Source organism: Pseudomonas sp. SWRI111 (genome assembly GCF_014268555.1).
Classification (GTDB): domain Bacteria; phylum Pseudomonadota; class Gammaproteobacteria; order Pseudomonadales; family Pseudomonadaceae; genus Aquipseudomonas; species Aquipseudomonas hamedanensis.
Window position 1 is genome coordinate 115343 of the sequence record NZ_JABWQQ010000006.1, and the last position, 55031, is coordinate 170373.

The window sequence follows — 55031 nt, forward strand, 5'->3', positions numbered from 1 at the left end:
AGCAAGGTCGAGCTGGTCAGCCGCGTTGCTGCCACCCCGACCAGTCTGTCGTTCGACAACATCAACCTGAAACTCGACGACAGCAGTTTCAGCGGACGCATCGCCATCGAAGACTTCGCCAAACAGTCGCTACGCGCGATCCTCAAGGCTGACACGTTCAACGTCGACCGCTACTTGCCACCGAAATCGGCTCAGGCCAATAGCGCTACGCAAACACGTCAGGCTGAAGTCGCCAATACCGAGGCGGGTGCCGTGGCAGGTACTACGCCACTGCCGGATAAACCGAGCAAAACCGCCTGGAGCACCGAACGCCTGCTGCCGGTTGAGCGCCTGGCCAAACTCGACGTCGATGCCGACCTGACCTTCGGCCAACTGACCCTCGACAAACTGCCGATCCAGAACGCTGCGCTGAAAGCCACCAGTCAGGGCGGTCTGCTGACCCTGACCAACCTCAGTGGCGACCTGTACAACGGCGGTTTCGTCGCCAACGGTACGCTGGACGTGCGCCCAAGCGCCCCCGTATTGAATTTGCAGACCCGCCTCAATCGCGTTCCGGCGGAAAAAATCATCGAAAGCCAGGGCAAGAATCCGCCGGTCAAAGGCCTGGTGACTCTCACCAGCACTGTCACCGGCAGCGGCAACAGCCAGCAGGCGCTGATCGACACACTGAACGGCAACGCCAGTTTCGTCATCAACAACGGTGTGTTGCTCAACGCCAACCTTGAGCAGCAATTGTGCAAAGGCATCGCCACGCTCAATCGCAAAACCCTCAGCGGCGAGCCTCGAGGCAAAGACACGCCGTTCGAGGAACTCAAGGGCAACCTGACCGTGCGCAACGGGGTTGCCAGCAACCCGGACCTGAAAGTGCGTATCCCCGGCATGACCGTCAACGGTGACGGCGATATCGACCTGCGCGTGCTGGGCATGGATTATCGCGTCGGCATCATCGTCGAAGGCGACACCAGCGCCATGCCCGACCCGGCCTGTCAGGTCGGCGACAAATTCGTCGGCATCGAGTGGCCGCTGCGCTGCCGTGGCCCGCTGGAGCTGGGCGCGAAGGCGTGCCGCATCGACAATGACCGACTCGGTCAGGTGGCGAGCAAACTGGCCGGCAACAAACTCAGCGAAAAGATCGACGAAAAACTGGGCGACAAAGTCAGCCCGGAACTGAAAAACGCATTGAAGGGGCTGTTCAAGCGATGACAGCGGAGCAGTTTTCCACGGCGGTGCTGGAGTGGTTCGACCGCCACGGCCGCCACGATTTGCCTTGGCAGCAGAACATCAGCCCGTATCGGGTGTGGGTCTCGGAGATCATGCTGCAGCAGACCCAGGTCAGCACGGTGCTCAATTACTTCGACCGGTTCATGGCCGCGCTGCCGACGGTCGAAGCACTGGCCGCCGCGCCGGAGGATGAAGTGCTGCACCTGTGGACCGGGCTGGGTTACTACACTCGCGCACGCAATCTGCAAAAGACCGCAAAGATTGTCGTCAGCCAGTACGGCGGCGAATTTCCACGGGATGTGGAAAAACTCACCGAGCTGCCGGGGATTGGGCTGTCCACTGCTGGCGCCATCGCGAGCATCAGCATGGGCCTGCGCGCGCCGATCCTCGACGGCAACGTCAAACGCGTGCTGGCGCGCTTCACCGCGCAAGAGGGTTATCCCGGCGAACCGAAAGTGGCCAAACAGCTGTGGGCCAACGCCGAGCGCTTTACCCCGCACGACCGGGTCAACGCCTACACCCAGGCGATGATGGATCTCGGCGCCACACTCTGCACGCGCAGCAAGCCGAGCTGCCTGTTGTGTCCGCTGGAACGCGGCTGCGAGGCACACATGCTCGGCCTGGAAACCCGCTACCCGATCCCCAAGCCGCGCAAGGCCATCCCGCAAAAACGCACATTGATGCCGATGCTTGCCAACGACGAAGGCGCAATCCTGCTTTACCGCCGCCCGTCGACGGGTCTGTGGGGCGGTTTGTGGAGCCTGCCGGAACTTGACGACCTCGACGATCTGCAGCATCTGGCCGATCAACACTCGCTGACAATGGGCCAACAGCAGGCGCTGCCAAGCCTCGTCCACACGTTCAGCCATTTCCAGCTGTCCATCGAACCCTGGCTGGTCCAGGTGCAGGAAGCCAGCCACCACGTGGCCGAGGCCGACTGGCTCTGGTATAACCTCGCCACCCCGCCGCGCCTGGGCCTCGCCGCCCCGGTCAAGACCTTGCTCGAACGCGCGGCCGCCGTCTTGAATGCAGGAGAATCGCCATGACCCGCACCGTAATGTGCCGCAAGTACAAAGAACAACTCGAAGGCCTTGAGCGCGCCCCGTTCCCGGGCGCCAAAGGTCAGGACATCTACGACAACGTGTCCGCCAAGGCCTGGGCCGACTGGCAGAAACACCAGACCCTGCTGATCAACGAAAAGCGCTTGAACATGATGAACGCCGAAGATCGCAAATACCTTCAGGGCGAAATGGACAAGTACTTCTCCGGCGAGGAATACGCCAAGGCCGAAGGCTACGTGCCGCCAGCCGAATAACTCGCATACTTCGTAAGCGACGGAATTAATTTAAGAAATTTTCAAAAAGTCGTTGACGTAAATCCGAAAAACCCTTTTAATGCGCCCCGTTGCCCAGATAGCTCAGTCGGTAGAGCAGGGGATTGAAAATCCCCGTGTCGGCGGTTCGATTCCGTCTCTGGGCACCAAATACCGAAAACCCTGAATCGCAAGATTCAGGGTTTTTTTATGTCCGGGATTTGATGGACACTGCTTACCCCTTACGGAAAAGGGCCATCACTCGATGAATCAAAAACGAACCCGCGTCCCCCTGCCCCATCCTTCGCCGTATCGGCAAAGCCGGGTAAGTTATTGGCTGACCGTCCTCGCCGGCGTGCTGATCGCGATAGCCATCTGCCTCTCAATCTACATGCTGATCGAAAGCTGGATCACCGGCTCCATCACCACCAACAATCGCGGGCCGCGCAGCACCTACACCTTGGCACTGCAACCTCGGCGATACTGGTTCGAGTTCGTTTGGCAGAGCTTCTGGACGGCGTTCATGCTGGCCATTGGTATGTTTGGGTTGTGGATTTATCGCAAAGGGCGGGTGCGTGAGCAGAGGCCGAAGCGCAAGCGCGCAGGTCGATAGTGCATGCCGCCTTCACAGGGTGTTGATGTAATCGACGGGCAACAAGACTGTATCCACAGCGGCATCCACTGGCAGGGATACAACAGTGATGACCGGGCAGACGATCATCATGTAACAGATGATCGCTGCCGGCATGCCATCGCTGCCTCCTCCCCGAACACCGAGCAGGTGTAGGCCGCCATCGACCCCTCGGTAATACTCGGCGTCGGACAGACCATCATTCAAGCGCCCGATAAACGTTCCGCAGCCAACCAACAGCAGTGCCAGGCCTATGACACAGCCAATTCGCAGAATCCCTTTCAAAACAGCGTTTCCTTACGTCACAAAATACTGGGCGCGGGATTGTACTCGCGCCTTTCACTCGTGACTGCTTTTGCTGCTGACTCGGCATCTCGGTTAAACCAGATTGCCTGTTGCGCGGCGGTATTCGAACGCTGTCATGTTGGGATTATGCCGCTGCGCGTTGCATGAACTGGAGCGGATGTGAAATGAACGGTCTCTTGGACTTATGTAAATCGTGACGCAGCGCGTCACGAATTCGATCACATTGAATTCGGAACGCACTGCGTTCCGTATATTGCTCGGCGCCAGTTCCAGGCTCATTCTCGATCCACCTTCGCAAAGGCCGAGCCTTTATGAACAAATGCCTTTCGACCAACCCGGTAACCATTGGCGAACCGTTCATAGAGAACGCAGCCGACGGCTACGCACTCGGCGGCTTCACCTGGCGCCACAGTTCGCCCGATCCACAGTGCCCAGTGGTCATCATCAACGCCGCCACGTCCGTGCGCTGTCGCCATTACTCAAGGTTCGCAGCCTATCTGTTCAACCACGGCTTCGACGTGATGACCTACGACTACCGGGGCATCGGCGAATCGCGCGGCGAGTCGATCAAAGGGCTGCGCGCCTCGTGGAGCGATTGGGGCGCGCTGGATTTCGAAGCGATACTCAAACGTGCGCAGCGGGAATTTCCCGGCCAGCCCATCGATGTGGTCGGCCACAGTTTCGGCGGCTGCGCGGCGGGCCTGGCCGAATCCGGGAAGGTGATCCGACGATTGGTCACCGTCGGCGCACAGTTTGCGTATTGGCGCGATTACGCTCCCGAACAGCGCTGGCGCATGCTGGGCAAATGGCACGTGGTCATGCCTTTGCTGACGCTGCTCTGCGGCTATTTTCCCGGCAAGCGCCTCGGCTGGCTGGAAGATACGCCAACCGGCGTTGTACGCGACTGGAGCACGCCTGCCGCGCGTTTCGAACAGCGCCCGAGCGGTCGCGCCCTGTTGCAGAAAACGGGTGCCCTGCCCTTCGCCAACGTCCGCGCCCAAACCCTGGCCGTCAGTATCAGCGATGACCCCTACGGCACGATCCCGGCGATCGAACGCCTGCTCGGCTACTTCAGCAACGCGGCCAGAACCCACCTGCGCATCGCGCCGCAGGACATCGACGAGCAACAAGTCGGACATTTCGCCTTTTTTCGCAGCGCATACCAAGCCACACTATGGCCCATCGCTCTGACCTGGCTGCAAACCGGCGCATTGGCCGCCGATGCTCCCGGGCGGCAATTGTCCTGCAGCTGAGCCCCTCTCAACGCACCACGGAACAGATCATGGCCTCCGCCAACAAGCAGCAAAAACGTGCCACCCGGGCCAAAGCCAAGGCCAAGCAGAACCGCACCAAGCGCGCCGAAGCGCCGGTCGAGCTCGACCCGAACGACGACCGCATCGATTTCGAATCGGTGGACCTGACCGAACTGTTCAAGAAAATGATCGACGCCGAGAAGATCAGCCAACAAGCGATGTGCGCGGCTTTCCTTGAAGACCCGCTGCTGGAGCTGGTGTATGAGCAGGAAGGCGAAGAAGGCGCGATGGATTTCATCCTCGCGGCGTTGATCGAGTATCGCCAGTGGTCGCAGGAAACCGACGAGGCCGGCGCGCTGGCATGGATCGAATCCCCGGCCTTCCAGGCCGACTATGTGGCGGCGTCCGACGTGATCGCCGCACAAACCCAACAGAAGAACTGAGCTCCCATGGCATCCCTGAACAAGCAACAGAAACGCGCCAAACGCGCCAAGGCCAAAGCCAAGCAAATCCGTATGGTCGGGCGCAAGCCGCTGGATCAGGACGAAGACCTCGGCCACCTCGCCGAGCCGATCCCCGATTACACCCTGGCGATGTTCAGCAAAATGCGCGACGCCGAAGCCGTCAGCCGCAACGAGATGTTGCTGACCCTGCTGCGCGAACTGGCGTTCATCATCGTCGATCACCCTGAATTGCTCGACATGGAAAACGCCGACAACGAAGGCATGGCCGCCACCCACCTGGCCGCCGACATGCTGATCGACTACCGCATGTGGGCCGATGGCATGACCATCGAAGAAGCCCAGGCCTGGCTGAGCGAGCCGCAGTTCATTACCGATTTCGGCGTGGCGCTGGATGCTTATGGGAAGTCGGTGGAAGATAGCGAACCCAAAACCGAGTAAGTCTTGCGCCGGACTTTCATGGACATCAAGTAAAAGGAGGTCAGGTGAAAAAGACGGACTCATGCGAGGAGGGACAGCTGACGAAAACGAAAGACTCGGCTGCACGCCTTCAGAACGATGCTGACAATCTTCCCAAGCCAACAACCTGGGACGAATGGTTCGACGAAGAGAAATGCAGCTCAGACTTTATGGGCTCGCGAGAACAAAGCTGAATCCGTTGAAACCCATAGTCATCCCCGCATCAAACAAAAACGGCCGCTAGTCATCCCTGACAGCGGCCGTTTCCACATCACGCCTTACGACTCAGTTCAACACCACCGCGCCACGCTTTTCCAGCTTGCGACGACGCGACACTAGCAGACCGGCGGCCACCACCATCAGGCTCAGCAGGCCCGTGGCGAGGATTTCCACGCGGTGCGCTTCCTGGAACAGCATGATGGTCAGCGCCGCGACGATGAAGATGATCACCGCGTAGGTCAGGCCTGGGAACAGCCACATGCTGAAGACGATTTTCTCGCCCCGCGCCATGCGCTGTTTGCGCATACGCAGTTGCGAGAACGCGATCACCAGATACACCAGCAGGGCGATGGCGCCGGAACTGGCGAGCAGGAATTCGAACACCGCAGCCGGAGCGACATAGTTGGCGAAGGTGCAGAGGAACGCGGCGCCAGTCGATAGCATCACCGCCCAGTAAGGCGTGCCGCTTTTGTTGGTGCGGGTCGACATGGCCGGGGCATCGCCGCGCTTGCCGAGCGAGAACAGCATGCGCGAAGACGTGTAGAGCGCCGAGTTCAGGCAACTGGTCACCGCGACCAGCACCACGATGTCGACGATCAACTTCGCGTTCGGAATGCCCATACGCTCAAGCACGGTCTGGTAGGAACCGAGGTTGGCCAGTGTCGGATCGTTCCATGGCACCAGCGCCACGACGATGAAGATCGAAACCAGGTAGAACAGGCCGATCCGCCAGATCACCGAGTTGGTCGCCTTGGAAATCTGCTTGCCCGGGTTCTTCGATTCCGCCGCCGCGATGGTGACGATTTCGGTGCCCATGAACGAGAACATGGTGGTCAGTATCGCGCCCAGCACAGCACCCATGCCGTTCGGCAGGAAGCCACCGCTGTCGAACAGATGCGACACGCCGCTGACCTGACTGGTCGGCAGGAAGCCGAAAATCGCCGCAAGGCCAAGGCCGATAAAGCCAATAATCGCCAGCACTTTGATCAGGGCGAACCAGAACTCGAACTCGCCGTAATTTTTCACGCTGAACAGGTTGGTCACGGTCAGCAACATCGTGATGACTAGAGCAAAGGCCCAGATATCGACGCCCGGGAACCACGCATGCAGGATGGTCGCGGCGGCGTTGGCTTCCAGCGGAATGACTAGGACCCAGAACCACCAGTACAACCAGCCGATAGTGAAACCGGCCCAGTGGCCGATGGCGCGGTCGGCGTATGTAGAAAAGGAGCCGGTGTCCGGCGAGGCCACGGCCATTTCGCCGAGCATGCGCATCACCAGCACCACTAGCGTACCGGCAGCAGCGTAGGCCAGCAGCACGGCGGGGCCGGCGGCGGCAATGGCATGGCCGGAGCCAACGAACAGACCGGCGCCGATCACACCGGCGATCGACAACATGGTCACATGACGCGGTTTGAGCCCCTGTTCGAGGCCGTTGGAGCTTGGAATACTGCTCATCGAAACTACCTTTGCAAGGAAAGCGAGTGCATCCGGCCCGTCTGCAAATTCCTTCTCGTAAAAAGAATCCAACGGGCTGTTCCTTATTCTGCACGCAATAATTGCGCCAAAATGTTTCAAGTCCCTGCATGCCGGGGGCGTGGCGGGCAGTTCAGCTTTCGATGCAAGTCCTTGTGTTTAATGGCTATTCGCCAAAGCGTTACCCTGCGACTCACTTTCAAGGCGAATTCGCGCACCAGAAACACACCTGAAAAGTGCGTGATGCACAGAAAAAGCGCAATTGAGGAACGTTCGGCCGGATAGCGCTTCCAACACCCCGCCAAAGCTGGCAACATCGCGCCTTTTTTTACGCGACACCCACGGGCTTGCATGATCAAACACCCGTTCGGTTGTTGACGGGGCGACAGTCTGCTGCGCCGATGCGACAACCTGCCACATGCCACCCGTTTACCGCTCGTAGCGCTGTTGGCTGCCATTGAAACGCTATGCTAGCTTGGCCGCCTCGCCAGGAAGGCCCGCCAACAGCAGGAGCGCAACATATATGAGGAACGCACATGGCTGAGGCCACGCCCGCGCTTGAAATCCGCAACTTGCACAAACGCTACGGACAGCTTGAGGTGCTTAAAGGCATCTCGCTGACCGCCCGCGACGGCGATGTGATCTCGATCCTCGGTTCCTCCGGTTCCGGCAAGTCCACGTTCCTGCGTTGCATCAACCTGTTGGAAAACCCGCATCAGGGCCAGATTCTGGTGGCCGGCGAAGAACTCAAACTCAAAGCCGCCAAAAATGGCGAACTGGTTGCAGCCGATGGCAAGCAGATCAATCGCCTGCGTTCCGAGATTGGTTTTGTATTTCAAAACTTTAATCTGTGGCCGCACATGAGCGTGCTCGACAACATCATCGAAGCCCCGCGCCGCGTGCTCGGCCAGAGCAAGGCCGAGGCCATTGAAGTCGCCGAAGCCCTGCTGGCCAAGGTCGGCATCGCGGACAAGCGCCACGCCTATCCGGCGCAACTGTCCGGCGGTCAGCAGCAACGCGCAGCGATCGCTCGCACACTGGCGATGCAGCCGAAGGTGATTCTGTTCGACGAGCCCACCTCCGCCCTTGACCCGGAAATGGTTCAGGAAGTACTTAGTGTCATCCGCGCATTGGCCGAAGAAGGCCGCACCATGCTGCTCGTGACCCACGAAATGGGCTTCGCCCGTCAGGTCTCCAGCGAAGTGGTGTTCCTTCACCAGGGCCTGGTAGAAGAGCAAGGATCGCCACAGCAGGTGTTCGAAAACCCGCTTTCGGCGCGCTGCAAACAATTCATGTCCAGCAACCGCTAACGGAGCAACATGCATGCAGAACTATAAAAAAGTCTTCCTGGCCGCAGCCGTCACCCTCGCGTTCAGCGCCGGTGCCATGGCTGAAACCCTGAAGATGGGCATCGAAGCGGCTTACCCGCCGTTCAACAACAAAGACGCCAGCGGTCAGGTTGTCGGCTTCGACAAAGACATCGGCGACGCCCTGTGCGCGAAGATGAAAGCCGAATGCACCGTGGTCACGTCCGACTGGGACGGCATCATCCCGGCCCTGAACGCGAAGAAGTTCGACTTCCTGATCTCCTCGCTGTCGATCACCGAAGAGCGCAAGGGCGCGGTTGATTTCACCGACCCGTACTACTCGAACAAGCTGCAATTCATCGCGCCGAAAAATGTCGACTTCAAAATCGACAAAGACTCGCTTAAAGGCAAGGTCATCGGTACACAGCGCTCCACGCTCGCCGCTACCTGGCTTGAAGACACCTATGGCTCGGACATCGATCTCAAGCTCTATGACGGTCAGGAAAACGCTTACCTCGACCTGACCTCCGGCCGTGTCGACGCCATCCTCGCCGACAAGTACGCCAACTATGACTGGCTGAAAACCGACGCCGGCAAGAACTACGAGTTCAAGGGCGACCCGGTCGTGGAAAGCGACAAGATCGGCATCGCCGTGCGCAAGGGTGACCCACTGCGCGAGAAGCTGAACGCCGCGCTGAAGGAAATCGTCGCTGACGGTACCTACAAAAAGATCAACGACAAGTACTTCCCGTTCAGCATCTATTGATTCTGACCTGCGGGACCGGCGCCGAGATCGTTCGGCGTCGGTTCCCGACCTTGCCTGCCGCGATTTGAACAGAAATCCATGATTATCAACCTCTACGGATTCGGCCCGGCCCTTGCTGCCGGCGCGCTGATGACTGTCCAGCTGGCGCTCACGGCCCTGTGCCTGGGGCTGGTGCTCGGCCTGCTTGGCGCCTTGGCCAAGACCTCCCCGTACAAGCCGCTGCAATGGCTTGGCGGCACCTATTCGACCCTGGTGCGAGGCGTCCCGGAATTGCTCTGGGTGCTGCTGATCTACTTCGGTACGGTCAACCTGATGCGCGCCCTCGGCGAGTACTTCGGCAACCCCGACCTGCAACTCAACGCCTTCGCCGCCGGAGTGATCGCACTGGGCCTGTGCTTCGGCGCCTACGCCACGGAAGTGTTCCGCGGCGCGCTCCTCGCCATTCCCAAAGGCCACCGTGAGGCCGGCCAGGCCCTGGGCCTGTCGAAATGGCGGATCTTCACCCGCTTGATCATGCCGCAGATGTGGCGCATCGCCCTGCCGGGCCTGGGCAACCTGTTCATGATCCTGATGAAGGACACCGCGCTGGTGTCGGTGATCGGCCTGGAAGAGATCATGCGTCACGCGCAGATCGGCGTGACCGTGTCGAAACAACCGTTCACCTTCTATATGGTGGCGGCGGTGATGTACCTCGGCCTGACGGTGCTGGCGATGACCGGCATGCACTTCCTGGAAAAACGCGCCGCCCGCGGCTTTGCGAGGAGCGCTCAATGAACTGGGACGTCATCATCAAATGGCTGCCGAAACTGGCACAAGGCGCGACCCTGACCCTGGAACTGGTCGCCATCGCGGTAATAGCCGGCCTGCTGCTGGCAATTCCGCTGGGCATCGCCCGCTCCTCGAAGCTGTGGTACGTGCGTTCGCTGCCCTACACCTACATCTTCTTTTTCCGCGGCACGCCGCTGCTGGTTCAACTGTTCCTGGTCTATTACGGCCTGGCGCAATTCGACGCCGTACGAGAAAGCTCGCTTTGGCCATACCTGCGCGATCCGTTCTGGTGCGCCACGGTGACCATGACGCTGCACACGGCGGCGTATATCGCCGAGATTCTACGTGGCGCCATTCAGGCGATTCCACCGGGCGAGATCGAAGCGGCGCGGGCTCTGGGCATGTCCAGACCCAAAGCGATGTTCTACATCATCCTGCCACGCGCGGCGCGCATCGGCCTGCCGGCCTACAGCAACGAAGTGATCCTGATGCTCAAGGCCAGCGCACTGGCCAGCACCGTCACCCTGCTCGAACTGACCGGGATGGCGCGCACGATCATTGCCCGCACTTACCTGCCCGTGGAGATTTTCTTCGCGGCGGGCGTGTTCTATCTGGTCATGGCCTATGTGCTGGTGCGCGGCTTCAAGCTGCTGGAGCGCTGGCTGCGCGTCGATGCCTGCCAAGGCCGCTGAAACTTCCCACGTGCTGACGGGCGAGGACTTACTCGCCCGCTTCACCGCGCTAGATGCTTTTCTTACGACGCATCAGGCGTTATGGAAACCCCGACCGTTCACTCATCCTTCGCTTGCTTGGGAAGCGTCCTGCCCCGAGTTGTCTTCGTGGCTACGCGGGCGATCGCTGGAAGACGCCGAGCAAGCTCATAATCATCCTGCCGATCTTATCGACGCTCCGGAGCCGTTCGCTTCTTTGGCGAGGTTGTCGGCCGAGCTGAGTGCTGTCGGTGAGTTGCCGGGGCATCCACTGGACGCCGCCGGCCATCGCTTGAATGTCGATGTACCGGGACGCAAGTGGCAGCAGATCGAGGCGTTTGCCAGTCGCTTGTCTTTTTCTGCGCAGCCGACGCATTGGCTGGATTGGTGTTCGGGCAAGGGACATCTGGGGCGGCGCTTGTTGAGTGGCGCGCAACAGCTGACCTGTGTTGAATTCGATTCCGCGCTGGTGGCCAGCGGTCAGGCATTGAGCCAGCGTCATCATCTACATGCCTTGCATGTGGAGCAGGATGTCCTGGCGCCGTATGCTTCTGCGGTCTTGAGCGCGGCCCACACCCCCGTCGCGCTCCATGCCTGCGGCGATCTGCACGTGCGGTTGATGCAACTGGCCAGCGCGGCCGGCTGCCAACAAATGGCGATTGCCCCGTGCTGCTACAACCGTATCAGCCGCAACGAATATCAGGCGTTATCTGCGGCGGGCCGGCGATCAGTCCTACAGCTCTCGCTGGAAGATCTGGCCTTGCCAATGAGCGAAACCGTAACCGCCGGTGCACGGGTCCGACGCCAGCGCGACACCTCCATGGCCCGACGACTGGCCTTCGATTTGCTGCAAAGAACATCGCGCGGCATCGACGAGTACTTGCCTACCCCCTCGCTGCCAAGTGCGTGGCTAGATAAGCCGTTCGCCGACTACTGCCGGGATCTGGCAGCACTGAAAAACTTATCCACCGTCGGCTCGCCAGATTGGGCAGCACTGGAAACCGCCGGTTGGCAGCGCCTGGCCGAAGTACGCAATCTGGAATTACTGCGCGGACTTTTCCGACGTCCGCTGGAGCTTTGGCTGAACCTGGATCGAGCACTTTTCCTTGTCGAGCAGGGCTACAACGTCCGCCTCGGCACCTTCTGCGAAATACCGCTCACACCGCGCAACTTGCTGCTGCTCGCCGAACGGGAATAGACGGCCGGCAGCCTGTGGATAACTCTGTTGATGAAATTTCGCTGGATCCAATATCCACGCCTGTTTCACGGCAATATCGACATTGGTCACTTTTTGTTCACATGAATAAAAAACCTGCAAAACAGGGATTTGCGCCCAAAATGAGAACGGCTCCGCAAAAAGAGGACTAAGCGCGCCAGCGAGCCTCCGAGTTGTGCATAAGCCGCCAATCGAAACGACATAACCGCCGAATCCGCAGCCTGCACAGCGAATATTTGCGAGCGTCCGCCAGCCTTGCTATACAAAGCCTGAACGCGCCGCCCGCGCACGCCAGAACAAGAAAAACCGACCGACAGGAAGCGACCGTGTTCATCTCTTATGCACAGAACTTTGAAGACGTCCGCCTTTGGCGCGCGCTCAAGCAATTCGAAAACGGCTTCTACATCGACGTCGGCGCCAATGACCCGTGCCACGACTCGGTCACCAAAGCGTTCTACGACCACGGCTGGCAAGGCGTTAACGTCGAACCGATGCAGAATTTCTACGACGCGCTCTGCCAGCAACGCCCGCGCGACACCACCGTGCAGTGCATCGCCAGCGACCAGCCCGGCGAAGTGACGTTGTACGGCATCCCGGACACAGGCCTGTCCACCGCCGATCCCGCCGTGGCCCAGCAACGCAAAGACCTTGGCATGAACGTGCAGCCGCTCACGGTCCAGGCCCGCACGCTCACCTCAATCTGCGAACAACACGCCGCCGACCGCCCCATCCATTTCCTAAAAATCGATGTCGAAGGTCACGAAGAAACCGTCCTGCGCGGCATGGATTTGAACCGCTTCCGCCCATGGATCATCGTGATCGAAACCCCATGGCTGCGCGACCACACGTGGGAGCCGTTGCTCACAGATGCCGGCTACCAGTCGATCCTGTTCGACGGTCTCAATACCTGGTTCCTAGCCGAAGAACACCTCAACCTCAAACCCGCCTTCGACATTCCACCCTGCAACCTCGACAACTTCCACCTCTGCCGCGGCCACGCCCTCGCCCATCCGCTAACCCCCGACGAACCCGACACCGCCCGACAACTCGCCGCAGCCCTGCACCGCGCCGAACAGGCCGAAACGCAACTGCACGCACTGCAAAACAGCCGCACCGTGCGCCTTCTGCAAAAGCTGCGTAACACCCTGGGCAGAGCGTGATTGCAGCGGCCACAAAAATAGTCTGAATTCAGGGGTTTACAGGATCCACCCAATCGCTATAATCGTCGCCCACACGCCGGTATAGCTCAGTTGGTAGAGCAACTGACTTGTAATCAGTAGGTCCCGGGTTCGACTCCTGGTGCCGGCACCATACAAAACAAGGGCTCGCAGCAATGCGGGCCCTTTGTTTGTGCGCTAGACGTAACAAGCGGCGTAACAAGCGCTGATAGGGCTTCGTTGATCAAAGACTCAGAAACAAACAGCAGCGTCGACATCGATGGCTGCGGGCTCATGGAGTGTGCGTATGTTTGGACAATTGATTGATCAAGCTCAATCAGCGTTGGCGCCCGGTTGGGTGGGGTCATTCATTGGATTGATTGGCGTTGTCATCGCAATCATTACGTATGTTCTTAGCCGAAAAAAGAAAGCACTGTCCTATACATTCATGGGTGAGCGCTTGCTGGGTTCATCGACTGGCAGCCTTCCCAACGACATTACTGTTCAGTACCAAAACAGTAATATCCCTCGCCTAACTCGATCCACTATCTATCTTTGGAATTCGGGCCAGCTACCAATCACACGTGACCATCTGGCCCCTGCTGATCGACCTCGCCTCGTAATCGGCAATGACGGTAGAATCTTGGCGATCACCGTGCAGAGAAGCTCTAGACCGGCTATTGAATTTTCGATCGCTGAAGACCCTCAGCGTCCCAATACCGCTATCCTTGACTTCGCTTTTTTGGACGTGGCTGATGGCGCAACCATCGAAATACTGCATACGTCTTCCGTTAGCTCTATCGCCGCGTCCGGCACAATTCTCGGCATTCCGCGAGGAATTCGTAATTTGGGCCGTACATCACCAAAAACTTTCAAGCTTCCTTTTAATGCGCCAATGCCAATGAACTTTATTGGAGGCGTGAGTATTTTGATGGGCGTTGTAATTGCTGTTGCAGGCGTCGTGGCACCTGAAAAGGCTGAGATGCTAGTGACACTCGGATTGACCAGTCAGGCCACAGTATTCCTGATGGCAGCGATTTATATCTTTTCTGGTAGCGGGGTAATCTACTTTTTTAGAAAAAAATACCCCAAGGGCCTAGCGATTCCAGAAAGTGAGCAATAACAACGTGTCTATCAGTAGGTTCCGGGGTCGACTCTTGGTGCCGCACCATATAAAACGAAACCCCTCAGAAATGCAGGCGGTTTGTTGTTTCTGGCTTATATTTTGACCGCGTTTCAGCTTCATTAAAAATATCAGCCCTTTTCCCTCAGATGTCGATGCCAGACGCATTCTCCCAAAAGGTAATGCTTTTGCCCAAAGGATAAAATCTCCGTTTTTATGCCAAATTATGAACTGGCAATAATTCTGGTGTGCCCATAAAAAGTTGTAATTGCACGAGGGTGCATTTTTTCAGCGCCCAGAGCTGGCAGAGTCAAGGGAAACCCAGCTTCTTGGTCCAAGAGTGCTTGATGCCTGGACGCTCGGTCCTTCCGCCGCAGAGACCGGCGCGTAGGTTGCGCGCGGCCTCACCTCCTTAACTCATCGACCATCGCTGATTCCTCGTTCTGGTGTTTAAGAAAAGCTAGAGAAAGTCGTGACCTACGAAAATATCCGCTTATCTCGTCCTCCATGGCCGGTGCTTCAGCGGCTGGCGAGAATTTCCCTCCGGTAATACGAGCAGCGTTGCGAGCCTTCATTTGGCGTACAGATTCCAACAAATCCCACTGAAATTGCTCCATCTCAGTATTCACCAGTGCTTTGCTCCTTCAATTTTTCAAGGACGGTCGCAGGCAGATAACAGAACTCCGCCTTCGTACTAGCAACCAGCAACCAGCAACCAGCAACCAGCAACCAGCAACCAGCAACCAAATTGAGCCTTCGGCAAGCCTGCTGTAAAAACATCGAGCCCGCCCCGAACATACTTTCTAACGTTAAGGGCTACGGCGCTGTTTTTCCAACGCTCGGCGCTGAACCTACGCAGCCTCAACCGAAAGCGAAATCCGCCGCCCGAGCTGCTGCAGCGCTCGCTCAACATTCTCGATCTTGGAGTGGTGCAGGAAATCGACCAGCCGATCGACCTGCGGCCGTTGCACGCCGAGACGACGCGCCAATTCGGCCTTGCTTAAACCTGATTCCAAAAGCGTATTCCACAACGCAACCTTCGCGGCAGTCAGAGCAGGAAGACGCAACACGATATCGTTCTCCTGGTCTCCTGAATGACCAGTAGGAATCATCCGGCGGTCATCCGCATAGATGGAGAATGCTGTCTCAATCGCGTCAATGGCGGTATCCAATGCCTCCCCGAGGGTATCGCCGACGGCGTGCATCTCTGGAATCGCCGCGCAAGTCAGCCAGACGCTGCCCGGCTCTTCGTGAACTTCCAAGGCATATTCGAACATCACGCTTCCTCTCATGGGGTACAGCTGAGCCTCAGTCCTTGAGGCCCAACTGTTTGATTATCGTTTTTCTCAATCCTTCGCCCATTTCCTTGGCTCCGTGGTCGGGAAACACAGTTGATTTGCCATTCAAGGAGACCTTGAAGTGGCTGCCGTTGCCGGCTTGGAACTCAACGCCTTGGGCTTTCAACCATCGCCGAAACTCGCTGTACTTCATGTGCATCACTCGCTGTTTCGGTAGAGCGAAATTGCAACATATTTGGTGCACATGCAACACAAGTGTTGCATGCGCAACTGAAACGCTCAAGGCCAGCACTCGGCCACGATTGTGCGCTCGATCTTCTCAAGCTACCGTCAAACCCGTCGCTGCCAATTCAGCGACCGGGCCTGATAACCCGGGTAAGATCCAGGCGCACCAGCGCCCCAACCCACGATTGCCGGCGCTTTTTTGTGTCTGCATTCACGTGTAATGGCGGCTTTGCGTGGGAGACCTTCGGGTCTGCCGGGTTCCTGTATCTCCGGTTTCTCAGCCTGCGCATAGCTGCCACCCTTTCGCCTGAGAACGAAAATGGCGGCTCTCATTTGATACAGGGAGTTCACAAATGAATGCCATTGATCCATCCGCAATCCGCCTGTCAGCGATGCCCGTCACTTCCCACCTCTTGTCGAATATCAGGTGAAGCGAAATGACCAATTATCCGGATCTGAAAACCCCAAGCCTCACGCACTTCTCCTTCCAATCCAATATAGCGATGTTCCGCACCAACCGCGGTGTGCCAGTGATCGCCGCCCTCTCGCACGCCTCACACTTGCTTCACATCTCCAAGCTACTGACCGCTGACTCCACAGTCTCTAGCGACCCTGACCTTCACGCATACGCCTCTCAATATCTGCAAGAGTTAAGCAAGGCGCTGATCGATGATGTGGTGAAAGTGATGGACGCGCCGCCAGACAAGCCGTTGATGTAAATCACGGCGTATGAAGCCCTCGTTGATGCGAGGGCTTTTTGCGTTTCAGACCTGACTCACCTCAAACACAAACGAAATCTTCTGCTGAATCGCACTCCACACATAGCGCAGATGCTTGCCCTGTTTCGGAATCGACACGGCAGGCGGCCGAAACGCAGCAACGCATTCCTGGCCGGGCAATCGCACGCTGTTATAGAGCAGCCCCCAGGATTCGGTATCGCGCAGTTGCCGCGCGAACACCTGTGATGGTCCGTATGCTTCGGGATCGGGTTGATGCAAATGTTCGAAGCCGTGGCGAACATCATGCAACGGCTTGACCACCTGATTGATGTAAGTGCGCATGGTCAATTCAAGGTCGGCTTCCTGAGTCGCAGCAAGAAAACGCTCCTGATGGAAACAGGTTTCGGCGATGGCGGCTGCCTGGCTGCTGGCGGCGTAGTAGACGCCGAAGGTGCCGTCGCTGAAGCGGCTGCGTTTGCCGACGTGGGTGAACGCGGCCATCACAGGGCTGGTGCCGGGGCCTGACAGGCGGTCTTCGGGACGTACGCGGGCGAGTACGCCGGCCTGTTCGATCAGGCGATCATTGGTCAGCGCCTCGATGGCGTAGGCGACTTCGAGGTCTTCGGGGTCGAGTACGTCTTCGAACAGCGCAATCGGCGGAAAGCTGCTGTTGACGATGCGATAGGCGCGCGGCCATGGCACATCGACCAGCGCTGGCGCTTTCAACCGCGGACTCCGTCGAGGTAGCGGCGCACATCGGCGATGTCGACCACCCTCCCCGCCAGCATGTAATCCAGTGCGGTTTGGCCATTGAATGGTGCTGCCGTGTTCGGGCTGCTGACCCAGGCGTAAGCGCGCTCGCGACTGTTGCTGAAGATGATGCTCAACGCCTTGTGAATGCCCATCAGATACGAGATGCGCTCAAGGGTGTCATGGGGCAGACGTATGTTTGGCAGGTGTTTATATTTGTAGAACGTGGTGTTGCCGACGCCACCGAGCAGGGTGCGCTGTTGCTCGGCGTTGCAGCCCCAGTGTTCCATGAGGCTGAAGAAGAACTTCAGCGCAACGCGACCGGCTTCGGGGGCATCGAGTTGTTCGCGTGGTTGTAAAGCGGGGGATGAAGATGGCATTTGCCGCCTCCTTAGATTTATCGATGCTCGCAGCGTAGTACAGATATGTATCTAAATCCAAGATTAGTACATAAGTGGATTTAAGCCCTGCTTAAACCAAGCCGTCCGTGTTGTCGAAACCGTAGCTATTTTTTGACCCTCATCACCCGCACCCCAGCAAAAACCCCAATCTTCTGTCAGCCTCCAGCCATCGGCGGGGAAATCAATTCGCTACTAAATCCGCGACAACTATGCTCAGGTGCAGGAATATAGCCGGCATAGGCGCCGGACCGGTCGCCCCGTAAACAACAATACCCAGCCCACTTCAGAGGGCATTACCCATGGATAGCAGAACCTTACGTAACCTGATGCGCATCGTGCAGACCGGCTCGTTGTCGGCCGCAGCCGAGCATTCGTGCCTGACGGTGCAGGCGTTGGCCGCGCAATTGAACAAGGTCGAAGAGCAGTTCGGTTTCCGCTTGTTTCGGCGTTCCAACAAGGGCCTGACGCTGACGCCGCAAGGCACGGAGCTGACGCCTTACATCGATAAAGTGCTGATTGCCACGCGGCAGATGGAAGAGAAAGTCGAAGCGCTGAAGGTGCCGGGCCAGCGCACGTTGAAGGTGGCGTTGAACAACACGCTGTCGCCTGACTTCAACCGGCGCATGATCGGACGTCTGATCGAGGTGTTTCCCGATTACCAGATGGAATTCAGCTACGCCGAGTCGATGGAAAACCTCAGCAAGCTGAAGAACGAGGATTTTGACCTCGCCGTGCTGATCGGCCCGCAGCGGCCGGGGCTGCCGAGCATCGTTCTGCCGGAGGTACAGGTGCAGGTGGTGGGCGCGCATTGCGGCCAGGAAAACGATCCGCTGACGCTGCTGGGCAATAAGTTTCAGGTGCGTCCTGCGGAAGATTGTCCATATTCCCACAGCTTTTTGCGTTTTCTCGACGCCGGGCTGGGCAATCACGAGAACGGCCAGCGCATGGTCTATTCGTGCAGCGAAACCCTGACGCTGTCGCTGATCACCCAGATGGATGCGGTCGGCATGGTTTCGCGCGAAGCGGCGCAGAAAAACGGCCTGACAATTTTCCCCGGATTCGAGGATTTCCTCGAAGTGCGCCTGGCGGTAAACAATCCGGAGTTGTCGCACCAGGCGTTGAACGATGTCGTCGATTTGCCACTACATGAACGAGCCGAGCGCAATGTACGCAGCCGTCCCCACCGCCACACTGAGAAAGAGGTTTTTGCTGAAATACGCACATAACAACGTCGGAATCGCGGCATAGAATTCCGGGCGATCGAGCTGGATCTGCCGGTCCTTGATCAACAAGGGCGTGAGGCTGATCGCAGCGACGATCGCCACCGGCAAATATTCCAGCGCCCGCGCCACGAACGGCGGCCAGTGCTCGGTGTTGATTTGCAGCGGCAAGGCGCGTGGCAGAAAGGTCACGGCCATCATCAGCACGACCACCAGAATCAGGAACGTTTGGTCAGGCATACACCCACTCCGCAGCCCACAAACGTGGCGATGAATACGTTGAATGGCGAACTGCCGATCAGGCTCAGCACCCCCATGCACACCACGGCAGCAGCGGCCGCGATGAGTTTGTTGCGCGTATTGCACAGCGAGACCAGTACGTAGAGCATCATCGCCGTCAGCGCGTAGTCGAGCTGATATTTGATCAGGTGCGCCGCGTACTGCGCGCACACCGCACCGAGCAAGCCGCCGAGTACCCACGAGGTGTGGCAGAACAGGTTGAAGCCGATCAGGTAGCGCACGTTCACCGGCGCACCGCTGCCGAGCTTTACGCTGTGAAACGCAAAGGACTCATCGGTCAGGCCACTGGCGTAGCACCAGCGCTCCATACGACTCAAACCCAGTGCACGCAGGGCCTTGGCCATGTACACCGACATCAGCATATGGCGCGCGTTGATCAGAAACGTGGTCAGCACGATGGTAGTCAGCGACGCGCCGCTGGAGATCAGCGCCAGCGCGGCGAACTGTGAAGCACCGGCATAAACGAACAGGCACATCGCCACGGGCAGCCACATCGGCAACCCGGCGTTGACGGCCATCAGCCCGAACACGAATGACACGGTGAAATACCCGGCGACCACCGGACTGGCTTCGGCAAACGTGCGCGACGGCTGATCAGCAGCCATCAGCGGCGCACTGCCGGACGTTTCATTCATAGGTCCCTCTCAAATGTCCGTTCGCCATGGGGCTCGCAAAAACCCTGGGCGGTCCAGAATCGCTTGCCCGCGAGGTTAGCATCGTCGACGAACAGAAACATCCGCAGCACGCCGACCCGTTTCATGTCCGACGACGCCGCTTCAACCAGGCGCTGCCCCACGCCCTGGCTGCGATAGCGCGGGCTGACGGCCAGATGATTGATCGTGCCGCGGCTGCCGAGCATGCCACCAAGCACCGCGCCGACGATCTCGCCGGTGACGTCGAAGGCGAGGTAAGCCGTGGTGGTTTTCTGGATCAGTACGCCGCGCAGGCATTTGGCGTCTTGCCATTCGCAGAACGACACTTCGTCGAACTGCCGGAAGAAACGCTCCATGCGCTGTGCATCCTTGGCCGTGGCGCGGCGCAGCACCACCGGCGTCGAGCATTCGACGCCGTCGATTGGGGTGATCTGATTAGCGAACAATGTCGAAAGCGGTCCCGGGCCGCGAGAAAGAAATCGCCAGAATCTGCCGATACGCCATGGCATGGGTATGGGTGTTGCGCGCCGGGGTCACATAGTGGCGCATGTCGCGGTCGAGGAAGTAGGTGGTATCGAGAATTTCCTCGTACGTAGTCGCCGCCAGTTGATGCTCGTGGATGTCGTACAAACGACTCTCCGCACCCTCGACATTGTTGCGTCCCCAAAAGTGCACGCCGCTGAACGGATAGCCGTCGCAGTGAATGCCTTCAGGGGTAATTTCTAGCTGCTTGCCGGGTTTGATTTCGATGCGGATCTGATGAATCTGGCACTGCCAGATTTCGTCGTGCAGTTCTTCCGGCAACACGCTTTTGTACACCTCGAAATCGGTGTCGATCAGGCTGCGCATCACCGGTGAAGTCAGCACTTCCTCGGAGAAGTCCTGAAAGTGCCGTACCACGCCGCCAACATAGGCGTTGTGCTCTTTCGACTGCACGTAGGCGCGATGTTCGAGTTGCTTGAGTTCACGCGTCTTCGGGTTGTACTCGAAGTCGCTGTAACGACGGTAACGCATACCCGCGTCGGCCTGACCGTAATAACTGTCTGGCTCCATGTTCTCCCAACTTTTGGTCAGTCTGACAAAGTCGGCGAAATGACCGTAGAGATTGAAGTCACCACCCTGGACGTTGACAAACTTGTCGCGCCGTAGCGATTCGCCCACTTCTCTGTTTAAAACGATCATTACCCAAATCTCCGCTGCGTTGAGCGGCCTAATCTATTAGGTGGAGAATTTGCGTCCATGAGAAAGAATTTCAGGCATTTGAAAAGCCATTTGAAACGAGGCTTGAAGCGACGCGAAAACAACTTTTACATGACAAAAACACGGGTTTTCCGGTTTTTCGCTGGAAAAACATCAAAAGAAAACCCCGAAGGCCTCGGGGTTTTCTTTTGTTTCTTACGCGCGATCGTTCATCAGAAGATGTTGATCGGGTAGTCCACGAACACGCGCAGCTCGTTGCCGCTGACGTTGTATTCGCTGGATTTCTGCGACACGCGCAGGATCGAGCTGCGCAGCTTCACGCTCAGGTCTTTGGCCGGGCCGCTTTGCACGACGTACTTGAACTGGTTGAAGATCTCGCGCTCGGTGCCGCCTTCGCTGGTGGACGTGGTGATGTTGTCGCCACGCACATACGCGAAGTTGTAGCTCAGACCCGGTACGCCGAATGCGCCGAAGTCCAGGCCGTAGCCCAGCTGCCAGCTGCGTTCGTCTTCGGCGTTGAAGTCCGACCAGTAGGAGTTGGCCAGGTAGATGGAGTTACCACCGTCACCGACACGGCCCTGATCTTTCTGATAGCCGCCGTAGGCGTAACCCAGATTGCTGTCGCCGGTGGAACGCTGGTGCGCCACGGTGAACGAGTGCGGGCCGGTAGCGAAGGTGGCGGCCAGGCTCCAGATCTTGTTGTCGTCGCCGGTTACAGCGTTTTCGCGGACATAGGAGTTATCGAGCTTGGTGCGATAACCGTTGAAGTCCAGGGTCAGCGATTGTTCCTTGTTGAAAGGAATCACGTAGTTGGCGTTCACGTATTGTTTCTTCAACACGTCTTCAACGTCGGACGCGTACAGCGCGCCTTTGAAGTTTTCGGTGAACTGGTAACTGCCGCCCAACACGTTGATTGCCTTCAGACCGCCGCTGTCACGGCCTTCATCGCTCTTGCGCGATTCAGCGGTGAAACGACCGGCGTTCAGCTCCAGGCCTTTGATCTCGCGGGAGGTGATCAAAGTACCGGTGTAGCTTTCCGGCAGCAGACGCACGTTGTCGTAGCTCAGCACCGGCAGCGCCGGCATCTGGTCGCCGTAGGTCAGCACGGTGTTGGAGAAACGGAATTTGACCGCTGCGCCGCCCTTGGCGATGTCATGCGCCGCGCGACCGTCATTTTCCTGCTTGAAGAAGTCGATGCCTTGCGCGCCGGTACGACCCTTGCCGCCGTCCAGACGCAGCGCATACAGACCAAAGGCGTCTACACCGACACCCACGGTGCCCTGGGTGAAGCCGGACGAGAACGTCCCGATCGCCGCCTGGCCCCACTCGGCTTTGTCCGGACGACCGTCCTTGTAATCACGATTGATGTAGGCGTTGCGCAACAGCACTTTAAGGCTGCTGTCTTCGACAAAACCCTTGGATTCGGCCTGGTCGTTAGCCATGGCCTGTGTAGCACTCAACATCCCCAGTGCGATCAGACTGATCCGCTTGTTCAACATGTTGTTTTCCTTATTACGGGTTGAAACGCGCTGTGTCGAACGGCTGAAACGGCGCTTTTGCACTCTTCTATTCACCCCGAAACAAAAAGACCCGCCTTGATCGAATCATGGCGGGCCTGCTCCTTGTTTTGAATCATGGCGGTTGGCCACAGGCGTTGGGCCGAATCGTAGCCGCGCCCTGAACAGTGTGTCAATTTCAAGAATCGTCTTTAAATAGGCGAAAAACGTCTAAGAAACGTAAATTTTGCGCTGACTCCTTGCACAGAAATGCCGCCATTCAGTGAATCCAACGCTTGTTCATATTCAACGCGATGCGCGTATCGAATACGACACATATTGAAACAATCAAACAAGACGACTTCTCAGGAATAATTAACGCTAGCAAATGCTAAGCATTACCATTCGCGCGCTCGAATTCTTCCACCCTTTCGGATGCGCTTCAGATGCCTGCCCCGTTCCGTTTTACGCCCGTCACCCTTGGGCTCTCGGCTTTTTTGTCCAGCAGTCTTGCCTTCGCGGCGACCGAACTGCCCGCCACCTCGATCAGCGCCGAAGCAGCAGCGGACGACCCGCGCGTGAAAGTCAGCAACACCGCGACCCGTACCTCGACACCCGTACGCTACGTGCCGCAGGCAATCGATTCGATCAAGACCGCCAACGTCGCCAACTACGGCACCAGTGACATCGGCGACGCCCTGAGTGGCATGCCCAACGTCAGCAGCAGCGCCGACACCCGCTTCGACAGCCTGCGCATCCGTGGTTTCGATGCCAGCAACGATTTCTATCTGGACGGCATCCGCGACGACAGCCAGTACAAGCGCGACCTGCACAACATCGAACGCGTCGAAGTACTCAAAGGCCCCGCCGCCGTGCTTTATGGCCGTGGCAGTCAGGGCGGGATCGTCAACCGGGTGAGCAAAACGCCGGAAGCCGGGCGCCGCTCCACTGTTGAAGCCCAGGGTGGCAGCGAAGATTTGCGCAGTCTTTACGCCGACCTCAGCACCGACCCGAGCGACACCATCAGCCTGCGCCTGAATCTGGGTAACATGGATGAAAACAGCTTCCGCGATGGCGTCAGCGGCAACCGCCAATTGTTCGCACCGTCGATGAGTTGGCAACTGACGCCCGACCTGAACTGGCTGGTGCAGTACGAATACAGCCGTTACAACCGCACGCCGGATCGCGGTATTCCCGGGGTCAACGGGCGCCCCGCCGACGTTGGCCGCGACACGACCTATGGCAACGATCACGATTTCATCGACGACAAATCGCAATCGCTGCGCTCGAAACTCACCTATGAGATCAACGATAACTGGCAACTGCGCCAGACCCTCGGCGTGTTCAAGCTCGACAGTGATTTCGACAACACCTACCTCACCGGCTACACGCCGGCGACCAACAAGGTCACGCGCCAGCATTGGCAGCAGGACCTGACCACCCGCAACGTCTACAACAACCTTGAACTGGAAGGCGGTTTCGATACGTTCGGACTTGAGCATCGCTTGCTCACCGGGGTTGAAATCGGCAGCCAACGCCGCGATCCGACGTTGTACAACGCCGCCACCGGAAGGACGCCCGGCGCGCAGCCCGTGCCGTCACTCGACCTGTACAACCCCAACCGTGACCTGCGCCACACCGGTCGCATGCAAGTCTCCAGTAGCAGCCACACCGAGGTCGAAAGCCGCGCAGTGTACGTTCAGGATCAGCTACGCCTGAACGATCAATGGCAACTGCTCGGCGGTTTGCGCTACGACACCTTCGACATCGAATCGACCAACAAGCTGCGCAACATTTCCGAAGACCGTGACAGCCACAGCACCAGCCCGCGCGTGGGCCTGGTCTGGACGCCCCTGCAGAATCATTCCTTCTATGCCTCGTGGTCGAAGACGTTTTCGCCGGTGGGCGGTGGTTTGATCGGCATCACCCCGGGCGCGGCCGGCAATACCAACGACTTGAGCCCCGAGCTGACCAAGCAGAAAGAAATCGGCGTGAAAAGCGACTGGCTCGACGATCGCCTCAGCACCACGCTGGCGGTCTATGACCTGGAACTCTACAACCGCCGCACCACCGATCCGAATGATCCAACGCTGACGGTAATGTCCGGTCTGCAACGTTCACGCGGGATCGAACTGACCGCCACCGGTAACATCACCGGCAACTGGTACGTACGTGGCGGCGTCGGTGTGCAGGATGCGACCATCGAAAAAGACAACAACGGCCTGGAAGGCAAGCGCATCAACAACGTGGCCAAGCGCAATGGCAGCCTGTTTCTCACCTGGAAACCGCAAATGGGCTGGTACGGCGAAACCGGCCTGACGCTGGTCGGCCAGCGCTATGCCGACAACGCCAACACCGTGATGTTGCCGGGCTATGGCCGTTGGGATGCGCTGCTGGGTTACCGGTTGAAAGACTGGGATTTACGCGCGGCGCTGAACAATATTACCGATCGCGAGTACTACGCTTCGGCGACCAGCGCGTTCCAGATTCAGCCGGGAGCGCCGCGTAGCGTGGTGATGACGGGCACCTACAGCTTTTAGGCCAGCGCAAAAAACTGTGGGAGGGGGCTTGCTCCCGAAGGCGCCGAGTCAGTCGACATTATTGTCACTGATCCGACGCATTCGGGAGCAAGCCCCCCCCACCGGTTCAATGTTCACAATGGTTTTTGTGTCCTGCATAAAAAAGCGCCGCCATCCCGGCAGCGCTTTGACCTGTCCTTGTTGTTCTTATCCTTCCATTACATCCCATAACGCTTGCAGTTCGGCCTCGCTGAACAGGCCAGCGGGGTAGCGCTCGATCATCATCCGGCGCGGATCAGGTTCCCTGATCTGACGCGTTCCATTGGACTTCAACCAATGCGCGACCAGCTGCAGCGATTCGCCGTTTACCGCCATGGGATGCACAGTCCGCTCGCTGACTACGTTCATTTCGGCGTTCATTTCAGCGCTCTCTCCCCGTTCATGAGCGGCTACGGTATCCAAGATTCATGACAGAACTGTTGAAGTTCTTCTCCCTCCCTAGTGCACTGGAACCGATACAAGAGCTATGCCAAGACTCGGCATCTGTCGACAGGCGGATACAAAAAAGCCCGCCGTCCTTTCGGGCTGCGGGCTTGTGTTCATGCGTAGCGAGCTAATCATTAGCCTGGCCGATTTAGTAACCAACTCAAGCTGTTACGACTCAACTCACTCTTTGTGCGGCGCTGGCTGTTGCTGAGTAAGGCAGTGAATGTTGCCGCCGCCCAGTAACAGTTCGCGGCCCGGCACCATCACCACTTCATGCTGGGGGAACAGCTTCTGCAGAATCTCCCTGGCCGGTGCGTCCATCGGGTCGTTGAAGCTTGGCGCGATGATGCCGCCGTTGACGATCAGGAAGTTCACGTAGGAACCGGCCAGGCGCACGGACGGGTTACGCTCCTGGGAACCTTCGACCGCATCGACCCCGGCGCACTCTTCTTCGGTCGCGTACAACGGCCCCGGAATCGGCATTTTATGCACCGTGAACGGGCGACCCTTGGCGTCGGTGCTGCCTTGCAGCACTTTCATCGCGGCCTGGCAACGCGGGTAGTTCGGATCCTGCGGATCGTCCGTCCACGCCAGCAGCACTTCGCCCGGACGCACGTAGCAGCAGAAGTTATCCACATGGCCGTCGGTTTCGTCGTTGAACAAGCCGTCCGGCAACCAGATGATCTTATCCACAGCCAGATTGGCGCTGAGCACCGCTTCGATCTCTTCGCGGCTCAGGTGCGGATTGCGATTGCGGTTGAGCAGGCACTCTTCGGTGGTGATCAGCGTGCCTTCGCCATCAACGTGAATCGAACCGCCCTCGAGCACGAAGCCCTCGGTGCGATAACGCGGGCTGCGCTCGATCTCGAGGATCTTGCCGCCGACTTGCGAGTCGCGGTTCCACGGCGAGTACAGGCCGCCATCGAAGCCGCCCCAGGCGTTGAAATCCCAGTTCACACCGCGCACTTCTCCGCTGTTGTTGATGACAAAGGTCGGGCCGCTGTCACGAACCCAGGCGTCATCGCTGGACATCTCGACCAGACGAATATTCGGCAGATCGAGGCGCGCACGGGCGTTTTCGTATTGGCCGGCGGAGACCGCAACGGTCACCGGCTCGAAACGCGCGATGGCCTTGGCCACCGCCGCGTGTGCGGCTTGCGCCGGTTTGCCGCCCAGGCGCCAGTTGTCCGGGCGCTCGGGCCAGATCATCCAGGTTTGCGTCTGTGGCGCCCACTCGGCCGGCATGTGGAAGCCGTCGGCGCGCGGGGTACTTTTCAATGTGGTCATCAGGACTCCAGGGAACCGTCGAGGGTTTTCAACGCGCCGTACAGATTGGGACGGCGGTCGCGGAATGAACCCCACGCGCTGCGAATATGTTCCAGCTCGTCGAGGTTGAACGTGTGCACAAGAATACCTTCTTCGGTTTTATTCAGCTCCTGCACTTTTTCGCCGAACTGATTGGCGATGAACGACGAGCCGTAGAACGTGATGTCGTAGCCGTCCTGTTCTTCGTTGCCGATGCGGTTGCTGGCGATCAGCGGCATCAGGTTGGCGCCGGCATGGCCCTGCTGCACACGCTGCCAGTGATCGCGCGAGGAGATGGTCTTGTCGTGCGGTTCGCTGCCGATGGCGGTTGGGTAAAAGAGGATTTCCGCGCCTTGCAGGGCCATGCTGCGCGCCGCTTCCGGAAACCACTGATCCCAGCAAATACCCACGCCGATTTTCGCGTAACGGGTATTCCACACCTTGAAACCGGTATCGCCCGGGTTGAAGTAATACTTCTCGTGATAACCCGGACCGTCCGGAATGTGGCTTTTACGATAAATACCGAGGTTGCTGCCGTCGGCGTCGATGATCGCGATGCTGTTGAAACGCGCGCGCCCGGCCAATTCGTAGAAGCTGATCGGCAGCACCACTTGCAGCTCTTTGGCGATGGCCTGGAAATGCTGGATCGCCGGGTTGTCCTCGACCGGGGTCGCCAGTTGCAGGTAATCCGGATTCGGCTTCTGGCAAAAGTACGGCGCCTCGAACAATTCCTGAATCAGGATGATCTGCGCGCCTTTGGCGGCGGCTTCGCGGACCAGCCTTTCAGCGGTTGCGAGGTTGGCGTGCAGATCCCAGGAACAGGCCATCTGCGTGGCGGCGACGGTAACGATACGGCTCATGAATCATCTCCGGGCAAGTGCTTTGACGGTCGGAAAGTCGACCGAAAAGGAAACGCGCGCGCCGGAATGAAACCGCCATGCCGGAGCAATGGCGACTTTATAGCCGATAAATATCTGGTTTAAAAGCATGATTTGAGCGTTTCGTCTGCAAACAGTGAGATTAAGCCGATAAATATCGATGACTCACTGCAAAATAAATGTGGGAGCGCGCTTGCTCGCGAATGCGGTGTGTCAGTCATTGAATGTGGCGACTGGCATACAGCTTTCGCGAGCAAGCCCCGCTCCCACAAGGGATTTGCGGTGTTTACAGCCCTTCGGTCAGCACCCGATCCAGCATATCGACAAAGAAGTCCACACTCTGGCGCGACGTCACCATCGGCGGTTTGATTTTGAGAATATTCAGGTCGTCGCCGGTCGGCTGCATGAAAATCCCCAGCTCGCGCAGGCGGTCACACAGCAATGCAGTCTCTGCAGTCGCCGGCTCCAGCGTCTCGCGGTTGCGGACCAATTCAAGGCCGAGGTAGAACCCGGAGCCATGCACCGCGCCCACCAGCGGATGTTTATCGATCAAGGCCTCGAGTCGCGCCTTGAAGTGACCGCCCACCGCCTGCGCGTTTTCCCAGAGTTTTTCTTCCTCCATGACGTCCAGCACCGCCATGCCGATCTGACAGCTCACCGGGCTGCCCCCGGCCGACGAGAAGAAATAACCCTCGGCTTCCAGCGCCTCGGCGATTTCCCGGCGGGTGATCACCGCACCCAGCGGCTGGCCGTTGCCCATGCCTTTGGCCATGGTGATGATATCCGGCACCACGCCCTGATCTTCGAAGCCCCAGAAAAACCTGCCCATGCGCCCGTAACCGACCTGCACCTCATCGGCGATGCACACGCCGCCCTGCGCACGTACCAACGCGTAAACCTGTTGCAGATAACCCGGCGGCAGCGAGATACCGCCCGCGTTGCCATACACCGGTTCGCAGATGAAGCCGGCCAGTTGGCGCTTGTGTTCAGCGAGTTTATGCAGATGATGCTCGACGCTGCGCACGTAATCCGGCGCCGAGTCCGGGCCACGGAATTCGCCGCGATAGGTATTCGGCGCGGTCACCGGATGTACCCAGTCCGGGCGGCTTTCCAGCGCTTTCGGGTTGTCGGCGATCGATGTCGACACCGCATCGGCGCCAACCGTCCAGCCGTGATAGGCCTCCAGCACGCTGATGATGTCGCGACCGCCGCTGTAGGCCCACGCCAGGCGAATCGCCAGATCGTTGGCCTCGCTGCCGCTGTTGACGAGGAACACCCGATCCATGCCCGCCGGCGCCAGTTTGAGCAGGCGCTCGGAGAACTCCGCAACCGCAGCGTAGTTGAAGCGCGAGTTGGTATTGAGCAGCGACCACTGACGCGCCGCGACCGCGGCCATGCGCGGATGCCCGTGACCGAGCACCGCGACGTTGTTAAGCATGTCGAGGTACGAACGGCCCTGCATATCGATCAGGTGATTGCGCCAGCCGCGTTCGATGCGCGGCGGGTCAGCGTAATAGTGCTTTTGCGTGCGGGCGAAACTGGCCGCGCGACGCTCCAGCAGGGTTTTTCCGTCCAGCTCCGGTTCGGCATCGCAGGCCAGTCCCAGCAGCGCTGCCGGCGATGGACACAAAGCCCGCCACGCCGGCGCACGCGAGGGTGTGCAGAACAACGGCGCATCGAGGTGCTCGCCTCGACACAATTGCACGCGCAACGGCCCGCTGATTTCACCCAGCGCCTGCCCTTTGTCCAGCGCCGTGCCGCTAGGCAGATTGGCCGTGACGCCCCACAGACGAACGCTCAGTTGCGCACCGTTGAGTTGCAGCGCGTCGTCACCTGCGGACTGCAGCACTCCGGCAAACGGCGCTGCCACAGCGGTGCCATGGGGCACGTGCAATTCGACATGCAGCGCGAAGGTGTCCGGCTCCTCAGCGCTGTCGGCACGGGTACGCGACAACCGGTATTGGCCGTAACGGCTTGCCGCCAGGCCATGGGCAGCGGCCGCTTCAGTCAACAGGCGCTGATCGATGCCCGCCTGCTCCCAGTTGCCAGCCTCGAAATGCGGACTGAGCACGCCCAGGTCGATCAAAGCGAATTCACGTCCGACCAGGCTCGGCAGCAGCGGCGCAAACCCATCGCTGTCGATGGCGGGCAAGGCATAACCGACGGCGTTGACAATCGCCGCTTCCATCAGTGCCAACGGCACGGAAGTGGCCACGCGGAAAATCTCCCATTCGTGGCTGAGATTGTCACGACTGTAAGTGTTGCCAGGATCGATGCTGACCTGCTGCTCGCCACTGAGCACCAGCACCGCTGCCCGCGCCACGATCAATGGCCACAAGGCCTGCAGTTCTTCGTACTGCAACGGATTGGCCGCGTGATAGGCCTTGACTGCCGGCAGGATCACAAACGGATCGCCATCGGCGTGATGCAGCAAAGCGGCGCAGGTCACCGACAAATCCGTGATGCGCCAGGTGCGCACCAGATCGCCAAAATCAATCACTCCCTGCAACTGCCAATGACGCTGGGCATCCCGCTGCCAGACGACATTATCGTCAGTGATGTCCATGTGAATTGCCTGCACCGGCAGTTTGTCCAGCAGCGGCTGCAAACGGCACTCGGACTGCTCGGCGGCAGCGCTGATCGATGCGCGTTGCTGCGCGTCCGTGACCACTGGCAACAGATGCTGGATCAACGCATAGGCGTGACGCGCGTCCCATTGCAAGGTGCGCTCAAGACCCGGGTGATCAAAGCCTGCCAATGCCAGGTCCATCTCGCCGCAGAGCCGGCCAAAACCGGCTACTACCTCACGGCCCAGATGATTGAAATCGGTCAGCGGCTGGCCGTCGATGTACTCCAGCAGCCGCACGTGCACCGCTGCGCCATCGGCTTGCAATGACAACAGATCTTCGCCGTTATTGGCCGTAATCACGCCGGGCACCCTGATCGAAGAATGCCCGGCGAGGTACTTGAGGCCGGCATGCTGGGCTTGCAGCTCCACCAGGGCGTAATCGCCACGACAGATTTTCAGCACGAAGCGCCCGCGTGCACTGTCGAGGCGATAGTTCAGGTCCTGCTGGCTGCCCAGTGCCTGCAACGTGCCGCTGAGACCGTAATGTTCGTGCAGCCATTGCAGCGCCTGGGCCTCTGAAACCTGAGGAGCTGGCAAACTGGCGCGATGAATCAACGTGGCGAGCGGCATGAAACGACCCCTGAAATTTTATTAGGCGCTTATATCGCCATTGCCTCGGTCGTTACGCAACCCCCAGGCGCGTGCAGACCGGGTATTTCCACCCGACGCTCGCACCCCGCAGCACTTTGCGCAAGAATGTCGCCCATTCACACCCTATCAATGGAAATCCTCATGAATGTAATCACCACCGACTTGCCCGGTGTTCTGATCATCGAACCCAAGGTTTTCGGCGACGAGCGCGGTTTTTTCTACGAGAGCTTCAACGCCAGGGCGTTCCAGGAAGCGACCGGTCTGGACACCCAATTCGTTCAGGACAACCACTCTCGTTCGCAAAAAGGCGTGTTGCGTGGCCTGCATTACCAACTGCAAAACACCCAGGGCAAACTGGTCCGCGTGACCGTCGGTGAAGTGCTTGACGTGGCCGTGGACATCCGCCGCAGCTCGCCGCATTTCGGCAAGTCGGTGGCGGTGCGTCTTTCCGCTGAGAATCACCGTCAGTTGTGGGTACCGGAAGGCTTCGCCCATGGTTTCGTGGTCCTGAGCGAGTTCGCAGAATTCCTCTACAAGACCACCAACTACTACGACCCGTCTTCCGAGCGCAGCATTCGCTGGGATGACCCAGCGCTGGGCATCGACTGGCAACTGGACGAAGCGCCGAAGCTGTCGGCCAAGGATGCAGCTGCCGCGCTGCTCAAGGACGCTGACGTCTTCGCTTGAGGCCGGGCATAATGCGCCTGTCACCTCAGGCGCAACCGGCTCATGAAACCCACTCTCCCCCGCAGACCCCGCTGGCGCAGCCTCGCGCTGCTGGCCCTGTGCCTGGCGCCACTGCTGTGGCCACTGGAACATCTCGCCGAGCGCTATTACCGCAGCGAACTGGCCAGCCAGAACCGCCAGACCCTCGATCTCTACGTTGCCAACCTGCTGGGCACCCTGCACCGCTACGAAGTGTTGCCGCAGATCCTCGGCGACCTGCCGGCCCTGCGCGCTGTACTCGGAGCGCCTGATGACGGCGTTACCCAAGGCAACGCCAATCGTCTGTTGAACAACATCGCGGCGCAGACCGGCGCCGAAGTCATGTACCTGATGGACACTTCAGGCAAGACCCTGGCAGCGTCAAACTGGGACAAACGCGACAGCTTCGTCGGCCGCAACTTCTCCTTCCGACCGTATTTCAGCGAAGCCATGGCCGGGCGCCTGGGGCGCTTTTTCGGGCTCGGCACCACCTCGGCCAAACGCGGCTACTTCTTCGCCGCGGCTGTGCGCAAGGGCGAAACGATCATCGGCGTACTGGTCATCAAGGTCGACCTCGACCACACCGAAAGCCTGTGGGGCAAAACCCCGGAACAACTGCTGGTCACCGACCACAACGGTGTGGTCATCCTGACCTCGCGCCCGGAATGGCGCTTTCGCGCAACCCGCATGCTGAGCGATGCCGAGCGTGCGGCGATCACCGCAATCCAGCCCTACCCGACCCGCGAACCACGGCCGCTCAACCTGAGTCCCGACGCCTGGCTGACGCAGACCCACGACATCGCCGAAACCGGCTGGAGCGTCAGCATTCTCGCCCCCCGCACGCTGATCGACCGGCCGGTGCGCACCGTTGTCGCGATCGGCGGCGCCACCCTGCTGGTGGTGATGCTGCTGGTTGGGTTGATGATGCAGCGTCGCCGCCATTATCTGGAACGCATCGCCTTTGAAGCCAAGGCCCGCCGCGAACTGGAAGGCCGGGTCGCGGAACGCACCAGCGATCTCGAAGGCCTCAACCGCCGGTTGAAACAGGAAGTGCTGGAGCGCGAACAGGCGCAGCAGGAACTGGTGCGCGCTCAGGACGATCTGGTTCAGGCCGGCAAACTGTCGGCGCTGGGCACCATGTCCGCGAGCATCAGCCACGAACTCAATCAGCCGCTGGCGGCGATTCGCAGTTACGCGGAAAACGCCGAAGTGTTGCTTGATCATCAGCGCACCGAAGACGCCCGCGGCAACCTTAAACTGATCAGCGAACTGACCGGGCGCATGGCCTCGATCATTGCCCACCTGCGCGCTTTCGCCCGCCGTGATCGCCACGCCCCGGAAAGTGTCGCCCTGCAACCGGCGCTGGACGATGCGCTGGCGTTGCTGGCCAAACGTCGGCGCAGCATGGAAGTCGAACTGATCCGCGATCTGCCGGCCGCCACGCTCTGGGTCGAAGCCGGCGAGACGCGTCTGCGCCAGGTGCTCGGCAATCTGCTGGCCAACGCCCTCGACGCACTGACCGAAAAAGGCCCGCCGCGCAAACTCTGGCTGAGTGCCGAAGCCACCGCCGACGGCGTCAATCTGTACATTCGCGATAACGGCCCGGGGTTCTGCATGGAAGCCCTGGGGCGCGCCAGCGAGCCCTTTTACACCACCAAGACGCGCACCCAGGGCCTGGGTCTGGGCCTGGCCATCTGTGAAACCCTGATGCGCGCCTTTGGCGGTGAACTGTCGTTCGCCAACCACAAACAAGGCGGCGCCCTGATCACCCTGCGCCTGCGCGCCGGCGCACCCGGGGTCAGTCTGCAACCGTCCGAGGACCGAAGTGCATGACCATCGATAATCGCATTCAGGTGGTGCTGATCGACGACGATCCGCATCTGCGCCAGGCCCTCGGCCAGACACTGGATCTGGCCGGTCTGAAAATCCTGCCGCTGTCCGAAGCCAAGGGCCTGGCCGGGCAACTGGAGCGTGACTGGCCCGGTGTGGTGGTCAGCGACATTCGCATGCCGGGCATGGACGGCCTCGAACTGCTCAGTGAATTGCACGCACAGGATCCTGAGTTGCCGGTGCTGCTGATCACCGGTCACGGCGATGTGCCATTGGCGGTGCAGGCGATGCGCGCCGGCGCTTACGACTTTCTGGAAAAACCGTTTGCCAGCGATGCCCTGCTCGACAGCGTGCGCCGCGCCCTGTCGCTGCGCCGCCTGGTGCTGGACAACCGCAGCCTGCGCCTGGCCCTCAGCGATCGCAACGAACTGAGTGCGCGGCTGGTCGGCCACTCGACGCCGATGCTGCGCCTGCGCGAGCAGATCGGCGCGCTGGCAGCGACCAAGGCTGACGTGCTGATTCTCGGCGAAACCGGCGCCGGCAAAGAGGTCGTCGCCCGCGCACTGCACGACTTATCGAGCCGCCGCAACGGCCCGTTCGTGGCGATCAACGCCGGCGCACTGGCCGAGTCGGTGGTGGAAAGCGAGTTGTTCGGCCACGAGCCCGGCGCATTCACCGGCGCGCAGAAGCGCCGGATCGGCAAATTCGAATTCGCCAATGGCGGCACGCTGTTTCTCGATGAAATCGAAAGCATGAGCATGGACGTGCAGGTCAAGCTGCTGCGCATGTTGCAGGAGCGCGTAGTTGAACGTCTGGGCGGCAACCAGTTGATCCCGCTGGACATCCGGGTCATCGCCGCCACCAAGGAAGACCTGCGTCAGGCCGCCGATCAAGGCCGTTTCCGCGCTGACTTGTATTACCGCCTCAACGTCGCGCCGCTGCGCATTCCGCCGCTGCGCGAGCGTGGCGAAGACGCGCTGATGCTGTTCCAGCATTACGCCGATGAAGCCAGCGCCCGCCACGGCTTGCCGCCCCACGAACTGCAACCGGCACAACGCGCGTTGCTGCTGCGCCATACCTGGCCGGGCAACGTCCGCGAATTGCAGAACGCCGCGGAGCGCTTTGCCCTCGGCCTGGAGCTGGCGCTGGACAACGGCGCTGCCGAAGGCCCTGGCGGCACACCCGCCACGGTCATCCACGGCGGCCTCAGCGAGCAGGTGGAAAATTTCGAAAAGTCGTTAATTGCCGCAGAATTGGCACGCTCGCACAGCTCAGTGCGCAGCCTCGCGGAAGCGCTGGGTATTCCACGCAAAACCTTGCACGACAAGCTGCGCAAGCACGGCCTGAATTTTGGCGACAGCAGCCACGGGGAAGACAACGAATGAGCAGCGAAAGGGAATATCTGCAAACGGTGCTGCATCACGACATTCCGCTGACCGCCGAGATGGGTCTTGAGGTGCTTGAATGGCGTGAGCAGCAATTGAGCCTGCGCTTGCCGCTTGCTCCCAACGTCAATCACAAGAGCACCATGTTTGGCGGCAGCCTGTACTGCGGCGCGGTGCTGGCGGGTTGGGGCTGGCTGCATCTGCGCTTGAAAGAAGAAGGGATTGAAGACGGACACATCGTCATTCAAGAAGGGCAGATCCATTATCCGCTCCCTGTGACGGGCGACGCCGTGGCGATTTGTCCGGCGCCAGATGCTGTGGTGTGGAAAAGGTTTCTGGCGATGTATCGGCAGTATGGCCGGGCGCGGTTGGCGCTCGATACGCGGATTGTGAATGCGGGAACTGCAGACGATGCGGTGAGGTTTACCGGGCAGTACGTTTTGCACCGTTGAAGCAAAAGATCGTCCGAAGGCTCGGGCCGCGTTCGGACGATCTTTTGATCTCAGGAGCGAGCCAGCTCCAACAACCGCGCACGCCATGCAGCCTTCGCCGGCAATGCCAGAAAAAACTCGTTCAACAACGATTCACGCGCCGGGTAACAAAACGCTTCACCGTTCAGATCCAGCACCTCGCCCCCCGCCCCTTCCAGCACGCCCTGCGCCGCCGCCGTGTCCCACTGCGAAGTCGGCGCCAGTCGCGGATAGCAATCGGCTGCACCTTCGGCGAGCAGACAAAACTTCAACGAGCTGCCGATATTCGCCAGTTGCAGCTCACCGAGACTTGCGCTCAATCCCGCCAGCAGACGCTCTTGCTCGGCACTGGAATGCCGGCGGCTGGCGACCACTGTGAACGCTTCTCCCGGCCCCGGGACATCGCGCACCTGGATCGCGACCGGCGTGGCGCCCTTGTCGCCGCGCCAGGCACCGAGCCCGGCACCGCCAACGTAAAAACGACCGCTGGTCGGCATCGTCACCACGCCAAACACCACTCGGCCATTTTCGATCAGCGCGATGTTGACGGTAAATTCTTCGCTGCCGCTGATGAATTCTTTGGTGCCGTCCAGCGGATCGACCAGCCACCAGCGCTGCCATCCGGCGCGGACGCTTTGCGGGATATTGGCGTCTTCTTCGGATAACACCGCAATACTCGGATCCAGCGCTGTCAGGCCGGCGACGATGATGTGATGCGCAGCCATGTCGGCAGCCGTCACCGGCGAATCATCGGCCTTGGCCGTCACTTCAACACCGGCGCGCCAGAACGGCAAAATCGCCTCGCCGGCCTGCAAGGCCAGTTGCACCACGGGTGCCATCAGGGGATGGGGGAAATTCATCGACGTCTCACTCATAATTGAACACCCCGCGCTGGCTCAGCAGATCGCGGGTCAAATAAAGCGCCGCCAGCGCGCGCCCTTCGGAAAATTGCGGGTTAAGCGCCAGCGCCGACAATTCGCGCAGATTGACCTTGTCGACCCGCATCGGCTCCGGCTCGTCGCCCTCCAGCCGCTCTTCGTAGAGATCGGTCGCCAGCACCACCTGGATCTTCTGGCTCATGTAACCGGGCGACAGCGACAGCTCGGTCAGATGCTCCAATTGCCGCGCGCCAAAACCGGCCTCTTCCTTGAGTTCGCGCTCAGCCGCAGCCAGCACGTCTTCGCCCGGCTCGATCAGGCCCTTGGGCAGCGACAGCTCGTATTCGTCCGTGCCGCCGCAATATTCCTCGATCAACACCGCATGTTCGGCGTCGAGCATCGCCACAATCATCACCGCGCCATAACCTGCACTTTTGCCGACCAGGCGCTCGTAAGTGCGCTCCACGCCATTGGAAAAACGCAACTTCAGCTCTTCGACACAAAACAGGCGGCTGGTGGCGACAATCTCGCGGGCAAGTACGGTGGGTTTCTGGCGCATGCAAAGCTCCTTGGCGTGAACGCGCTACTATAACGCGGCTTTCCCGATTGTTTGCGTCGGATATCTTTCTACTGTTCGAGACGTTGCCATGCCTTCATTACCGTGGTCCGACATCGATACCGTTCTGCTGGACATGGACGGTACGTTGCTGGATCTGCACTTCGACAACCACTTCTGGCTGGAACATCTGCCCCAGCGCTATGCCGAACTGCACGGCGTCAGCCGGGCCATGGCCGAGATGGAGTTGCAGCCGCTGTTCGAGCGCCACGCCGGCCAGTTGCAGTGGTATTGCCTGGATTTCTGGAGTGCGGAACTGAAGCTGTCGGTGCGCGAGCTGAAACAGGAGACCGCGCACTTGATTGCCCTGCGCCCGGATGCCGACACCTTTCTCGACGCGATCAAGCGTGCCGGCAAACGGGTGATCATGATCACCAATGCGCACCGCGATTCGCTGTCGCTAAAGCTGGAAAGAATCGAACTGGCGCCGTACTTCGAACGGCTGATCAGCTCGCATGATTATGGTTATCCGAAAGAAAATCCGCAGTTCTGGGATGCCCTGCAGGCGGACATCGGTTTTGATCCGGCGCGCAGCCTGTTTATCGACGACACCTTGCCAATCCTGCGCAGCGCGAGGGATTTTGGCGTGGCGCATTTGCTCGCGGTGAAAGAGCCGGACAGCCGCAAGGGGCCGAAGGACACGGCGGAATTTGCGGCGGTTGAGGATTATCGCGATTTGATTGTCGGACTGTGAAACCGCGTTGCGCCCTTCGCGAGCAGGCTCGCTCCCACTTTGGAATGCATTTCAATGTGGGAGCGAGCCTGCTCGCGAAAGCGGTTTCGAAGGTTATTCAGGGATACGCAACACTTGCCCTGGGTAAATCTTGTTCGGATCCTTCAACAACGGCTTGTTGGCCTCGAAAATTTTGTTGTACTTGCTCGCATCTTTATAAACACGCTTGGAAATGTCGCTCAGCGTGTCGCCCTTCTCGACCGTGACAAACTTCGCGGCAGTGGCAACTCCGCCGGTCACGGTGATCTGATCGTCCACGCCACTCACACCAGCCACGTTGCCCAACGCCAACAGGATCTTCTCTTTTTCTTCCTGGCTGGCCGCTTCACCCGTAGCGATGACCTTCTCGCCTTCAACCTTGACCTGGATCTTCGATGTGTCGATACCGGTCAATGCTTCCTGCACATGCTTGGTCAATGCTGCACTGTTGGCTTCGGCCTTGTCCGGCGTCAGGGCATCGAGGATTTTTTCACCGGCATCTTTCAAAAAGCTGAATAGGCTCATTGCGTTCTCTCCATGGAATAAAAGGTCAGTCGTCCAAGCCTAGACCACCCCGGACAATCCCGGTTCCAGTCCGACCAATGACGCTGCCGCGCCGCAGGCGGTAGAATCGTCGCACCCCGCCAACCGCCCGGAGCGAAGATGGACATCAAGCAGCTGAAATTCCTCATCGCCCTCGACGAAACCCGCCATTTCGGCCAGGCCGCCGCGCGTTGTCACATCACCCAGCCGACCTTGTCGATGCGCCTGCGCAGCCTCGAAGAGGAGCTGGACCTGCCGTTGGTCAACCGTGGCCAGCGCTTCGAAGGTTTTACCGCACCGGGCGAGCGCGTATTGGCCTGGGCGCGCACGGTGCTGGCGGCGTACGACGGCTTGCAGGCCGAGGCGGCGGCGTGCCGCGGTAACCTGATCGGTACGCTGCGTCTGGGCGTGGTGCCGCTGTCGAGTTTCGATCCGTTGCCGCTGATGCAGCGTTTGCACGCCGCGCACCCGGAGCTGCGCTTCGAGCTGTCGTCACTGAGCTCCGAGCAGGTGCTTGAACATCTGGCGAACAACCGCATCGATATCGGTGTGTCGTATCTGGAGCGTCTGGACAATGAGCGATTCGAGTCGCTGGCGTTCGCCGAGACCCGCATGGGTTTGCTCTACGATGAGCGCTCCTTCACGTTTGGCGAGGCGCCGCTGAGCTGGGAGGCGCTGATTGAATTGCCGCTGTGTATGCTCACCAGCGGCATGCACTTTCGCCAGTCCATCGACCACAACTTCCACAGCCGTGGTCTGACGCCGCAACCGCTGCTGCAAACCGACGCCGTCCATCAATTGCTGCAAGCGGTACACGGCGGTTTTTGCTGCGCGATCATGCCGCTGGATGGCGGTGCGGAAACCCTGGCCGATCACTTGCGTCTGCACCCGATCGAAAACGCCCGCACCCTCGCCCCGCTGGGCCTGATCATGCGCCGCGGCGCGCCGCGTTCGGCGCTGGCGGAAGCCTGTTTCGCGCTGTACCAGAAATTGCCCGAAGACGCTTGATCGACGGCATCTATCGGTAGATCGGTAATAGCGATTAGACGCGACATCTTGCCGCGCCTAGTCTTAACGTTGATCAAACCGTCGGTGATGCCATGAACGCCAAGCGCCCAGCCTGCGCGGCGCCTGCACTCGAAACGCCCGCGACCGCCAGCCAGACGTACAGTTACAGCGATTTGCCTCGCGAGGAATCGGCCAGCACTGCGCTCGCCGAGGAAGTCGCGTTGGCGATTGCCTACAACGGCATCAGCCAGGCCGTGATGCTGGTGACACCGACCGACCTTGAAGATTTCATCGTCGGATTCAGTCTTGGCAGCGGCATCATTGAACACGCCAGCGATATCTACGACCTGCAACTGACCGCGGCCGGCTCGGCGCAATACGCCCAAGTGACCATCGCCAACCGCGCCTTCTGGAACCTCAAGCAACAGCGTCGCCAGTTGGCCGGCACCAGCGGTTGCGGTCTGTGTGGTGTAGAAGCCGTCGAACAGGCCCTCCCTGATCTCAAGGTGTTGCCTGGCGCGGCGTTGCCGCCGATCGAATGGCTGGATGGCCTGCGCCAACGCATCGGCGCCTTCCAGCCGCTCGGCCAGCATTGCGGCGCAGTACACGCGGCGGTGTTCATGAACGCCAGCGGAGAACTGCTGCTGGGCCGCGAAGACATCGGTCGGCATAACGCCCTCGACAAGCTGATCGGCGGGCTGATCCGCCAGAAGATTTGCACAACAGGCGGGCTGGCGATCGTCACCAGCCGTTGCAGCCTCGAACTGATTCAGAAAGTGTTGCGTGCCGGCATCCAGACGTTGGTCAGCCTGTCCGCACCCACAGGCCTTGCCGTGCAATGGGCCCGGCGCCACAACCTCAATCTCATCCACCTGCCGCAGAAAAGTGCGCCGCGGGTGTACAGCCCCGCGATGGAGAATCAAGCGTGAGCCAACATCATCAAGCCGACCAGAAACCTGTCCCGCGTTACAAGCCGTACAAAGGCGCCGCCGGCGGCTGGGGCGCCCTGATCAGTGTGGCTCAGGCCTGGTTGACCAGCGACAATGCCCTGAAGAACTTGCGCATGATGCTCAAGACCAACCAGAACGGCGGTTTCGACTGCCCGGGTTGCGCCTGGGGCGATTCGCCGGAAAGCGGCATGGTCAAGTTCTGCGAGAACGGCGCCAAAGCGGTGAACTGGGAAGCGACCAAGCGCCGTGTGGATGGCAAATTCTTCGCCAAGCACAGTGTTACGTCGCTGCTGGAGCAGAGCGATTACTGGCTTGAATACCAGGGCCGTCTGACCGAGCCGATGGTGTATGACGCCGAGACCGATCGCTATAAACCGATCAGTTGGGACGATGCCTTCGCCATGATCGGCAGGCATCTGCAGAGCCTGTCGAGTCCGGACCAAGCCGAGTTTTACACCTCAGGGCGCGCCAGCAACGAAGCGGCTTATCTCTACCAATTATTCGTGCGCGCCTTCGGCACCAACAACTTCCCGGATTGCTCGAACATGTGCCACGAGGCCAGCGGCGTGGCGTTGGCGCAGAGCGTCGGGGTTGGTAAAGGCACGGTGACCTTCGATGATTTCGAACACGCCGATGCGATTTTCGTCTGGGGCCAGAACCCTGGTACCAACCATCCGCGGATGCTTGAACCTCTGCGTGAAGCGGTCAAGCGTGGCGCTCAGGTGGTGTGTGTCAATCCGCTGAAAGAGCGCGGCCTGGAGCGCTTCCAGCATCCGCAGCACCCGATCGAAATGCTCACCAACGGTGACAAGCCAACCAACACTGCGTATTTCCGCCCGGCCCTCGGCGGCGACATGGCGGTATTGCGCGGCATGGCCAAGTTCCTCCTGCAATGGGAACGCGAGGCGCAGAAGGCCGGCGAGCCGGCGGTGTTCGATCACGATTTTCTTAATGCCCACAGTACCAACGTGCTGGAGTACCTCGGGGTGGTCGATGACACACCGTGGGAGCAGATCGTTGAGCAGTCCGGCCTGACGCTGGTCGAAATCGAGCAAGCCGCGCGCATGTACGCCAAAGGCAAGAACGTGATCATGTGCTGGGCGATGGGTATCACCCAGCATCGCCACTCGGTGCCGACCATTCAAGAAATCGCCAACCTGATGCTGCTGCGCGGCAACATCGGCAAGCCGGGTGCCGGTCTGTGCCCGGTGCGCGGCCACAGCAACGTGCAGGGCGACCGCACCATGGGCATCAACGAGCGTCCGCCGGTGGCATTCCTCGACTCGCTGGAGCGGCGCTTTCAGTTCAAGGTGCCGCGCCACAACGGTCACAACGTGGTCGAGGCGATCCATGCGATGGCCGAGGGTCGCGCCAAAGTCTTCATCGGTCTGGGCGGCAACTTTGCCCAGGCCACGCCGGACAGTCCGCGCACCTTCGCAGCACTGAGCAATTGCGACCTGACCGTGCAAATCAGCACCAAACTCAACCGCAGTCACCTGGCTCACGGTAAAGATGCGCTGATCCTGCCGTGCCTGGGACGGACCGACATCGACATCCAGAGCGAAGGCCCGCAAGCGGTCACCGTCGAAGATTCGTTCAGCATGGTGCACGCTTCCAATGGCCAGTTGCAGCCGCTGTCGAACCAGATGCGCTCGGAGCCGTCGATCATCGCCGGCATCGCCGCCGCGACACTGGGCAGCAAGCCGGTAGACTGGAACTGGCTGGTGGCCGATTACGGGCGCATTCGCGAACTGATCGCCGACACGATCCCGAACTTCAAAGACTTCAACGAAAAGATCAAAAACCCGGGCGGCTTCTACCTGGGCAACTCGGCCGGTGCACGCAAGTGGAACACGCCCTCGGGCCGCGCCAACTTCCGCGCCAATCAGCTGCCAAAAGACCTGATCCACGAACGCACCCGCGCCACCGGGCAATTGCCGGATCTGATCCTGCAATCGATGCGTTCACACGACCAGTACAACACCACGATTTACGGCCTCGACGACCGTTATCGCGGAGTGAAGGGCCAGCGTGACGTGTTGTTTGTCAACGAGGCCGACATCATTCGTTTGGGCTTCCGGCCCGGGCAGAAGGCCGACATCGTGTCGCTGTGGGACGATGGACGTGAGCGCCGGGTGAAAGGTTTTACATTGTTGGCGTTCGATATTCCCGCAGGACAAGCGGCGGCGTACTATCCGGAAGTCAATCCGCTGGTGCCGCTGGAAAGCACGGGCGATGGCAGCCACACGCCGACTTCGAAGTTCATCGCGATCCGGCTGGAAGCGGCGAGTGAGACGGGGTTGATCATGGCCAAGTCGGCTTAACCGGCGCTTGAACTGGCCCCTTCGCGAGCAAGCCCGCTCCCACACTGGAATGCATTTCAAATGTGGGAGCGGGCTTGCTCGCGAAGGCGTCGATTCAAGCGATAAATTTCTAAGCTCAGCCCCTTTTCGACCGCCCACAAAAAAGGCCGTTTTTGCATAAAAACGGCCTGTCCGAAGTAGCTAAAGACCGGCGAAAACCGGTTAAGTTCCGGTGAAAAAACAGTAACTTGCAATATTGTATACAAGTCGTGTTATTCGTCGGATTTTGATTGTCACGCCCATCGCAGAGCCTCAGGATCGGCGCCGTCATCCCTTTGAGGCTCATCCTCTATGAAGTTCTCCTCGATTCTCTTGTTGTCCCTTGGCCTGGTCAGTGGCTTAGCTTCTGCCGGAGGCACCACCGAAGCAGGTGTGGGCGGCGCATTGGGCGGGGTTCTTGGCTCGGTCGTCGGTCAGTCGTTAGGCGGCAACACAGGTTCCACTATCGGCGCAGCCCTGGGCGGCGCGGGTGGTAGCGCAGTCGGCGCAGACAAACGCAGCCGTGGCGAAGCCGCCATCGGCGGTGCACTGGGTGCAGCGGGCGGTAACGTGGTTGGCCGCAGCCTGGGCGGCACCACCGGCAGCCTGATCGGCTCCGCCGCAGGCGGCGGCGCGGGTGGCGCGCTGGGTAACTACATGGGCAACAAGAGCGACGACGATGATCGTCACTATGATCGCCGCTATGACGATCGTCGCTACTACCGCGACCGTGGCCATCCAGGTCGTGGCCACGCTTACGGCCATCGCAAGCACCACAAGCACTATCGCCACGATTAAGGCGAACGCTTGAATAGAAATCGCAGCCCCAGGGCTGCGATTTTTTTTGGCTAGATAACCAAACGTTCCAACGCCCCGCGCAACCCGGCAGGAATCGGCACAGGCTGATTACTCGCACGATCCACAAACACATGCACGAACCGCCCCGCCGCACACGCTTCGCTTTCGCCCACCTTGAATACCGCCAGTTCGTACTGCACCGAGCTGTTGCCCAGCTTGCCTACCCGCAAACCGACCTCGATCAGATCCGGGAAAGCGATCGAAGCGAAGTAATCGCAGGCCGAGCTGACCACGAATCCCACCACCTCACCGTCATGGATATCCAGACCGCCGACCTGGATCAGGTAGGTGTTTACCGCCGTGTCGAAGAAACTGTAATAGGTGACGTTATTCACATGGCCGTAAGCGTCGTTGTCGTGCCAGCGTGTGGTGATGGGCTGGAAGTGTGGGTAGTCGGTGCGTTGAGGCGTGGGGTTGGACATTGATCGGCAATTCCCAAGAGTATTTCTGCGAGTCTAATTCATAACCCGGATATGGCTTTCGCGAGCAGGCTCGCTCCCACAATGGAATAGGCCAACCTGCTCGCGAAGACGTCAGCATGGACGAGCAGTGTCAACGCTCAGCAAACCCTTTCCCCTGCGCTGCCAAATCGCCGATCAACCGCGCCGGCTGCCACTGATCGCCCTGCCGCGTCTCCAGCGCCAGCAAGCGCTGATGAATAGCGGCCAGCCCTTGCCGGTCCGCCCAGGCCATCGGCCCGCCCTTGTCGGCGGGAAACCCATAGCCGTTCAGATACACCAGATCGATGTCATGGGCCGACCCGGCAATGCCTTCCTGAAGAATCTTCGCGCCTTCATTGACCAGGGCCAGCAGGCAGCGCTCCAGAATCTCGTCAGGCCCGATCTCGCGGCGCTGGAAACCCAGTTCTTCGCTGACGCGTAATACCAGCGCATCCACCTCAGGATCATGCTCGGCCTGCCGGCTGCCCGGCTCATAGTGGTAGTAGCCATTGCCAGACTTCTGACCAAAACGGCCCATTTCGCACAAGCGATTATCGACCTGTACTTCCGGCGCCTGCTGCCCTTTGCCGGCCAGCTCGCGAGCGCGCCATTCCAGATCGATGCCCACCACGTCGTACATGCGAAACGGGCCCATGGCAAAACCGAAACCCTGCAGCGCCGCGTCAACCTGATGTGGATAAGCGCCTTCAAGCAGCATCTTGCGTGCCTCGAGGACATACGGATGCAGCATGCGGTTGCCAATAAAACCGTGGCAGTTGCCCGACACGACACTGACTTTGCCCATGCGCTTGCCTAACGCCAATGCAGCTTCCAGCGCTGCCGGTGAAGTTTGCGCACCTCTTACGATTTCCAGCAGTTTCATGATGTGCGCCGGGCTGAAAAAGTGCAGACCCAACACCTGTGTCGGGCGCCGCGTAGCCGCCGCGATAGCATCGATGTCCAGCGCCGAGGTGTTGCTCGCCAGCAGCGCTTCGGGCTTGAGCAGGCCATCCAGTTCACGAAAGATCTTTTGCTTGAGCTCAAGGTTTTCGTACACCGCTTCGATCACCAGGTCGACGTTGCGGATTGCCGAGTAATCCGCCGCTGCACTGACCCGAGCCATACGCGCATCGGCCTCGGCCTGATCGATCCGCCCCTGCCGCACGTTGTGGGCGTAAGTCTCGGCCACGCTGTCGAGCGCTTGCTCGAGCATCTGTGGATTGTTGTCGACCCATTGCACAGCCACGCCGGCATTGGCCAGGCACATGACAATGCCCCGGCCCATGGTACCCGCGCCGATCACGGCAGCCTGCTGAATATCGAAGGATGTCTGGCTCATGTTGTTCTCTTGTTGGCGATCCGAAGACAGATCCCAACCATAGTCAGCCCGTCGCGGTTTTTGAAGTTTATTAGCGTGATGAGCGACATTCAGCGGATGGATGCAGCGCTCACGAACTCCTCGTTAATCGAGCAAATGGTCGTCAGCCCAATGACGCACTTGCGCGTAGGGATATTCCTCCAGCGCTGCATACCCCGGGATCGCCCGTGCCTTGAGCTTGGTGAACACCGGCACACTGATACCGCACAGGAACCGCGTCAGGCGTTCAGCCGTCGGAACGCTGCCCGTGTGCTGTTCATGCTTGTGGATAAATTCCCCACACAGCGCCGCAAAGTTTTTATCCACAAGCGCTGGCAGCGCTGGCGGCTCCGGCAATCGCGCGACCTGGCCATGACACACCGAACAATGGCCGCAACGCTCAGGGGCATGGTGATCACCGAAATACTCGGCCAGGCGATAACCCAGGCAGCGTTCGGTGGCGAACACCTCAAGCATGGCGTGAATCCGCGCCACTTCGGTCTGTTCGTGCCGGGAGAAATACTCGTGCAGCTCAGCGCTCAGGGCATCGCTGTCAAACTCGCTGTGCAGCAGGCTGTAAACCTCGGTCATTTGCTTGCTTTCAAGCTCGACCCAGCCTTTTTCGTGAAAGTAATCGAGCGCCGTCACCACGCGATTGCGCTCGGCGGAATATTGCGTGTACATGGCCTCGAAATTCACCGTGGCCCAGGTTCGTGCGCGCGGTGACGTCTGGATGATCGCCGCGACGAAATCCCTGCGCTCGCCTTCGAAGCGCTGGAGCAGTGCGTCAGGTTCCAGCAAATATTTGAAGCGGTACTCGGCGTAGTAGGCGTAACGCGGAGCGATCAGACCGCGCAGCTCCAGTTGCACCAGCAAGGTCTTCAGCGGCAACGCGCGAATATTGCTTTGATCCGCCAGCGGGCCGAGCAGAAACTCCCATTGTCCTTCCGGCACCGAGGCTTTCAGTTCGTCGAGAACATAACGAATACCGTCGCGCTCGGGCGTATCGCCGTAAACGAAGTTTTCCAGCACATTGAGGCTGTCGCGGTTGGCCAGCACCAGGCAATCCGAAGGCTGCCCGTCACGCCCGGCGCGGCCGATCTCCTGACTGTAGTTTTCGATGGACTTGGGCAAATCGAAATGCACGACGTTGCGGATGTCGCTCTTGTCGATGCCCATACCGAAGGCAATGGTGGCGACGATGCAGTTCGAGCGTCCGGCCATGAAGCGTTGCTGAATGCCTTCTCGTCGATCGTGGGGCAGACCGGCGTGATAAGCCTCGGCCTGGATGCCGTTACGTTCCAGGTGCTCGGCGATGTGTTCGGCGGTTTTCTGCAACGTGACGTAGACAATGCTCGGTTGCCCGGGGCGCTCGGCCATCCACTCGACCAGCCGCCGGCGCTTGTCCTGGCCACGTACCGGCTCCACCAGCAGATTCAGATTGGGCCGATAGAAACCGGTGGTCACCACGTCCTCAGGGGCGATGGCGAATTTGCTCTGCATGTCGGCGATGACTTTCGGCGTGGCCGTGGCGGTGAGCAGCAAGGCCTGCGCAATGTTGAACTGGCGCTGGTAGTCCGGCAGTTTGAGGTAGTCGGGACGGAAGTTATGACCCCACTCCGAGATGCAGTGCGCCTCATCCACGACCAATAGCGAAATCGGCACCTGCTGCAAAAAGTTACGGAAGCGCTCGTTTTTCAGGCGCTCCACGGAAATCATCAGAATCTTCAACTCGCCCGAACGCGCACGAGCCATGACCTCGTTGGCATCCTCACGGCTCTGTGCCGAATCAATACTGCCCGCCGAAATGCCGTGGCGCTTGAGGAAGGCCAATTGATCCTGCATCAAGGCCAGCAGCGGCGAGACCACCAGCGTCAGATGTGGCAGTAAAAGCGCGGGCAGCTGGTAGCAAAGGGACTTACCGGAACCGGTGGGGAAAATCGCCGCCGCCGAACGCCCGGCCAGTACTGCAGTGATGGCCGTTTCCTGGCCGTGCCGAAACTGTGGATAACCAAAAACCTGTTCCAGGGTGTTGTGCATTCGCTGTCACTCCTTTGACCGCTGTCATGCCAACAGCCTAGCGGGCGATCACAGCGAGTCGAGAAAAGGTTGCGGGGCAAATCGATACGGGATGATACAGCCCAGACACCCGGTCATGGCCTGAAACACACGCCAGGTTTTGTTTATCGCGGTGTTTTTCAGTCTCGCGTTAACGTTCCCGCTCAAGCACCCGTACCGCGACGTAAAGGCCGATGCGCGTGCAATCACACAAAGGAATGGTCATGTCGAACACACTGAAGTTGCCCCTCATTCTCCTCATTGCGTCCCTGCTGCTGGGCGGATGCATGCCGGTTCCTGATGGCCTGCCGGAACTTGCCACAGTCGTAGCGACGGACGCGCCGCCCAGTGCCTGAAATTGAACTCAGCATTGCCTGCAAGTAAGTCACTGGCGTACATTGACGATGATTTTTATTGAGACCTCAGCCTTCACCCGCCGAGTCCTAGAGCTTCTGGACGACGATACTTATGCCGCCTTCCAGAAGCAGTTGGTTGTAAACCCGTCTATCGGCGATGTAATCGAAGGGTCCGGAGGGATACGCAAAGCACGAGTCGCCTCCAAAGGCCACGGCAAGCGAGGTGGCGCACGGGTGATCTACTACCATTTCATCTCTGCGTCACAGATCGCTCTCTTGATGATTTATCCAAAAAATGAGCAACACGACCTTACACATGACGAACGAAAAGTGTTGAAGGCAATGATTGGAAACTGGAGATAACCATGAGCAAGTTTTTTGATGAGCTGATGGAAAGCGTGCAGGAAATGGATGAAATCCTGCGGGGCGAGAGGAAACCTTCCCGCGAATTCTATGTGGATGCATTACAAATCAAAGAGATCCGTAAAGCCACGGGCATGACCCAGGCGAAATTCGCTGCTTTGATCGATGTCCAGTTGGGAACATTGCGTAATTGGGAGCAAGGTCGCCGGCAGCCAACGGGGCCGGCTAAAGCGCTGCTCAAGGCTATTCATAACGACCCTGTACACGTACTGAGTGCACTGGCTGACTGAACACTACAGACAAACGTCGACAGCAACGCTCAGCCACTGACGCCTGCGGGGTTCGGTCAGACGTTAAAATCGAGAATTAAAAAAAACCGCCCCATAAGGGCGGTTTTTTATTTGCTGCAAATCAATGCTTACAACGTCGGCCCAGCAGCCTTGATCGCATCGCTCACTTCAAACTTCTTGAAATTCTCGATGAACAGACCAGCCAGTGCTTTCGCCGCCTCGTCGTACGCCGCTTTGTCAGCCCAGGTGTTGCGTGGGTTGAGCAGGTTGGTGTCAACGCCCGGCACGGCCAGTGGCACGTCGAGGTTGATGGTGTCGAGGTGCTCGGTGGCGGCACCGATCAGCGCGCCGCTCTGGATCGCTGCGATCACTGCGCGAGTGGTCGGGATGTTGAAGCGCTGGCCGACACCGTAGCCGCCGCCGGTCCAGCCGGTGTTGACCAGGTAAACCTTGGAGCCGAAGCCGCGGATGCGCTTGATCAGCAACTCAGCGTATTCGCCGGCCGGACGCGGGAAGAAAGGTGCGCCGAAGCAGGTGGAGAACGTCGACTTGATGCCGCTGCCCGAACCCATTTCAGTCGAGCCCACCAGTGCGGTGTAGCCGGACAGGAAGTGGTAGGCCGCTTGCTCTTCGTTGAGGATCGACACAGGTGGCAGTACGCCGGTCAGGTCGCAGGTCAGGAAGATCACTGCGTTTGGCTCGCCGCCCAGGTTCTTCTCGGAACGCTTGGCAACGTGCTCCAGCGGGTACGCGGCGCGGCTGTTCTGGGTCAGGCTGACATCGGTGTAGTCGGCGTGCTTGGCATCGTCGATGACAACGTTTTCCAGCACGGCGCCGTGCTTGATGGCTTTCCAGATGACTGGCTCGTTCTTCTCGGACAGGTCGATGCACTTGGCATAGCAGCCGCCTTCGATGTTGAAGACAACGCCTTCGCCCCAGCCGTGTTCGTCGTCACCGATCAGGTAACGGCTTTCGTCGGCTGACAGGGTGGTTTTACCGGTACCCGACAGACCGAAGAACAGGGTCACGTCGCCCTCTTCGCCGATGTTGGCAGCGCAGTGCATTGGCAGCACGTCAGCGGCCGGCAGCAGGAAGTTCTGCACCGAGAACATGGCTTTCTTCATTTCACCGGCGTAACGCATGCCGGCGATCAGCACTTTCTTCTGCGCGAAGTTGATGATCACGCAACCGTCGGAATGGGTGCCGTCACGCTCAGGCACGCACTCGAAGTTGGCGACGTTGAGCACTTGCCACTCTTCACGGCCAGCCGGGTTGTACTGGGCCGGGTTGATGAACAGGCAACGACCGAACAGGTTCTGCCAGGCAGTCTGCGTGGTCATTTTCACGGCCAGGTAGTGATCTTCGGCCGCGCCTACATGCACGTGGGAAACGAAGTGCTCTTGCGCGTTGTTGAAGGCTTCAACGCGCGCCCACAGGGCATCGAACTTGTCGGCCGGGAACTTGCGGTTGATCGGGCCCCAGGCGATAGCGGCCTGAGTGGAAGGCTCTTCAACGATGAAACGATCGACTGGCGAACGACCGGTACGGTGACCAGTGCGAACAACCAGAGCGCCGGTATCGGCAAGCTCGCCCTCACCGCGTTGCAGGGCTTCTTTTACCAGATCATCAACACTCAGATCGGTGTACACGGCGTTATTGGCTTGCGTCATGAGGTTCCCCGTCGGCCAGTGGCCGAGTGTGCTCCAAACGTTTTGTAGTAGAAAGTCGTGCACTACTACCGCGAAAAAAGTGGGCCGGATTATGCCAGAAAAGCCCAAAAAGAGTAGGGTCCTCCCGTCGTAACGGCGATATTCCGTCGTTACGCAGTGAATTTACCTGCGCTGAACCGTTTTAGTGCCGGGTATCTGACGGCGTGTCGACACCCGCGCCGGCAAACAATTGAGCGATATCGGCGGCATCAAACTCGTAACGCTCATTGCAGAACTGGCAATCGATCTCAATCTTGCCACCCTGTTCAGCGACCAGTGCCTGCGCGTCTTCCAGCCCAAGACTGACCAGCGCATTGCCAGAGCGTTCCCGGGAACAGCTGCAATTGAAGCGCAGATGCTGCACATCAAACAGGCGAACCTGCTCTTCATGGTAGAGACGGTGCAGCACCGTTTCGTTGTCCAGGCTCAATAGTTCATCGGCGGCCAGCGTGCTGGCGAGCGCGGTGATGTGCTGCCAGCTCGCGGCGCGATCTTCTTCATCTTTCAGGCGATCGGCCGGCAGTTGCTGCAAGAGCATGCCCCGGGCACGACGGCCATCGGCGTACAGCTTGAAACGGGTGCCAACCTGCTGCGACATGACGAAGTAGTTGGTGAAGCAGTCGGACAGGGTTTCGCCGTCAAGGTCGACGATGCCTTGATAGCGCTGCCCCACAGTCGGATCGACGGTCAGCGCCAGAACGCCGTCAGGCATCAGATCGCTGAGGGTGGCGTCCGCAGCAATCTGCTCGGCGTTGTAGCGCGCCAGGCCGCGGATCTCGCGCTCGCTGGAACATTCGATCATCAGCATCGGAATCGGCCCTTCCGAGCGCGCCTGCAAAATCAGCAAGCCATCGAACTTGAGCGTGCCGACCAGCAACGAAGCCGCTGCCATCAGTTCGCCGAGCAACTGCGCGACCGGCTCCGGGTAGGGGTGTTTGGCGAGGACTTCGGCGTAGCTGCGCTCCAGCGCCACCAGTTCGCCGCGAGTGTCGCTGTCATCGAAGATGAAGCGTTGAGTGAAATCGGTATCCGCTAGGTCGGTCATAGGTCTGGGTATCTGAAGTGATGACAAAATGGTTACAAAACGTGAAAATTTGCGCTTGCTGGCACTTTTTTTGGCGCCGGCGCTTTTTCGCCATGGGAGGCATTTTATGAACAATCCGGGTTTGTTCCAATCAAGGTGGAACCTCGGCCGGCTGGTTCTGTGCAACGTAGTGCCACTGGCGCTGCTGGCTTTCTGGTTATGGCCCACGGGCCAGCTGCTGTGTGTGGTTTTCGACGAATGGCTGTTCCGCTCGCTCAATACGCCACTGGCCAGCCACCCGATATGGCTCCACATCTGGGCAATTGCAAGTCTGCGTCCGTTCGACATCGTTGTCGGGTTGATCCTGCTGTCACTGCTGATCAAGGGCGACTGGGTATTCCGGTCGATTGATGTACGTCGCGCATTCTTCGGTTTTTTCTCGATCCTGCTGCTGATGGTGGTGATTCGCGCGCTGTTTTCCAGATTCGCCGATCACATGGGCTGGCAGCACAGCAGTCCCTCAATGGTGCTCGAAGGGGCTGTGCACCTCAGCGATTACTTTCCGCATCTGGAAAAAACCTGGGAGCTGAAGGACCGTTCCGGCCAGAGCTTTCCCGGTGATCACGCTTCGGTGCTGTTGATCTGGGCGCTGTTCATGGGGGTGTTCAGCCGCACTGTTGCGCAATTTCTGACGGTCTGGGGCTTGGCGCTGCTGTTCATGCTGCCGCGTCTGGTGGCCGGCGCGCATTGGGGTCAGGACGATTACATCGGCGGTGTGCTGCTGGCGGTATGGGCGTTGGGTTGGGGTTATTACACGCCGTTTGCCTATCATGCTTCGAACTTCTGCTTGAAGCTGACCGCGCCGATTTTCGCCCTGCTGGGCAAGTTGCCGATGGTGTCGCGGATGAGCGTGGTGTCCCGCGCAAACTGACAAACCTGTGGCGAGGGAGCTTGCTCCCGCTCGGCTGCGCAGCAGTCGCTAACCGGACGATGCGCTTGTGGTTTGCAAACACTGCCCGACCGCACAGGGCGTCCTTCGGCCGCCGGCGGGAGCAAGCTCCCTCGCCACAACTTGCGTTCAGCGCTTAATCGTCGTGGCTGTTGCCACGAAACTTGAACAAGTCCCGCCGCTGCTTCTTGCTCGGCTTGCCATCGGTGCTCACGCCCAAAGATCCGGCCTTGCGCATCGCCGCAGCCGCTTCACGTTTGGCAACGCTCGCCTCAGTCTCGCAATACAGCGTCTGCGCCTCAGGTGCGCCGCGTCGTACGATCGACAAGGCTTCGACCCTCACCGTGCGCACTTCGAAACCGGTACGAATCTCGAACTCATCACCGATGCGCGGTTCTTTGCCCGGTTTGCAGCGCTCGCCGCGACAATGCACCTTGCCACTTTCTATCGCCGCTTTGGCCAAGGCACGGGTTTTATAAAAACGCGCCGCCCATAACCATTTGTCGAGACGGACCTTGTCGTCCTCGTCCTGTTTTTGCGCCATATGAATTCCTCAGTCAGCCAGTAGTCGGAACTGTACTACCGTTTCTGGCGGGCGCAACAATCCAGCCCTCCAGATAAACTGTGATCTTCGCCGCCTGAGCGGCCTGGAGTGACCAAGTGACCCGATTTCCTTCTTCCTTAACCTCGCCCCAAAACGGCTGCCAAGGCTGCCAGGAAAGCGAGCCACTGCACTTCGATTTCGCCTTCGCCTATCAACCTATCGTTGACCTGCGCGACCAGTCCGTATTTGCCCATGAGGCACTGGTCCGGGGCGTGGCGGGCGAAGGCGCACTGTCGGTGTTAAATCAGGTTACAGAAGACAACCGCTACCGTTTCGACCAGCTCTGCCGGACCCGCGCCATCGAAGGTGCGGCCAGTCTTAATATGCAGACACACTTGTCGATCAACTTTTTGCCCAACGCCGTCTACCGTCCAGAGCTGTGCATCCGCAGCACGCTGGAGGCCGCCAGAAAACACAACTTTCCGATCAACCGACTGATTTTCGAAAGCGTGGAAAGCGAGCATGTAGATAATTATCGCCATTTGACCAATATTCTGCGTGAATACCGCGAATTCGGCTTCAAGACCGCCATCGACGATTTCGGTGCCGGTTATTCGGGGCTCAATCTGCTGGCTGATTTCCAACCGGACCTGATCAAACTCGACATGGCGCTGATTCGCAATGTCGATCACGACCGTGTCCGCCAGGCGATCGTACGGGGGATTGTCACAATCTGTGCGGAGTTGAACGTTACAGTCATTGCCGAAGGCATCGAGAGCGCCGGGGAACGGGATTTTCTGGCGGACTGTGGAATATTTCTGATGCAGGGTTACTGGTTCGCCAAACCTGCATTCAAAGCTTTGGCCCAGGTGCCATCCGAGGCCTGGACGCGTTAACAGTTGGTTATTTTCATTGAAGACATTTGATCATTTGACCGTTGTCGGTCTGCGCGAGTGGGTGGCGCTCCCGGGTCTGGGAGTCGCCGGTCTGCGCGCGAAGATCGACACCGGTGCCAGTACCTCCAGCCTGCACGCCACTGACATCGAGCCGTTCGAGCGCGACGGCGAAAAGTGGGTGCGCTTCACCGCGCATCTGGGCACGGTGGTGCAATTGCGTCACCGGCGTTGCGAAGCGCCGCTGGTCACGCGCAAGACCATTAAAAGCTCCAACGGCCACGCGCAAGTGCGCTACGTGATCAGCACCACCCTGGCCCTCGGCGACCGGGTCTGGCCGGTCGAGTTCACCCTTGCCTGCCGCAAGTCCATGCGCTATCGCCTGCTGCTGGGTTCCAAAGCCTTGATTGATGGTCAGTTGGTGGTCAATCCGGGCATCAAATATGTACAAGACAAGCCGGTGTTCCCGGTATCTACCTTTTCCACAGGTGTTGCATGAAGATCGCTGTGCTGTCGCGAAACCCGCGTCTGTATTCCACCCGCCGTCTGGTTGAAGCCGGAACCGAGCGCGGGCATGAAATGGTGGTGATCGACACCTTGCGCGCCTACATGAACATCGCCAGCCACAAGCCGCAGATCCACTACCGCGGTAAACCGCTGGAAGGTTTCGACGCGGTGATTCCGCGGATCGGTGCATCGGTGACATTTTATGGCTGCGCGGTGTTGCGCCAGTTCGAAATGATGGGGGTGTTCCCGCTCAACGAGTCGGTGGCCATCGCCCGCTCACGGGACAAATTGCGTTCGCTGCAACTGCTGTCGCGCCGCGGCATCGGTCTGCCGGTAACCGGTTTTGCCCACTCGCCGGACGATATTCCCGACCTGATCGACATGGTCAACGGCGCACCGCTGGTGATCAAAGTGCTGGAAGGCACCCAAGGCATCGGCGTGGTGCTGTGCGAAACCGCGACGGCGGCAGAGTCAGTGATCGAGGCCTTCATGGGCCTGAAGCAAAACATCATGGTCCAGGAATACATCAAGGAAGCTGGCGGTGCGGACATCCGTTGCTTCGTCGTCGGCGACAAGGTGATTGCAGCGATGAAACGCCAGGCCAAACCGGGTGAATTCCGCTCCAACCTGCACCGTGGCGGCAGCGCCAGTCTGATCAAGATTACCCCGGAAGAACGCATGACTGCGTTGCGCGCAGCCAAGGTCATGGGGCTGGCGGTGGCGGGGGTGGATATCCTGCGCTCCAATCACGGGCCGCTGGTCATGGAAGTGAATTCGTCGCCGGGCCTGGAAGGGATCGAGACCACCACCGGGAAGAATGTGGCGGGGATCATCATCGAGCACCTGGAGAAGAATGGCGGGCCGAACATGACGCGCACCAAGGGCAAAGGCTGAGGCCTGGCAACAGATAAAAAAAGGGCCGCACCCTGCCAAGGAGACGGCCCCGGAAAATCGTCAATCCTGTTACCGCGCAGTAATCACCGACAACTTGGTGATCCCGGCGCGCTCGATCGAAGCCATGGCTCGCGCCACTTCGCCGTAGTTCACCCCGTCATCGGCCTGCAACTGCACGCGCACTTGCGGGTCCTTGGCCTTCGCCGACTGGAGACTCAACTCCAACAAGTCCGGCTGAATCTCATCCTTGTTGATAAACAGCTTGCCGGCAGCGTCAATGCTCACCACCAGCGGA

59 protein-coding genes and 2 tRNA genes (2 of these 61 running past the window's edge) are annotated in these 55031 nt (G+C 59.4%); 34 read left to right on the plus strand and 27 right to left on the minus strand.

The window, feature by feature from the left end:
• The 5 genes from HU755_RS09940 to HU755_RS09960 all read left to right on the plus strand — a co-directional run.
• Positions 1–1203 carry the 3' portion of an AsmA family protein gene (locus tag HU755_RS09940; protein ID WP_186632009.1) on the plus strand. The gene continues 1014 nt to the left of window position 1, outside the view, so only the last 1203 of its 2217 coding nucleotides appear in the window; its start codon lies off the left edge, out of view; its stop codon occupies positions 1201–1203.
• Entirely contained in the window at positions 1200–2267 is a 1068-nt protein-coding gene (gene mutY / locus HU755_RS09945) for an A/G-specific adenine glycosylase (protein WP_186548447.1), read from the plus strand. Before HU755_RS09940 ends, mutY begins: the two co-directional genes overlap by 4 nt.
• Positions 2264–2536, plus strand: a complete 273-nt coding sequence (locus HU755_RS09950; protein ID WP_186548449.1) for an oxidative damage protection protein — start codon at positions 2264–2266, stop codon at positions 2534–2536. Before mutY ends, HU755_RS09950 begins: the two co-directional genes overlap by 4 nt.
• 91 nt (positions 2537–2627) lie before the next feature.
• A tRNA-Phe gene (locus tag HU755_RS09955) sits at positions 2628–2703 on the plus strand.
• A 95-nt stretch (positions 2704–2798) separates the two neighbouring features.
• Complete coding sequence (locus HU755_RS09960; protein ID WP_186632012.1) at positions 2799–3146, plus strand: hypothetical protein; 348 nt, start codon at positions 2799–2801, stop codon at positions 3144–3146.
• A 12-nt stretch (positions 3147–3158) separates the two neighbouring features.
• Here the strand turns inward: HU755_RS09960 and HU755_RS09965 are convergent, their stop codons facing one another.
• Positions 3159–3449 (minus strand): YceK/YidQ family lipoprotein, encoded by a 291-nt coding sequence (locus HU755_RS09965; RefSeq protein ID WP_186548453.1) that lies wholly within the window; start codon positions 3447–3449, stop codon positions 3159–3161.
• A 93-nt stretch (positions 3450–3542) separates the two neighbouring features.
• On the minus strand, positions 3543–3749 hold the full coding sequence (locus HU755_RS09970) for a hypothetical protein (RefSeq protein ID WP_186548455.1): 207 nt from the start codon (positions 3747–3749) through the stop codon (positions 3543–3545).
• 32 nt (positions 3750–3781) lie between these two features.
• Here HU755_RS09970 and HU755_RS09975 point away from each other — a divergent pair, with 32 nt between their 5' ends.
• Genes HU755_RS09975 through HU755_RS09985 form a run of 3 tightly spaced genes read left to right on the plus strand, consistent with a single transcriptional unit; the run spans position 3782 to position 5625 of the window.
• Entirely contained in the window at positions 3782–4723 is a 942-nt protein-coding gene (locus tag HU755_RS09975; RefSeq protein WP_186632015.1) for an alpha/beta fold hydrolase, read from the plus strand.
• 29 nt (positions 4724–4752) lie between these two features.
• The gene (locus HU755_RS09980; RefSeq protein WP_186548459.1) at positions 4753–5166 is read left to right on the plus strand and encodes a hypothetical protein; all 414 of its coding nucleotides are present in this window, start codon (positions 4753–4755) and stop codon (positions 5164–5166) included.
• 6 nt (positions 5167–5172) lie between these two features.
• Positions 5173–5625 (plus strand): hypothetical protein, encoded by a 453-nt coding sequence (locus tag HU755_RS09985; protein ID WP_186632018.1) that lies wholly within the window; start codon positions 5173–5175, stop codon positions 5623–5625.
• 303 nt (positions 5626–5928) lie between these two features.
• Here HU755_RS09985 and gabP read toward each other — a convergent pair whose 3' ends face one another.
• The gene (gene gabP / locus HU755_RS09990) at positions 5929–7320 is read right to left on the minus strand and encodes a GABA permease (protein ID WP_186632021.1); all 1392 of its coding nucleotides are present in this window, start codon (positions 7318–7320) and stop codon (positions 5929–5931) included.
• Between the two features lie 554 nt (positions 7321–7874).
• On the opposite strand from gabP, the gene HU755_RS09995 reads away from it, so the two are divergent.
• From HU755_RS09995 to HU755_RS10030, 8 genes are all read left to right on the plus strand, one after another.
• Entirely contained in the window at positions 7875–8648 is a 774-nt protein-coding gene (locus HU755_RS09995) for an ABC transporter ATP-binding protein (RefSeq protein WP_025110949.1), read from the plus strand.
• Positions 8649–8661: 13 nt separating this feature from the next.
• Positions 8662–9411: an ABC transporter substrate-binding protein gene (locus HU755_RS10000; RefSeq protein ID WP_186632024.1), complete on the plus strand. Its 750-nt coding sequence runs from the start codon at positions 8662–8664 to the stop codon at positions 9409–9411.
• 78 nt (positions 9412–9489) lie between these two features.
• Positions 9490–10185, plus strand: a complete 696-nt coding sequence (locus HU755_RS10005) for an ABC transporter permease (protein WP_186548469.1) — start codon at positions 9490–9492, stop codon at positions 10183–10185.
• Positions 10182–10871, plus strand: a complete 690-nt coding sequence (locus HU755_RS10010; protein WP_186632027.1) for an ABC transporter permease — start codon at positions 10182–10184, stop codon at positions 10869–10871. The genes HU755_RS10005 and HU755_RS10010 overlap by 4 nt, the downstream gene beginning before the upstream one ends.
• Entirely contained in the window at positions 10852–12087 is a 1236-nt protein-coding gene (locus HU755_RS10015) for a methyltransferase (protein ID WP_186632031.1), read from the plus strand. The genes HU755_RS10010 and HU755_RS10015 overlap by 20 nt, the downstream gene beginning before the upstream one ends.
• A gap of 344 nt (positions 12088–12431) precedes the next feature.
• Positions 12432–13265 carry an FkbM family methyltransferase gene (locus HU755_RS10020; RefSeq protein WP_186632034.1) on the plus strand — a complete coding sequence of 278 codons (834 nt, stop codon included), beginning with the start codon at positions 12432–12434 and terminating at the stop codon, positions 13263–13265.
• 75 nt (positions 13266–13340) lie between these two features.
• Positions 13341–13416, plus strand: a tRNA-Thr gene (locus HU755_RS10025).
• Between the two features lie 153 nt (positions 13417–13569).
• Positions 13570–14385 carry a hypothetical protein gene (locus tag HU755_RS10030; RefSeq protein WP_186632037.1) on the plus strand — a complete coding sequence of 272 codons (816 nt, stop codon included), beginning with the start codon at positions 13570–13572 and terminating at the stop codon, positions 14383–14385.
• Positions 14386–14789: 404 nt separating this feature from the next.
• Here the strand turns inward: HU755_RS10030 and HU755_RS27340 are convergent, their stop codons facing one another.
• From HU755_RS27340 to HU755_RS10045, 3 genes are all read right to left on the minus strand, one after another.
• Complete coding sequence (locus HU755_RS27340) at positions 14790–15014, minus strand: hypothetical protein (RefSeq protein ID WP_189664013.1); 225 nt, start codon at positions 15012–15014, stop codon at positions 14790–14792.
• Between the two features lie 222 nt (positions 15015–15236).
• Positions 15237–15662: a type II toxin-antitoxin system HicB family antitoxin gene (locus HU755_RS10040; RefSeq protein WP_186548485.1), complete on the minus strand. Its 426-nt coding sequence runs from the start codon at positions 15660–15662 to the stop codon at positions 15237–15239.
• Positions 15663–15693: 31 nt separating this feature from the next.
• The gene (locus HU755_RS10045) at positions 15694–15876 is read right to left on the minus strand and encodes a type II toxin-antitoxin system HicA family toxin (protein WP_186632040.1); all 183 of its coding nucleotides are present in this window, start codon (positions 15874–15876) and stop codon (positions 15694–15696) included.
• 469 nt (positions 15877–16345) lie between these two features.
• Here HU755_RS10045 and HU755_RS10050 point away from each other — a divergent pair, with 469 nt between their 5' ends.
• A complete protein-coding gene (locus HU755_RS10050) occupies positions 16346–16627 on the plus strand; it encodes a DUF3077 domain-containing protein (protein ID WP_186632043.1) in 282 nt (93 codons plus the stop codon).
• Between the two features lie 45 nt (positions 16628–16672).
• Here HU755_RS10050 and HU755_RS10055 read toward each other — a convergent pair whose 3' ends face one another.
• Entirely contained in the window at positions 16673–17353 is a 681-nt protein-coding gene (locus tag HU755_RS10055) for an RES family NAD+ phosphorylase (RefSeq protein WP_238349973.1), read from the minus strand.
• Entirely contained in the window at positions 17350–17757 is a 408-nt protein-coding gene (locus HU755_RS10060; protein WP_186632046.1) for an MbcA/ParS/Xre antitoxin family protein, read from the minus strand. The genes HU755_RS10055 and HU755_RS10060 overlap by 4 nt, the downstream gene beginning before the upstream one ends.
• A gap of 320 nt (positions 17758–18077) precedes the next feature.
• Here HU755_RS10060 and HU755_RS10065 point away from each other — a divergent pair, with 320 nt between their 5' ends.
• Complete coding sequence (locus tag HU755_RS10065) at positions 18078–19004, plus strand: LysR family transcriptional regulator (protein ID WP_122611119.1); 927 nt, start codon at positions 18078–18080, stop codon at positions 19002–19004.
• Here HU755_RS10065 and HU755_RS10070 read toward each other — a convergent pair.
• From HU755_RS10070 to HU755_RS10090, 5 genes are all read right to left on the minus strand, one after another.
• On the minus strand, positions 18921–19238 hold the full coding sequence (locus HU755_RS10070) for an AzlD domain-containing protein (protein WP_024011198.1): 318 nt from the start codon (positions 19236–19238) through the stop codon (positions 18921–18923). The two genes, HU755_RS10065 and HU755_RS10070, sit on opposite strands and share 84 nt — an antisense overlap.
• The gene (locus HU755_RS10075; RefSeq protein ID WP_186548495.1) at positions 19217–19933 is read right to left on the minus strand and encodes an AzlC family ABC transporter permease; all 717 of its coding nucleotides are present in this window, start codon (positions 19931–19933) and stop codon (positions 19217–19219) included. Before HU755_RS10075 ends, HU755_RS10070 begins: the two co-directional genes overlap by 22 nt.
• Positions 19930–20307: a GNAT family N-acetyltransferase gene (locus HU755_RS10080; RefSeq protein WP_186632263.1), complete on the minus strand. Its 378-nt coding sequence runs from the start codon at positions 20305–20307 to the stop codon at positions 19930–19932. Before HU755_RS10080 ends, HU755_RS10075 begins: the two co-directional genes overlap by 4 nt.
• A gap of 79 nt (positions 20308–20386) precedes the next feature.
• Positions 20387–21133: a 2OG-Fe dioxygenase family protein gene (locus HU755_RS10085; protein WP_186619422.1), complete on the minus strand. Its 747-nt coding sequence runs from the start codon at positions 21131–21133 to the stop codon at positions 20387–20389.
• 230 nt (positions 21134–21363) lie between these two features.
• Positions 21364–22650 carry an OprD family porin gene (locus tag HU755_RS10090; protein ID WP_186548499.1) on the minus strand — a complete coding sequence of 429 codons (1287 nt, stop codon included), beginning with the start codon at positions 22648–22650 and terminating at the stop codon, positions 21364–21366.
• A gap of 443 nt (positions 22651–23093) precedes the next feature.
• On the opposite strand from HU755_RS10090, the gene HU755_RS10095 reads away from it, so the two are divergent.
• Positions 23094–25187: a TonB-dependent siderophore receptor gene (locus HU755_RS10095; protein WP_186632049.1), complete on the plus strand. Its 2094-nt coding sequence runs from the start codon at positions 23094–23096 to the stop codon at positions 25185–25187.
• A 186-nt stretch (positions 25188–25373) separates the two neighbouring features.
• On the opposite strand, the gene HU755_RS10100 is transcribed toward HU755_RS10095, so the two are convergent.
• The 4 genes from HU755_RS10100 to HU755_RS10115 form a co-directional block, all read right to left on the minus strand.
• The gene (locus tag HU755_RS10100; protein WP_186548505.1) at positions 25374–25586 is read right to left on the minus strand and encodes a hypothetical protein; all 213 of its coding nucleotides are present in this window, start codon (positions 25584–25586) and stop codon (positions 25374–25376) included.
• Positions 25587–25832: 246 nt separating this feature from the next.
• Entirely contained in the window at positions 25833–26939 is a 1107-nt protein-coding gene (aguA, locus tag HU755_RS10105; RefSeq protein WP_186632052.1) for an agmatine deiminase, read from the minus strand.
• A complete protein-coding gene (gene aguB, locus HU755_RS10110; RefSeq protein ID WP_186632055.1) occupies positions 26939–27817 on the minus strand; it encodes an N-carbamoylputrescine amidase in 879 nt (292 codons plus the stop codon). The genes aguA and aguB overlap by 1 nt, the downstream gene beginning before the upstream one ends.
• Before the next feature lie 304 nt (positions 27818–28121).
• Entirely contained in the window at positions 28122–31034 is a 2913-nt protein-coding gene (locus tag HU755_RS10115) for an aminotransferase (RefSeq protein ID WP_186632058.1), read from the minus strand.
• 162 nt (positions 31035–31196) lie between these two features.
• Here HU755_RS10115 and rfbC point away from each other — a divergent pair, with 162 nt between their 5' ends.
• Genes rfbC through HU755_RS10135 form a run of 4 tightly spaced genes read left to right on the plus strand, consistent with a single transcriptional unit; the run spans position 31197 to position 35427 of the window.
• A complete protein-coding gene (gene rfbC / locus HU755_RS10120; RefSeq protein ID WP_186632061.1) occupies positions 31197–31742 on the plus strand; it encodes a dTDP-4-dehydrorhamnose 3,5-epimerase in 546 nt (181 codons plus the stop codon).
• A gap of 42 nt (positions 31743–31784) precedes the next feature.
• Complete coding sequence (locus HU755_RS10125) at positions 31785–33593, plus strand: ATP-binding protein (protein WP_186619415.1); 1809 nt, start codon at positions 31785–31787, stop codon at positions 33591–33593.
• On the plus strand, positions 33590–34975 hold the full coding sequence (locus HU755_RS10130; protein ID WP_186619414.1) for a sigma-54 dependent transcriptional regulator: 1386 nt from the start codon (positions 33590–33592) through the stop codon (positions 34973–34975). Before HU755_RS10125 ends, HU755_RS10130 begins: the two co-directional genes overlap by 4 nt.
• Entirely contained in the window at positions 34972–35427 is a 456-nt protein-coding gene (locus tag HU755_RS10135) for a YiiD C-terminal domain-containing protein (RefSeq protein WP_186632064.1), read from the plus strand. Before HU755_RS10130 ends, HU755_RS10135 begins: the two co-directional genes overlap by 4 nt.
• Positions 35428–35477: 50 nt before the next feature.
• Here the strand turns inward: HU755_RS10135 and cysQ are convergent, their stop codons facing one another.
• Both cysQ and nudE read right to left on the minus strand, forming a co-directional pair.
• Positions 35478–36305 carry a 3'(2'),5'-bisphosphate nucleotidase CysQ gene (gene cysQ, locus HU755_RS10140; protein ID WP_186632266.1) on the minus strand — a complete coding sequence of 276 codons (828 nt, stop codon included), beginning with the start codon at positions 36303–36305 and terminating at the stop codon, positions 35478–35480.
• Between the two features lie 7 nt (positions 36306–36312).
• Positions 36313–36882 carry an ADP compounds hydrolase NudE gene (gene nudE, locus HU755_RS10145; protein WP_186548521.1) on the minus strand — a complete coding sequence of 190 codons (570 nt, stop codon included), beginning with the start codon at positions 36880–36882 and terminating at the stop codon, positions 36313–36315.
• An 88-nt stretch (positions 36883–36970) separates the two neighbouring features.
• Here nudE and yrfG point away from each other — a divergent pair, with 88 nt between their 5' ends.
• On the plus strand, positions 36971–37633 hold the full coding sequence (gene yrfG / locus HU755_RS10150) for a GMP/IMP nucleotidase (protein ID WP_186632067.1): 663 nt from the start codon (positions 36971–36973) through the stop codon (positions 37631–37633).
• A gap of 93 nt (positions 37634–37726) precedes the next feature.
• Here yrfG and lysM read toward each other — a convergent pair whose 3' ends face one another.
• The gene (gene lysM, locus HU755_RS10155) at positions 37727–38176 is read right to left on the minus strand and encodes a peptidoglycan-binding protein LysM (protein WP_186632070.1); all 450 of its coding nucleotides are present in this window, start codon (positions 38174–38176) and stop codon (positions 37727–37729) included.
• A 138-nt stretch (positions 38177–38314) separates the two neighbouring features.
• On the opposite strand from lysM, the gene HU755_RS10160 reads away from it, so the two are divergent.
• From HU755_RS10160 to HU755_RS10175, 4 genes are all read left to right on the plus strand, one after another.
• Positions 38315–39202: a LysR family transcriptional regulator gene (locus HU755_RS10160; RefSeq protein ID WP_186632073.1), complete on the plus strand. Its 888-nt coding sequence runs from the start codon at positions 38315–38317 to the stop codon at positions 39200–39202.
• Between the two features lie 92 nt (positions 39203–39294).
• Positions 39295–40131: a formate dehydrogenase accessory sulfurtransferase FdhD gene (fdhD, locus tag HU755_RS10165; RefSeq protein WP_186632076.1), complete on the plus strand. Its 837-nt coding sequence runs from the start codon at positions 39295–39297 to the stop codon at positions 40129–40131.
• Complete coding sequence (locus HU755_RS10170) at positions 40128–42476, plus strand: FdhF/YdeP family oxidoreductase (protein WP_186632079.1); 2349 nt, start codon at positions 40128–40130, stop codon at positions 42474–42476. Before fdhD ends, HU755_RS10170 begins: the two co-directional genes overlap by 4 nt.
• Before the next feature lie 330 nt (positions 42477–42806).
• On the plus strand, positions 42807–43292 hold the full coding sequence (locus tag HU755_RS10175) for a glycine zipper domain-containing protein (protein WP_186548533.1): 486 nt from the start codon (positions 42807–42809) through the stop codon (positions 43290–43292).
• Positions 43293–43342: 50 nt separating this feature from the next.
• On the opposite strand, the gene HU755_RS10180 is transcribed toward HU755_RS10175, so the two are convergent.
• The 3 genes from HU755_RS10180 to HU755_RS10190 form a co-directional block, all read right to left on the minus strand.
• On the minus strand, positions 43343–43774 hold the full coding sequence (locus HU755_RS10180; protein WP_186632082.1) for a thioesterase family protein: 432 nt from the start codon (positions 43772–43774) through the stop codon (positions 43343–43345).
• 130 nt (positions 43775–43904) lie between these two features.
• On the minus strand, positions 43905–45131 hold the full coding sequence (locus HU755_RS10185) for a 3-hydroxyacyl-CoA dehydrogenase (protein WP_186632085.1): 1227 nt from the start codon (positions 45129–45131) through the stop codon (positions 43905–43907).
• Between the two features lie 123 nt (positions 45132–45254).
• Entirely contained in the window at positions 45255–47189 is a 1935-nt protein-coding gene (locus HU755_RS10190) for an ATP-dependent DNA helicase RecQ (RefSeq protein ID WP_186632088.1), read from the minus strand.
• 422 nt (positions 47190–47611) lie between these two features.
• Here HU755_RS10190 and HU755_RS10195 point away from each other — a divergent pair, with 422 nt between their 5' ends.
• Positions 47612–47926 (plus strand): type II toxin-antitoxin system RelE/ParE family toxin, encoded by a 315-nt coding sequence (locus HU755_RS10195; RefSeq protein WP_186632091.1) that lies wholly within the window; start codon positions 47612–47614, stop codon positions 47924–47926.
• 2 nt (positions 47927–47928) lie between these two features.
• Positions 47929–48216, plus strand: coding sequence for a NadS family protein (gene nadS, locus HU755_RS10200; protein ID WP_186619403.1), 288 nt, complete (start codon positions 47929–47931; stop codon positions 48214–48216).
• A 128-nt stretch (positions 48217–48344) separates the two neighbouring features.
• On the opposite strand, the gene HU755_RS10205 is transcribed toward nadS, so the two are convergent.
• Positions 48345–49886 carry a phosphoenolpyruvate carboxykinase gene (locus HU755_RS10205; protein ID WP_186632094.1) on the minus strand — a complete coding sequence of 514 codons (1542 nt, stop codon included), beginning with the start codon at positions 49884–49886 and terminating at the stop codon, positions 48345–48347.
• 181 nt (positions 49887–50067) lie between these two features.
• Positions 50068–50970 carry an Hsp33 family molecular chaperone HslO gene (gene hslO, locus HU755_RS10210; RefSeq protein ID WP_186548548.1) on the minus strand — a complete coding sequence of 301 codons (903 nt, stop codon included), beginning with the start codon at positions 50968–50970 and terminating at the stop codon, positions 50068–50070.
• 106 nt (positions 50971–51076) lie between these two features.
• On the opposite strand from hslO, the gene HU755_RS10215 reads away from it, so the two are divergent.
• On the plus strand, positions 51077–51880 hold the full coding sequence (locus HU755_RS10215; protein WP_186632097.1) for a phosphatase PAP2 family protein: 804 nt from the start codon (positions 51077–51079) through the stop codon (positions 51878–51880).
• 154 nt (positions 51881–52034) lie between these two features.
• Here the strand turns inward: HU755_RS10215 and HU755_RS10220 are convergent, their stop codons facing one another.
• Positions 52035–52442 (minus strand): RNA-binding S4 domain-containing protein, encoded by a 408-nt coding sequence (locus HU755_RS10220; RefSeq protein ID WP_186632100.1) that lies wholly within the window; start codon positions 52440–52442, stop codon positions 52035–52037.
• Between the two features lie 116 nt (positions 52443–52558).
• Between HU755_RS10220 and HU755_RS10225 the strand changes: the two genes are divergently transcribed.
• Genes HU755_RS10225 through rimK form a run of 3 tightly spaced genes read left to right on the plus strand, consistent with a single transcriptional unit; the run spans position 52559 to position 54736 of the window.
• Positions 52559–53338, plus strand: coding sequence for an EAL domain-containing protein (locus tag HU755_RS10225; RefSeq protein WP_186632103.1), 780 nt, complete (start codon positions 52559–52561; stop codon positions 53336–53338).
• Between the two features lie 34 nt (positions 53339–53372).
• Positions 53373–53834, plus strand: coding sequence for an ATP-dependent zinc protease (locus tag HU755_RS10230; protein WP_186548710.1), 462 nt, complete (start codon positions 53373–53375; stop codon positions 53832–53834).
• On the plus strand, positions 53831–54736 hold the full coding sequence (rimK, locus tag HU755_RS10235; RefSeq protein ID WP_007949201.1) for a 30S ribosomal protein S6--L-glutamate ligase: 906 nt from the start codon (positions 53831–53833) through the stop codon (positions 54734–54736). Before HU755_RS10230 ends, rimK begins: the two co-directional genes overlap by 4 nt.
• Before the next feature lie 69 nt (positions 54737–54805).
• Here the strand turns inward: rimK and HU755_RS10240 are convergent, their stop codons facing one another.
• A protein-coding gene (locus tag HU755_RS10240) for a biopolymer transporter ExbD (protein WP_186619399.1) crosses the window boundary here: on the minus strand, positions 54806–55031 show its 3' portion. It continues 176 nt past the right edge of the window; the window shows 226 of its 402 coding nt (coding positions 177–402); its start codon lies beyond the right edge, outside the window; it ends in the stop codon at positions 54806–54808.

Bases quoted from the DNA above. Each gene is read 5' to 3' on its own strand.
- nudE (WP_186548521.1), bottom strand. From the start codon at position 36,882: ATGCGCCAGAAACCCACCGTACTTGCCCGCGAGATTGTCGCCACCAGC.
- rimK (WP_007949201.1), top strand. From the start codon at position 53,831: ATGAAGATCGCTGTGCTGTCGCGAAACCCGCGTCTGTATTCCACCCGC.
- HU755_RS09995 (WP_025110949.1), top strand. From the start codon at position 7,875: ATGGCTGAGGCCACGCCCGCGCTTGAAATCCGCAACTTGCACAAACGC.
- HU755_RS10125 (WP_186619415.1), top strand. From the start codon at position 31,785: ATGAAACCCACTCTCCCCCGCAGACCCCGCTGGCGCAGCCTCGCGCTG.
- HU755_RS09975 (WP_186632015.1), top strand. From the start codon at position 3,782: ATGAACAAATGCCTTTCGACCAACCCGGTAACCATTGGCGAACCGTTC.
- HU755_RS10175 (WP_186548533.1), top strand. From the start codon at position 42,807: ATGAAGTTCTCCTCGATTCTCTTGTTGTCCCTTGGCCTGGTCAGTGGC.
- HU755_RS10100 (WP_186548505.1), bottom strand. From the start codon at position 25,586: ATGAACGCCGAAATGAACGTAGTCAGCGAGCGGACTGTGCATCCCATG.
- mutY (WP_186548447.1), top strand. From the start codon at position 1,200: ATGACAGCGGAGCAGTTTTCCACGGCGGTGCTGGAGTGGTTCGACCGC.
- HU755_RS10010 (WP_186632027.1), top strand. From the start codon at position 10,182: ATGAACTGGGACGTCATCATCAAATGGCTGCCGAAACTGGCACAAGGC.
- gabP (WP_186632021.1), bottom strand. From the start codon at position 7,320: ATGAGCAGTATTCCAAGCTCCAACGGCCTCGAACAGGGGCTCAAACCG.
- HU755_RS10060 (WP_186632046.1), bottom strand. From the start codon at position 17,757: ATGCCATCTTCATCCCCCGCTTTACAACCACGCGAACAACTCGATGCC.
- HU755_RS10070 (WP_024011198.1), bottom strand. From the start codon at position 19,238: ATGCCTGACCAAACGTTCCTGATTCTGGTGGTCGTGCTGATGATGGCC.
- lysM (WP_186632070.1), bottom strand. From the start codon at position 38,176: ATGAGCCTATTCAGCTTTTTGAAAGATGCCGGTGAAAAAATCCTCGAT.
- HU755_RS10160 (WP_186632073.1), top strand. From the start codon at position 38,315: ATGGACATCAAGCAGCTGAAATTCCTCATCGCCCTCGACGAAACCCGC.
- aguA (WP_186632052.1), bottom strand. From the start codon at position 26,939: ATGACCACATTGAAAAGTACCCCGCGCGCCGACGGCTTCCACATGCCG.
- HU755_RS09985 (WP_186632018.1), top strand. From the start codon at position 5,173: ATGGCATCCCTGAACAAGCAACAGAAACGCGCCAAACGCGCCAAGGCC.
- HU755_RS10180 (WP_186632082.1), bottom strand. From the start codon at position 43,774: ATGTCCAACCCCACGCCTCAACGCACCGACTACCCACACTTCCAGCCC.
- nadS (WP_186619403.1), top strand. From the start codon at position 47,929: ATGAGCAAGTTTTTTGATGAGCTGATGGAAAGCGTGCAGGAAATGGAT.
- HU755_RS09980 (WP_186548459.1), top strand. From the start codon at position 4,753: ATGGCCTCCGCCAACAAGCAGCAAAAACGTGCCACCCGGGCCAAAGCC.
- rfbC (WP_186632061.1), top strand. From the start codon at position 31,197: ATGAATGTAATCACCACCGACTTGCCCGGTGTTCTGATCATCGAACCC.
- HU755_RS10215 (WP_186632097.1), top strand. From the start codon at position 51,077: ATGAACAATCCGGGTTTGTTCCAATCAAGGTGGAACCTCGGCCGGCTG.
- HU755_RS10030 (WP_186632037.1), top strand. From the start codon at position 13,570: ATGTTTGGACAATTGATTGATCAAGCTCAATCAGCGTTGGCGCCCGGT.
- HU755_RS10190 (WP_186632088.1), bottom strand. From the start codon at position 47,189: ATGCACAACACCCTGGAACAGGTTTTTGGTTATCCACAGTTTCGGCAC.
- yrfG (WP_186632067.1), top strand. From the start codon at position 36,971: ATGCCTTCATTACCGTGGTCCGACATCGATACCGTTCTGCTGGACATG.
- HU755_RS10135 (WP_186632064.1), top strand. From the start codon at position 34,972: ATGAGCAGCGAAAGGGAATATCTGCAAACGGTGCTGCATCACGACATT.
- HU755_RS10015 (WP_186632031.1), top strand. From the start codon at position 10,852: ATGCCTGCCAAGGCCGCTGAAACTTCCCACGTGCTGACGGGCGAGGAC.
- HU755_RS10050 (WP_186632043.1), top strand. From the start codon at position 16,346: ATGACCAATTATCCGGATCTGAAAACCCCAAGCCTCACGCACTTCTCC.
- HU755_RS10040 (WP_186548485.1), bottom strand. From the start codon at position 15,662: ATGTTCGAATATGCCTTGGAAGTTCACGAAGAGCCGGGCAGCGTCTGG.
- HU755_RS10005 (WP_186548469.1), top strand. From the start codon at position 9,490: ATGATTATCAACCTCTACGGATTCGGCCCGGCCCTTGCTGCCGGCGCG.
- HU755_RS09960 (WP_186632012.1), top strand. From the start codon at position 2,799: ATGAATCAAAAACGAACCCGCGTCCCCCTGCCCCATCCTTCGCCGTAT.
- HU755_RS10090 (WP_186548499.1), bottom strand. From the start codon at position 22,650: ATGTTGAACAAGCGGATCAGTCTGATCGCACTGGGGATGTTGAGTGCT.
- HU755_RS10080 (WP_186632263.1), bottom strand. From the start codon at position 20,307: ATGGAGCGTTTCTTCCGGCAGTTCGACGAAGTGTCGTTCTGCGAATGG.
- HU755_RS10115 (WP_186632058.1), bottom strand. From the start codon at position 31,034: ATGCCGCTCGCCACGTTGATTCATCGCGCCAGTTTGCCAGCTCCTCAG.
- HU755_RS09970 (WP_186548455.1), bottom strand. From the start codon at position 3,749: ATGAGCCTGGAACTGGCGCCGAGCAATATACGGAACGCAGTGCGTTCC.
- HU755_RS10185 (WP_186632085.1), bottom strand. From the start codon at position 45,131: ATGAGCCAGACATCCTTCGATATTCAGCAGGCTGCCGTGATCGGCGCG.
- HU755_RS10130 (WP_186619414.1), top strand. From the start codon at position 33,590: ATGACCATCGATAATCGCATTCAGGTGGTGCTGATCGACGACGATCCG.
- cysQ (WP_186632266.1), bottom strand. From the start codon at position 36,305: ATGAATTTCCCCCATCCCCTGATGGCACCCGTGGTGCAACTGGCCTTG.
- HU755_RS10045 (WP_186632040.1), bottom strand. From the start codon at position 15,876: ATGAAGTACAGCGAGTTTCGGCGATGGTTGAAAGCCCAAGGCGTTGAG.
- HU755_RS10075 (WP_186548495.1), bottom strand. From the start codon at position 19,933: ATGAATGAAACGTCCGGCAGTGCGCCGCTGATGGCTGCTGATCAGCCG.
- HU755_RS09950 (WP_186548449.1), top strand. From the start codon at position 2,264: ATGACCCGCACCGTAATGTGCCGCAAGTACAAAGAACAACTCGAAGGC.
- HU755_RS10195 (WP_186632091.1), top strand. From the start codon at position 47,612: ATGATTTTTATTGAGACCTCAGCCTTCACCCGCCGAGTCCTAGAGCTT.
- HU755_RS10000 (WP_186632024.1), top strand. From the start codon at position 8,662: ATGCAGAACTATAAAAAAGTCTTCCTGGCCGCAGCCGTCACCCTCGCG.
- HU755_RS10085 (WP_186619422.1), bottom strand. From the start codon at position 21,133: ATGATCGTTTTAAACAGAGAAGTGGGCGAATCGCTACGGCGCGACAAG.
- aguB (WP_186632055.1), bottom strand. From the start codon at position 27,817: ATGAGCCGTATCGTTACCGTCGCCGCCACGCAGATGGCCTGTTCCTGG.
- HU755_RS10220 (WP_186632100.1), bottom strand. From the start codon at position 52,442: ATGGCGCAAAAACAGGACGAGGACGACAAGGTCCGTCTCGACAAATGG.
- hslO (WP_186548548.1), bottom strand. From the start codon at position 50,970: ATGACCGACCTAGCGGATACCGATTTCACTCAACGCTTCATCTTCGAT.
- HU755_RS10205 (WP_186632094.1), bottom strand. From the start codon at position 49,886: ATGACGCAAGCCAATAACGCCGTGTACACCGATCTGAGTGTTGATGAT.
- HU755_RS10065 (WP_122611119.1), top strand. From the start codon at position 18,078: ATGGATAGCAGAACCTTACGTAACCTGATGCGCATCGTGCAGACCGGC.
- HU755_RS10095 (WP_186632049.1), top strand. From the start codon at position 23,094: ATGCCTGCCCCGTTCCGTTTTACGCCCGTCACCCTTGGGCTCTCGGCT.
- fdhD (WP_186632076.1), top strand. From the start codon at position 39,295: ATGAACGCCAAGCGCCCAGCCTGCGCGGCGCCTGCACTCGAAACGCCC.